Annotated in this window: 46 protein-coding genes, 1 tRNA gene and 2 pseudogenes (1 of these 49 cut by a window edge); 35 read left to right on the forward strand and 14 right to left on the reverse strand. The window is 66.4% G+C overall.

The window, feature by feature from the left end; all coding sequences use genetic code 11:
- Positions 1-629: the 5' portion of a hypothetical protein gene (locus tag ACQPXS_RS30700; protein WP_433452498.1), read on the reverse strand. 88 nt of this gene lie to the left of the window's left edge; only the first 629 of its 717 coding nucleotides appear in the window; its start codon is at positions 627-629; its stop codon lies off the left edge, out of view.
- Between the two features lie 313 nt (positions 630-942).
- Here ACQPXS_RS30700 and ACQPXS_RS30705 point away from each other — a divergent pair, with 313 nt between their 5' ends.
- Positions 943-1149: a hypothetical protein gene (locus ACQPXS_RS30705; RefSeq protein WP_433452499.1), complete on the forward strand. Its 207-nt coding sequence runs from the start codon at positions 943-945 to the stop codon at positions 1147-1149.
- Between the two features lie 496 nt (positions 1150-1645).
- Positions 1646-2092, forward strand: a complete 447-nt coding sequence (locus ACQPXS_RS30710) for an RICIN domain-containing protein (protein ID WP_433452500.1) — start codon at positions 1646-1648, stop codon at positions 2090-2092.
- 261 nt (positions 2093-2353) lie between these two features.
- On the opposite strand, the pseudogene ACQPXS_RS30715 reads toward ACQPXS_RS30710, so the two are convergent.
- Positions 2354-2942 (reverse strand): annotated as a pseudogene (locus ACQPXS_RS30715) (transposase family protein); the annotation flags it as partial.
- 670 nt (positions 2943-3612) lie between these two features.
- Between ACQPXS_RS30715 and ACQPXS_RS30720 the strand changes: the two are divergent.
- The 3 genes from ACQPXS_RS30720 to ACQPXS_RS30730 all read left to right on the forward strand — a co-directional run bounded on the left by ACQPXS_RS30720 (position 3613) and on the right by ACQPXS_RS30730 (position 13540).
- Entirely contained in the window at positions 3613-7251 is a 3639-nt protein-coding gene (locus ACQPXS_RS30720; RefSeq protein WP_433452502.1) for a helicase-related protein, read from the forward strand.
- Positions 7248-10058: a DUF1156 domain-containing protein gene (locus ACQPXS_RS30725; RefSeq protein WP_433452503.1), complete on the forward strand. Its 2811-nt coding sequence runs from the start codon at positions 7248-7250 to the stop codon at positions 10056-10058. Before ACQPXS_RS30720 ends, ACQPXS_RS30725 begins: the two co-directional genes overlap by 4 nt.
- 107 nt (positions 10059-10165) lie before the next feature.
- A complete protein-coding gene (locus ACQPXS_RS30730) occupies positions 10166-13540 on the forward strand; it encodes a DUF499 domain-containing protein (RefSeq protein WP_433452504.1) in 3375 nt (1124 codons plus the stop codon).
- 355 nt (positions 13541-13895) lie between these two features.
- On the opposite strand, the gene ACQPXS_RS30735 is transcribed toward ACQPXS_RS30730, so the two are convergent.
- Positions 13896-14387, reverse strand: a complete 492-nt coding sequence (locus ACQPXS_RS30735) for a hypothetical protein (RefSeq protein WP_433452505.1) — start codon at positions 14385-14387, stop codon at positions 13896-13898.
- A gap of 841 nt (positions 14388-15228) precedes the next feature.
- Between ACQPXS_RS30735 and ACQPXS_RS30740 the strand changes: the two genes are divergently transcribed.
- Together ACQPXS_RS30740 and ACQPXS_RS30745 are read left to right on the forward strand one after the other, a co-directional pair.
- Positions 15229-16098, forward strand: a complete 870-nt coding sequence (locus ACQPXS_RS30740) for an IS5 family transposase (protein ID WP_433452507.1) — start codon at positions 15229-15231, stop codon at positions 16096-16098.
- 903 nt (positions 16099-17001) lie between these two features.
- Entirely contained in the window at positions 17002-17589 is a 588-nt protein-coding gene (locus ACQPXS_RS30745) for a hypothetical protein (RefSeq protein ID WP_433452509.1), read from the forward strand.
- A 96-nt stretch (positions 17590-17685) separates the two neighbouring features.
- Here ACQPXS_RS30745 and ACQPXS_RS30750 read toward each other — a convergent pair whose 3' ends face one another.
- The gene (locus ACQPXS_RS30750; RefSeq protein ID WP_433452510.1) at positions 17686-18585 is read right to left on the reverse strand and encodes a DUF4365 domain-containing protein; all 900 of its coding nucleotides are present in this window, start codon (positions 18583-18585) and stop codon (positions 17686-17688) included.
- A gap of 712 nt (positions 18586-19297) precedes the next feature.
- Here ACQPXS_RS30750 and ACQPXS_RS30755 point away from each other — a divergent pair.
- Together ACQPXS_RS30755 and ACQPXS_RS30760 are read left to right on the forward strand one after the other, a co-directional pair.
- Positions 19298-20068, forward strand: a complete 771-nt coding sequence (locus ACQPXS_RS30755) for a hypothetical protein (protein ID WP_433452511.1) — start codon at positions 19298-19300, stop codon at positions 20066-20068.
- Positions 20069-21338: 1270 nt separating this feature from the next.
- Entirely contained in the window at positions 21339-23549 is a 2211-nt protein-coding gene (locus ACQPXS_RS30760; RefSeq protein WP_433452513.1) for an ATP-dependent nuclease, read from the forward strand.
- 438 nt (positions 23550-23987) lie between these two features.
- On the opposite strand, the gene ACQPXS_RS30765 is transcribed toward ACQPXS_RS30760, so the two are convergent.
- The 3 genes from ACQPXS_RS30765 to ACQPXS_RS30775 all read right to left on the reverse strand — a co-directional run bounded on the left by ACQPXS_RS30765 (position 23988) and on the right by ACQPXS_RS30775 (position 25234).
- Positions 23988-24314 carry a hypothetical protein gene (locus ACQPXS_RS30765; RefSeq protein ID WP_433452515.1) on the reverse strand — a complete coding sequence of 109 codons (327 nt, stop codon included), beginning with the start codon at positions 24312-24314 and terminating at the stop codon, positions 23988-23990.
- A gap of 105 nt (positions 24315-24419) precedes the next feature.
- Entirely contained in the window at positions 24420-24764 is a 345-nt protein-coding gene (locus ACQPXS_RS30770; protein WP_433452516.1) for a hypothetical protein, read from the reverse strand.
- Between the two features lie 5 nt (positions 24765-24769).
- A complete protein-coding gene (locus ACQPXS_RS30775) occupies positions 24770-25234 on the reverse strand; it encodes an NUDIX hydrolase (RefSeq protein WP_433456026.1) in 465 nt (154 codons plus the stop codon).
- A gap of 217 nt (positions 25235-25451) precedes the next feature.
- Here ACQPXS_RS30775 and ACQPXS_RS30780 point away from each other — a divergent pair, with 217 nt between their 5' ends.
- Positions 25452-25943, forward strand: coding sequence for an SPW repeat protein (locus tag ACQPXS_RS30780; protein ID WP_356318076.1), 492 nt, complete (start codon positions 25452-25454; stop codon positions 25941-25943).
- A gap of 336 nt (positions 25944-26279) precedes the next feature.
- Here ACQPXS_RS30780 and ACQPXS_RS30785 read toward each other — a convergent pair whose 3' ends face one another.
- A complete protein-coding gene (locus tag ACQPXS_RS30785) occupies positions 26280-26471 on the reverse strand; it encodes a hypothetical protein (RefSeq protein WP_067045490.1) in 192 nt (63 codons plus the stop codon).
- Between the two features lie 138 nt (positions 26472-26609).
- Positions 26610-26822: a hypothetical protein gene (locus ACQPXS_RS30790; RefSeq protein WP_153546860.1), complete on the reverse strand. Its 213-nt coding sequence runs from the start codon at positions 26820-26822 to the stop codon at positions 26610-26612.
- A gap of 280 nt (positions 26823-27102) precedes the next feature.
- Here ACQPXS_RS30790 and ACQPXS_RS30795 point away from each other — a divergent pair, with 280 nt between their 5' ends.
- From ACQPXS_RS30795 to ACQPXS_RS30805, 3 genes are all read left to right on the forward strand, one after another.
- Positions 27103-27306, forward strand: a complete 204-nt coding sequence (locus ACQPXS_RS30795) for a cold-shock protein (protein WP_067045496.1) — start codon at positions 27103-27105, stop codon at positions 27304-27306.
- A gap of 352 nt (positions 27307-27658) precedes the next feature.
- Positions 27659-28513 (forward strand): nuclease-related domain-containing protein, encoded by an 855-nt coding sequence (locus ACQPXS_RS30800; RefSeq protein ID WP_433452518.1) that lies wholly within the window; start codon positions 27659-27661, stop codon positions 28511-28513.
- Between the two features lie 149 nt (positions 28514-28662).
- On the forward strand, positions 28663-29085 hold the full coding sequence (locus ACQPXS_RS30805) for a hypothetical protein (protein ID WP_433452519.1): 423 nt from the start codon (positions 28663-28665) through the stop codon (positions 29083-29085).
- A gap of 445 nt (positions 29086-29530) precedes the next feature.
- Here the strand turns inward: ACQPXS_RS30805 and ACQPXS_RS30810 are convergent, their stop codons facing one another.
- Together ACQPXS_RS30810 and ACQPXS_RS30815 are read right to left on the reverse strand one after the other, a co-directional pair.
- Complete coding sequence (locus ACQPXS_RS30810; protein ID WP_433452521.1) at positions 29531-30412, reverse strand: ubiquitin-like protein Pup; 882 nt, start codon at positions 30410-30412, stop codon at positions 29531-29533.
- A complete protein-coding gene (locus ACQPXS_RS30815; protein WP_433452522.1) occupies positions 30412-30624 on the reverse strand; it encodes a hypothetical protein in 213 nt (70 codons plus the stop codon). Before ACQPXS_RS30815 ends, ACQPXS_RS30810 begins: the two co-directional genes overlap by 1 nt.
- A 2012-nt stretch (positions 30625-32636) precedes the next feature.
- Between ACQPXS_RS30815 and ACQPXS_RS30820 the strand changes: the two genes are divergently transcribed.
- Both ACQPXS_RS30820 and ACQPXS_RS30825 read left to right on the forward strand, forming a co-directional pair.
- Entirely contained in the window at positions 32637-33872 is a 1236-nt protein-coding gene (locus ACQPXS_RS30820; RefSeq protein ID WP_433452523.1) for a helix-turn-helix domain-containing protein, read from the forward strand.
- A gap of 26 nt (positions 33873-33898) precedes the next feature.
- The gene (locus ACQPXS_RS30825) at positions 33899-34432 is read left to right on the forward strand and encodes a flavoprotein (RefSeq protein WP_433456028.1); all 534 of its coding nucleotides are present in this window, start codon (positions 33899-33901) and stop codon (positions 34430-34432) included.
- A 216-nt stretch (positions 34433-34648) separates the two neighbouring features.
- Here the strand turns inward: ACQPXS_RS30825 and ACQPXS_RS30830 are convergent, their stop codons facing one another.
- On the reverse strand, positions 34649-35044 hold the full coding sequence (locus ACQPXS_RS30830) for a GntR family transcriptional regulator (protein ID WP_433452524.1): 396 nt from the start codon (positions 35042-35044) through the stop codon (positions 34649-34651).
- A gap of 155 nt (positions 35045-35199) precedes the next feature.
- On the opposite strand from ACQPXS_RS30830, the gene ACQPXS_RS30835 reads away from it, so the two are divergent.
- The 13 genes from ACQPXS_RS30835 (at position 35200) to ACQPXS_RS30895 (ending at position 45370) form a co-directional block, all read left to right on the forward strand.
- The gene (locus ACQPXS_RS30835) at positions 35200-35499 is read left to right on the forward strand and encodes a hypothetical protein (protein ID WP_433452525.1); all 300 of its coding nucleotides are present in this window, start codon (positions 35200-35202) and stop codon (positions 35497-35499) included.
- Entirely contained in the window at positions 35496-36488 is a 993-nt protein-coding gene (locus tag ACQPXS_RS30840; protein WP_433452527.1) for a DUF2637 domain-containing protein, read from the forward strand. Before ACQPXS_RS30835 ends, ACQPXS_RS30840 begins: the two co-directional genes overlap by 4 nt.
- A complete protein-coding gene (locus ACQPXS_RS30845; protein WP_433452528.1) occupies positions 36485-37135 on the forward strand; it encodes a GGDEF domain-containing protein in 651 nt (216 codons plus the stop codon). Before ACQPXS_RS30840 ends, ACQPXS_RS30845 begins: the two co-directional genes overlap by 4 nt.
- On the forward strand, positions 37135-37518 hold the full coding sequence (locus ACQPXS_RS30850) for an RRQRL motif-containing zinc-binding protein (RefSeq protein WP_433452529.1): 384 nt from the start codon (positions 37135-37137) through the stop codon (positions 37516-37518). Before ACQPXS_RS30845 ends, ACQPXS_RS30850 begins: the two co-directional genes overlap by 1 nt.
- Before the next feature lie 76 nt (positions 37519-37594).
- A complete protein-coding gene (locus ACQPXS_RS30855; RefSeq protein ID WP_433452530.1) occupies positions 37595-39850 on the forward strand; it encodes a cell division protein FtsK in 2256 nt (751 codons plus the stop codon).
- Between the two features lie 139 nt (positions 39851-39989).
- Positions 39990-40241 (forward strand): hypothetical protein, encoded by a 252-nt coding sequence (locus tag ACQPXS_RS30860; RefSeq protein WP_433452531.1) that lies wholly within the window; start codon positions 39990-39992, stop codon positions 40239-40241.
- Positions 40242-40405: 164 nt separating this feature from the next.
- On the forward strand, positions 40406-40594 hold the full coding sequence (locus ACQPXS_RS30865; protein ID WP_433452532.1) for a hypothetical protein: 189 nt from the start codon (positions 40406-40408) through the stop codon (positions 40592-40594).
- Positions 40595-40605: 11 nt separating this feature from the next.
- On the forward strand, positions 40606-41055 hold the full coding sequence (locus ACQPXS_RS30870) for a hypothetical protein (protein WP_433452533.1): 450 nt from the start codon (positions 40606-40608) through the stop codon (positions 41053-41055).
- A 19-nt stretch (positions 41056-41074) separates the two neighbouring features.
- Positions 41075-41584 carry a hypothetical protein gene (locus ACQPXS_RS30875; RefSeq protein ID WP_433452535.1) on the forward strand — a complete coding sequence of 170 codons (510 nt, stop codon included), beginning with the start codon at positions 41075-41077 and terminating at the stop codon, positions 41582-41584.
- Between the two features lie 90 nt (positions 41585-41674).
- Positions 41675-42574 carry a bifunctional DNA primase/polymerase gene (locus ACQPXS_RS30880; RefSeq protein ID WP_433452537.1) on the forward strand — a complete coding sequence of 300 codons (900 nt, stop codon included), beginning with the start codon at positions 41675-41677 and terminating at the stop codon, positions 42572-42574.
- A complete protein-coding gene (locus ACQPXS_RS30885; protein ID WP_433452538.1) occupies positions 42571-43728 on the forward strand; it encodes an AAA family ATPase in 1158 nt (385 codons plus the stop codon). The genes ACQPXS_RS30880 and ACQPXS_RS30885 overlap by 4 nt, the downstream gene beginning before the upstream one ends.
- Positions 43725-43919: a helix-turn-helix transcriptional regulator gene (locus tag ACQPXS_RS30890; protein WP_111004752.1), complete on the forward strand. Its 195-nt coding sequence runs from the start codon at positions 43725-43727 to the stop codon at positions 43917-43919. The genes ACQPXS_RS30885 and ACQPXS_RS30890 overlap by 4 nt, the downstream gene beginning before the upstream one ends.
- The gene (locus ACQPXS_RS30895) at positions 43916-45370 is read left to right on the forward strand and encodes a tyrosine-type recombinase/integrase (protein ID WP_433452539.1); all 1455 of its coding nucleotides are present in this window, start codon (positions 43916-43918) and stop codon (positions 45368-45370) included. The genes ACQPXS_RS30890 and ACQPXS_RS30895 overlap by 4 nt, the downstream gene beginning before the upstream one ends.
- A 61-nt stretch (positions 45371-45431) precedes the next feature.
- On the opposite strand, the gene ACQPXS_RS30900 is transcribed toward ACQPXS_RS30895, so the two are convergent.
- Together ACQPXS_RS30900 and ACQPXS_RS30905 are read right to left on the reverse strand one after the other, a co-directional pair.
- Positions 45432-47333 carry an ATP-binding protein gene (locus ACQPXS_RS30900; protein WP_433452541.1) on the reverse strand — a complete coding sequence of 634 codons (1902 nt, stop codon included), beginning with the start codon at positions 47331-47333 and terminating at the stop codon, positions 45432-45434.
- Positions 47334-47752: 419 nt separating this feature from the next.
- Positions 47753-47824, reverse strand: a tRNA-Arg gene (locus ACQPXS_RS30905).
- A 369-nt stretch (positions 47825-48193) separates the two neighbouring features.
- Here ACQPXS_RS30905 and ACQPXS_RS30910 point away from each other — a divergent pair.
- From ACQPXS_RS30910 to rho, 7 genes and pseudogenes are all read left to right on the forward strand, one after another.
- Positions 48194-48688 (forward strand): annotated as a pseudogene (locus tag ACQPXS_RS30910) (response regulator); the annotation flags it as partial.
- Positions 48689-49010: 322 nt separating this feature from the next.
- Positions 49011-50087 (forward strand): ArgS-related anticodon-binding protein NrtL, encoded by a 1077-nt coding sequence (gene nrtL, locus ACQPXS_RS30915; RefSeq protein ID WP_433452543.1) that lies wholly within the window; start codon positions 49011-49013, stop codon positions 50085-50087.
- Positions 50088-50140: 53 nt separating this feature from the next.
- Positions 50141-51532 carry a diaminopimelate decarboxylase gene (gene lysA, locus ACQPXS_RS30920; protein ID WP_433452544.1) on the forward strand — a complete coding sequence of 464 codons (1392 nt, stop codon included), beginning with the start codon at positions 50141-50143 and terminating at the stop codon, positions 51530-51532.
- Positions 51533-51690: 158 nt separating this feature from the next.
- Complete coding sequence (locus ACQPXS_RS30925) at positions 51691-52983, forward strand: homoserine dehydrogenase (protein ID WP_433452545.1); 1293 nt, start codon at positions 51691-51693, stop codon at positions 52981-52983.
- Between the two features lie 6 nt (positions 52984-52989).
- Positions 52990-54048: a threonine synthase gene (thrC, locus tag ACQPXS_RS30930; RefSeq protein ID WP_351799901.1), complete on the forward strand. Its 1059-nt coding sequence runs from the start codon at positions 52990-52992 to the stop codon at positions 54046-54048.
- A 240-nt stretch (positions 54049-54288) separates the two neighbouring features.
- Entirely contained in the window at positions 54289-55206 is a 918-nt protein-coding gene (thrB, locus tag ACQPXS_RS30935) for a homoserine kinase (protein ID WP_356310229.1), read from the forward strand.
- A gap of 403 nt (positions 55207-55609) precedes the next feature.
- A complete protein-coding gene (gene rho / locus ACQPXS_RS30940) occupies positions 55610-57577 on the forward strand; it encodes a transcription termination factor Rho (RefSeq protein WP_433452547.1) in 1968 nt (655 codons plus the stop codon).
- Positions 57578-57671 lie beyond the last annotated feature (94 nt).

Below are 57671 nucleotides of genomic sequence, written 5' to 3' on the forward strand. Positions count from 1 at the left end.
TTCTTGATCTTCACGCCGTCCTCCCTGTCCTCGTGGCGTTCGCCCTTCTCGTGGTGCTCGCCCTTCTCGTGGTGCTCGCCCTTCTCGTGGCGTTCGCCCCTCTCGTGGTGCTCGCCCCTCTCGTGGCGTTCGCCCCTCTCGTGGTGCTCGCCCCTCTCGTGGTGCTCGCGCTCCTCGCAGTTCTCGTGCTCGTGCTCGTCGTCGTCCTTGAACCTCGGGCAGACGCCGTCGGCGGAGCTGTGGGGGCCGACGATGGCGATGGGGGCGCCGTTGTTGCAGACGGCCCCGCGGAAGACCTCGACCACGTTGCGGCTGTCGTTGCGGATGTTGAGGGTCTTGGCACCCAGGCCGCTGACGACGGTGATGCAGCCGTCGGGGTGGCCAGAATATGAGCGCTCATTGATGAAGACCCTGCCCTCGAAGTGGGGGCGGAACCCCCTTCCTCCTCTTCCTTCGTTGCCCTTGCCTTCGGTGTTGGGGGTGCTGGGACCGCCGAGTGGCGCCGCCATGGCAGCCGCCGGGGCGGACTGGGCAACTGGCGCTGAGACGGCCGAGGCGTAGGTGATACCAGTCGCGGTCAGTGCCGCGGCGGCCGCGACGGCCGTGGTGATCTTGCGGGAATGGGTCATGAACATGTCGCTTGCTCTCTCTGAGGCTGAAGACAGGAGTGCCCGCTGTGGCAGCCGGTGCGTGATTGAACGTACTAACGCCACCTATTGCTGTCATATCGAGCAAATCGGAATCTCTGCTTCGTGGGGCTGATCGGGTATGCGGAGCCCCTCTTTGCCATTCAGAGGTAGAGCTGCTGGGCCATCAAACACCTTGTAATCAGAGGAAGTTGAATCGCAGTTAGCCTTTGCAGGTGATCTTCTGGCGCCTAGTCACCCGCGGTGGTGGTGGGTCGCCGGGAAGTGTCGGCGAGTCGCTGCTTGACATGTGCGCGTGGAGTATGCGTGGGACGACTACCAGGGCGGTCGACTGGGCAGCGTCATCGCTGCACTGCCCGCCCTGCTTCAGACGGCTCAGGAGCTGGAGGAGCGAGCGGCGCGCCGCGGCGATGACCGTGGCGACTGCTGGGCAGTGTCGGCCCGCACGCACCACCTGGCGGCTACGACACTCGCCAAGATCGGTGAGTCGGACATCGCGTAGCTCGCTGCCCAGCGCGCGATGCGAGCCGCTGACGAGTCGGACGACCCGCTCGTGCTGGCGTCCGCCGCACGTTCGGGTACGCGCGCCCTGCTGACCAACGGGCGCTATGACGATGCCCTCGAACTCGGCAACACGGCCGCAGCCTGGCTGTCGTCTCAGGTGACCGATCACAATCCGGCGGCACTCAGCCTGCTGGGAATGATCCACCTGCGTGCAGCCGTCGCGGCGGCGCGCCATCAGGACCGGCCCACCGCAACGGCACTGCTGAACCGTGCCGAGGAGCTCGCGGACGATCTCGGCTCGGATGAGAACTACTGGCAGACCGGCTTCGGGCTGACGAACGTGCTGCTCCACCGACTGTCCGTCGTCGTTCGCCGCCCACTGGCTCCGACGGAAACGGCGGCCGGGTTCGGCCGTTGGCGCACCTTCCGTCTGGTATCCCTGTTTACTGCTCAGTGGCGCTTTGCCACACCGGAATCGGCCGAGGGGGACCGAGATGATGAAGCGAATTGCCGCCGTGACTGCGGCCGTTGCACTGAGCTGGGGGCTGAGCACGACGTCCGCGAGCGCGACGTCGCAGTACGTTCACTTCCAGAACCTGGCCACGGGCCACTGTCTGGACTACGCGGCCGACAAGGGGGTCTACGCCACGGGGTGCAACGGGGGCGGCTACCAGACCTGGCTGATCAACAGCCAGACTTTCCAGCTCACCGAGCTGCGGCAAAACGCGGGTGACAGGCTCTGTCTCGTCGCCCGCAACGGTGCGGCAACGATGCGGCAGTGCTTGTCCGACGACAAGGCAGCCCTTTGGGTAATGGCCCCTACCCGCTCGGGCTTCGAGCTGATCAACAACGTGACCGACACCTGCCTCGGCGAAGGGCCGACGGGCCGCGTCCAGCTCGTCACGTGCACCGGCGGCAACTCCCAGCTGTGGAACATCTGACCCTTCGATGACTCGTGGGTGTTGAAGACGGCTCCTCCCGCAACCGCCGAGCAGTTGCGGGACGAACCTTTAGCTGATGTTGCACAGTGCGAGCGATGCCCTTCCGGAGATGGTCAGCACCCGGAGACTTCCTTGGGGAACAGGGCCAGACTCCCGGTGCCGGGTGGAATCCCGGTGGACACTGCGGGGAGCGGCCTGACCGGCAGCAAGCCATTATTTCCTCGATCTGCTGAAGGTTCTTGCGGTCCCAGTGAACGTCTTTCATCTTGAATAGTCGCAGGTCAAAAGCACGTGAACACCCTGAACGGCGGTGCCGATGCGGCGGTGGAGCATCGGGCTCGTCGCAGCAGCCGCCAGGACTTCAGCTGCGAAGGCGCACTCGCCGGGGGCCCGTAGTCGGGCGTGGTCGCGGTCGAACTGCTGATAGTGCTCAGGTTGTTCGCGGTGGTTCCTGTAGGGGGTGCGGACGGTGGCGCCGGCGCCGCCCCGGTAGGCGTGGTCGGCGAAGACGAGGATCTGCCGTGTGAGGCAGGCTTGGATGATGCCGTGAGCGCGACCGCGGTGAGGTCGTGGGTGCGTCCTGGTGTCGCACGCGAGAACCATAGGGGTTTGCCGTCCGGGGCAGCGATCACCTGGACGTTCATGCTGTGGTGCCTGTGCTTTTGGGAGTAGTACGGCTCGACCGCCCTGACACGGTCGGTCCGGATGAGCGTCCCGTCAACGATGACGAAATCCCCTTCGCTCAGCCCGACAAGGGCCTCATGCAGGCCGGGTGCCCAGGCAGCCAGGACTTCGAGGCTCTCGTCACGTAGCGCCACGGTGTCGCCTTCGAGATCCCGAACCCGGCCCCAGATGAGCCTAGGAACGCGTGAGGCGAGCGGAAACCGATTTGAGAGCGATCACGCGGAGCGAGGGATGCCAGTGCCACCACGGTGCCAGGAGTGTGTTGGAGGTGTGTCGCGAGCTGAGAGGCAACGAGAAAGAGCCGGAGACAGTGAGACTGTCTCCGGCTCTTTCATGTCGGCATCCGCCCTGGTCAGCGCCTGACTTCTGCTGATCCTCGGCGAGTGCCCCCGGCAGGATTCGAACCTGCGCACACGGCTCCGGAGGGCGTCTGGGAATCCGGCGTCATTGCTGGTCAAGGACCTGTGTCACGTAAAAAGGCTCGGCCGAGTCCACAGGTGGTCCATGACCGTCGACGAGTTTTAGTCCGCTGGTGTACGGCCTCCGGCCCGCTGGGCTCCCCTGGATGCAGATGCGGGGGTAGCCCGAGGTTGACGTGGGCAACGACTCGGAGACGTCTGACCCATTTTTGCCCGCGAGGCAAGATCACAGTTGCAGCACAAGTATCGAATGCGTGTGTAGTGTGAAGATAGCGTGTATCTCCGTCGGGTTCCTCTGCGCGGCGGTGGTGGGGGTCAAGGCATCTTTGCTGCGCGCAGCGTTCCCTTGCCGGTCGGACGGGTACTCAGATGACGCAAAGTGCCAAGTGATCTCAGTGGAGTTGCAGCGATCGGGGAGTGACCTCGAGGCGCAAAGGGCCTACGCTGATTATGGGATTACCTGACGAAATGTCAGAGGCTCTGCAAGTGAGTGCTGTGGCTTGGGGAGGGCAACAGATGGGGGGCGTGCGTTTGCAGTTGGGGGACCTGGCTCCAGGCATGGTGGTCGGTGGCGTGGTTCCGGGGGCGGACGTCACGGTAGTGGCGGTAGAGATGTTCGGGGGGACCGCTGTCCGGCTCACCTACCGTCGTGCGGACGGCTCGGTGGATGAGCGGATCCTCTATGGGGAGTGGGAGAGCGAACTCACCATCGGCGAGCCCGGGGCGCGCGATCGAGGGTTCGACGCTGACGCTGAGTTGTTCCGCTTGGCTGCCGAGGCCCTGCGCATACGTATGGCTGCCCGCGGTGATGCGATGCTCGCGGTGTCCACGAGCCTGCTGGACCCGCTTCCCCATCAGATCCAAGCGGTTTACAACGAGTTGCTACCGCGTACGCCGCTGCGGTTCCTGCTGGCCGACGACCCCGGCGCAGGAAAAACGATCATGGCGGGCCTGTACGTTAAGGAACTCGCCCTACGCGGAGACCTGGAGCGCTGCCTGATCGTTGCGCCCGGCGGCCTGGTCGAGCAGTGGCAAGACGAGTTGCAAGAGAAGTTCGGCCTGGACTTCACGCTGCTGTCGAAGCAGCTGGTAGAGGCCACCGTGGATGCCAATGTCTTTGACAAGCACCCCAGGTTGATCGCCCGTATGGACGCCCTTGCCCGCTCCGAGGACCTGCAGAGCCGCCTGGCCGAGTCCAGCTGGGACCTGGTGGTCGTGGATGAGGCTCACCGCATGAGCGCTCACTACTTCGGTGCCGAGCTGAAAACCACCAAGCGCTACGAGCTCGGACGCCTTCTGGGCCGGGTGACCCGGCACCTGCTACTGATGACCGCGACCCCGCATGCGGGCAAGGAGGAAGACTTCCAGCTGTTCATGGCCCTGCTGGACGGAGACCGCTTCGCCGGCAAGTACCGGGATGGCGTGCACCAGCACGACGCTTCTGGCCTGATGCGCCGCATGGTCAAGGAGGAACTGCTCACCTTCGACGGCAAAAAGCTCTTCCCCGAGCGCCGCGCTTACACCGTCCCCTACGAACTGTCGTCGGCCGAGCAGGAGCTGTACGAGCAGGTCACCCGCTACGTGCGGGAGGAGATGAACCGCGCCGAGCGGCTCGATGGCCGCCGTGGCAACCAGGTCGGCTTCGCCCTTACCGTGCTCCAGCGCCGCCTGGCTTCCAGCCCAGAGGCCATCGCCAAATCCCTGGAACGCCGCCGCCGGCGGCTGGAAGCCAAGCGCGCCGAGCTGCTCGCCGCCCGGCACACCGCCGTACCGGACGCGAGTGGCGCCCTCGTCCCGCCCTACCAGGACACCGCGCTAAGCACCCTGAGCGGGGGCGAAGACGGCCAGAACTGGGACGCCGAGCTCGAGGACCTGACCGGCGCGGAACTGGAGGAGGCAGAGGAACAGGTCGTCGACTCCGCCTCGGCCGCGCTCACCGTCGCCGAGTTGGAGCAGGAGATCAGGCAGCTGCGGGAGCTGGAACACGCCGCAGCCAGCGTGCTGGCCCTGGGCGAGGACCGCAAGTGGCGGGAGCTGTCCGGGCTGCTCCAGGACAACCCCCACCTGCGCGATGCTGACGGCCGCCCGCGCAAGCTCATCGTGTTCACCGAACACCGCGACACCCTGGACTACCTGGCCCGCAGGGTCCGCGCCCTGATCGGCCGCGTCGACGCAGTTGTGGCCATCCACGGCGGCACCCCCCGCGAGCAGCGGCGTGCGATCCGGGACCGGTTCAACCAGGACCCGGACGTGCGGGTGCTCCTGGCCACCGACGCGGCCGGTGAGGGGTTGAACCTGCAGCGGGCCCACCTCATGGTCAACTACGACCTGCCGTGGAACCCCAACCGCATCGAGCAGCGCTTCGGCCGCATCCATCGCATCGGCCAGGCGGAGGTCTGCCATCTGTGGAACCTGGTCGCCGACAACACCCGGGAGGGTCAGGTCTTCCACCGTCTGCTGGACAAGATCGAGCAGCAGAACAAGGCCTACGACGGCAAGGTCTACAACGTCCTCGGCGAGATCTTCGACGGACAGCCGCTGCGCGAGCTGCTCGTGCGCGCCATCCGCTACGGCGACCGGCCCGAGGTCAAGGCCCAGCTCGATGAGGTCATCGACGCCCGGGTCGGGCAGCGCGCCGTCGACCTGATCCAGGGCCTGGCGCTCGACGCCCAGGTCATGGGCCTGGAGGACGTCGACGCCATCCGTCTACGGATGGAGGAAGCCCAGGCCCGCCGCCTGCACCCGCACTACGTGCAGGCGTTTTTCCGGGACGCCTTTGAACGCGCCGGGGGGCGGCTGATGCCTCGGGAGGCCGACCGCTTCGAGATCACCCACGTGCCAGCGGCCCTGCGCGACCCTGCCCGGTTCACGGGCCTCGGCGGCGCCGTGCAACGCAAGTACGAACGAGTCTGCTTCGACCGCGACCGCATCAGCGCCCCCGGCAAGCCCCGCGCAGACCTGATCGCCCCCGGCCACCCGCTCTTCGACGTCGTCCTCGACCAGGTCATCGCCCAGCACGCCGACCTGCTCAGCCGCGGCGCAATCCTCGTCGACGCCGCCGACGCGGGCGAGCACCCCCGGCTGCTGGTGGCCCTCTCGCAGGAGATCACCGACGGCCACGGCCGCACCGCCGACCGGGCCTTCGCCTTCACCGAACTTCTGCCCGACGGCACCGCCAGGAACGCCGGCCCCGCCCCATACCTGGACTACCGCCCCCCGACACCGGCCGAGGCCCAGGCCGCCCAGGCCCTACTTGACCAGGCCTGGCTGCACGACGGCGGCGAAGCCCCCGCCCTGGACTGGGCCATCCGCGAAGCACTGCCCGAACACCTGCGACGGGCACGCGACCGCCTCCTGCCAGCTGTCACCCGTACCCGGGCCCAGGTCGAACAGCGCCTCAAACACGAGATCAACTACTGGCACGCGCAAGCCGGAAAACTCGAACAGGACCTCGCCGCCGGCAAACGCGTACGCCACAAGCCGGACAAGGCCAGAAACTGGGCCGAAGAGCTGGAACACCGGCGCACCAAGCGCCTGGAGGAGCTGGACAAGGACGCCGCCCTCCACCCCCGACCCCCCGTCGTGGCTGGCTACGCCCTGGTGGTACCGGTGAGCTGGCTCGCCAAGGCCCTGGGCGCGACAGGACCGGCGCCGATGCGGGCGAGCGACGGCTACGAGACCGACCGGCGGGCCATCGCCGCAGTGCTCCGAGCCGAGAAAGAACTCGGACGCATCCCCGAGGAGATGGCACACAACAACCCCGGCTACGACATTCGCTCACTCACGCCGGACGGTCACCTCATCCACATCGAGGTCAAGGGACGCCGGGCCGGTGCCCAGGACTTCTATGTGAGCCGCAACGAGGTGCTGGTGGCCAAGAACCGCGGCGACCAGCACCGGCTCGCGCTCGTGGCCGTCCACCCCGGCGGGCCCGAGCACGATGACCTGCGCTACCTGATCGACGCCTTCGCCGACACAGAGTTCGGCGATCTGAGAACCGAAGGCATCGTCCTGCACTGGCACGATGCCTGGAACAAAGGAGGAGCTCCGCTATGAGCGCCGTGAACGAGAACAACGCGACACCGCGCCGGCGGAAGCTCATCGAGGTTGCTCTGCCCCTAGAGGTGATCAACCGAGAGGCTGCCCGGGAGAAGTCCATTCGGCACGGGCACCCCTCCACGCTGCACCTGTGGTGGGCCCGACGACCCCTTGCTGCTGCGCGCGCGGTGCTCTTCGCACAGCTCGTGGACGACCCATCCTCCCACCCGGACAAGTTCCCCACCGAGGAAGACCAGCAGCGCGAGCGGGCACGGCTGTTCAACCTCATCGAGCGCATGGTGCCATGGGAGGCCACCCACGACGAGCGCATCATGCGTGAAGTGCGCGAAGAGATACAGAAATCCTGCGGCGGTAACCCACCACCCGTGCTCGACCCCTTCGCAGGCGGTGGAACGATCCCCCTGGAGGCCCAGCGGCTCGGGCTCGAGTCACACGCGAGCGACCTCAACCCCGTGCCGGTCCTCATTAACAAGGCGATGATCGAGGTACCGCCGAAGTGGGTTGGCCAGCCGCCGGTCTCGGCCGCGCGGCAAGAGAAGCTGGACGGTACGTGGTCCGGCGCGCGTGGACTTGCTGCAGACGTCGCGTACTACGCCCGACTCATGCGTGAGATGGCCGAGCAAGAGGTCGGACACCTCTATCCCAAGGTGCGGATGCCCGACGGCACGACGTTGCCCGCGGTGGCGTGGTTTTGGGCCCGTACAGTGCAGTGCCCGAACCCTGCCTGCGGCAGTCCTGCTCCGCTGATCAACAGTTTCCTGCTGTGCAACAAGGCCAAGAAGAAGGTTCGGCTCGTCGTTGAGGAGACCCGTCCCGGGATGGCACCTCGGTTCGGAGTCGAAGATGGTGACGGCGACTCCGAGGCTCCCACTGTGGAGCGCACCAGTGGGCGCTGTCTGACCTGCGGCGAGTCGTTCCCCCTGAGCTACGTCCGCGCGCAGGGCAAGCTCGGTCGGATCACGGATACTCCGCTGGCTGTCGCCACGGCTGGTAAACGTCAGCGGCACTACGTGCCGTTCGACGAGCAGCAGGTGCAGGCCGCATCTGGGCTAGAGCGGCCGGACGTGCTCGACACCGATCTACCTGGCAAGGTTGCGGGATTCCGTGTGCAGGCGTATGGCATCCTCAAGCACCACCAGCTCTTCCTCGACCGCCAGCTGGTCACCCTTGAATGCTTGAGCCGCAAGGCCCAGTTGGCCTGGCAGCAGGCGGAGAAGGATGCACTCGACCAAGGCATGAGCGCCGAGCGGGCCTCGGATTACGCGCGCAGCGTCGGGGTGTATCTGGCCCTGGCGGTCAGCCGCGCTGCAAACCGCTCGTCGCAGTTGTCCTTCTGGAACGCTGGAGGGGAGAAGGTTGAGCAGGTCTTCGCCCGTCAGGCGCTCAGCTTCATCTGGACCACCGCCGAGGCGAACCCGTTCAGTGAATCCTCAGGCAACTTCCTCGGACAGGTCGAATACCTCGTCAACGCGCTGAAGGAGCTCCCTGCCCATCCTGAGGGCCGCGTTGTGCAGTCCGATGCGCGTACTGCAACGGTCCCCGCCGGAGGTGTCGTCAGCACCGATCCGCCCTATTACGACAACGTCATCTACGCGGATCTCTCCGACTTCTTTTACGTCTGGCTACGTCAGACGCTCAGACCGCTTGGATTCGACGAACTGGGCACCGTCCTCACTCCGAAGGCAGCCGAGCTGGTCGCGGAGGTTACCCGCCACGCCTCCAAGTTGGAAGCCAGTCGGTACTTCGAGAAGGGCTTCATCGAGGTCTTTAACAACATTCGAGACCAGGCCTCCGATGATTATCCGATCACTGTCTACTACGCCTTCAAACAGCAGGAGACAAGTAGCAGCGAGGGCACCGCCTCCACCGGCTGGGAGACGATGCTGGAGGGGCTGATCCAGGCTGGATACGAGGTGACGGCTACCTGGCCGATGCGCACCGAGCGGCCAGTTGGACTGCGCGTGAACGGGCGGAACTCCCTAGCGTCCTCCATCGTGCTGGCCTGTCGCCCACGTCCGCAGAGTGCAGGGTCTACGACCCTGCGGGGCTTCGTTAATGCCCTCCGGGACGAACTGCCCCAGGCCGTCCGAGATCTGCAGTCCGGGAACGTTGCACCAGTCGACCTGGCCCAGTCGGCAATTGGCCCCGGCATGGCTGTCTACTCCCAATACTCCAAGATCACGGAGCCGGATGGTTCCCCTATGCGCGTGCGCACTGCCCTCGCGCTGATCAATGACGTACTCGCTGAGGTGCAGTCTGAGCAGGAAGGGGATGTGGACAACGACACCCGCTGGTGCCTGGACTGGTTCAAGCAGTACCACTGGGACCAGGGCCCCTATGGCGACGCCGAAACGCTCAGCAAGCGTTACATCACCTCGATCAGCGGTCTGGAAGACGCCGGGGTGCTCAAGGCCCGCGGAGGAAAGGTCGGGCTGCACAAACCGGCCGATCTATCCCCCACCTATGACCCAGCGGAAGATCATCGCATCTCGGTCTGGGCCGTGACTCTGCACCTTTCACGCCTCCTTGAGAGCAAGGGTGGCGTAGAGGCTGCCGGGACGCTCTTGGCACGGGCACGGGCCCGGATCGACGAAGACGCCGTCCGTGAACTCGCCTACCTTCTCTACCGCGTCTGCGACGCCAACAACTGGTCAGAGAGCGGTGGGCGATTCAACAACCTTGTCAGCTCCTGGCCGGATCTGCAGATGGCAGCGCGCGCAGCGGAGAAGCGGGGTGGCGGCGTGGCTTCCCAGTCGGAGCTGTTTTCCGGCAGCAATGACGAGGATGAGGACCAGTTGTTCTGACGGTCGCCGAAAGGCGATGCAGGGGGGAGGGGCACGTGCAGAACGACGACACCACGCACGGTGGGGTACCGGGCGCGGCGGACAGGATAGGCAGGACGGCGAACACGATGGCATTGAGCAACCGCGACCGGATCGGCCGGATGATCGAGCTGCTGCCCGACGGGCTGCTCCCGCTCGTCGAGCGGGAGATGACCCGGAGGCAGGGCGAGACCTGGTTCGATGACGCTGTTGCGACGGCTCGGGAGGGCGGCTTCAGTCTGACCTCCAAGCAGGATCCGCAGTTCCTGCTGCAGACCATGCTGCGGAACTGGGCTTCCTACTTCCGCCACGCCCTGCCGCCGGCCGCCCGCAACTACGTCGGCGAGTTGAACGACACCCGCAACAAGTGGGCGCACAACGAGCCCTTCAACTCCGACGACACCGGCCGCGCCCTGGACACCGCAGAGCGGTTGCTGACCGCGGTCGGCGCCGGTAAGGACCTCATCGAGCAGGTGCGCCGCTCCCGGCTGGAGCATCAGCGGGCTGTGATCGAGGCGGAGACCAAGCGCGCCACCCGCGAGGCCGCCGCCGCCCCGGCCGTGGCGGCGGAGGGTCTCAAGCCCTGGCGTGCGGTCCTCACCCCGCATCAGGATGTAGCCCGGGGGGATTTCAACGCCTCGGAGTTCGCCGCCAACCTCGCTCAGGTCGCTCAGGGGGAGGGCGCCCCCGAGTACACCGACCCGGTGGAGTTCTTCCAGCGCACCTATCTGACCGAGGGCTTGCGGGAGCTGCTCGGCAAGTCGCTGCGTCGTATATCCGGCGATGACAATGCCCCGCCGACGTTCAACCTGCAGACCAACTTCGGTGGCGGCAAGACCCACTCGATGCTGGCCCTGTACCACCTGTTCGCCCCAGGGCTTCAGCCGCAGCAGCTGCCGCAGGAGATGCACGAGCTGATCGCCGAGGCTCCCTCGGGTCTGCCGAAGCAGCCGGTGCGCCGGGTGGTCCTGGTCGGCACGCATTTCAGCCCGGGGCAGCCGGAGGTCAAGGCTGACGGCACCCGAGTCAACACCCTGTGGGGCGAGCTGGCCTGGCAGCTCGGCGGCCGTACCGGGTACGACATCGTGGCCGAGGCCGACCGTACCGGCACCAGCCCGGGCGCGGCCCTGCAGGATGTGATCGCCGCGTACGCCCCGTGCCTGATCCTCGTCGACGAGTGGGTCGCCTACGCCCGGCAGCTCGTGGACGCCGAGCACCTGTCCGGGGGATCGTTCGAGACCCACTTCACCTTCGCTCAGACCCTCACCGAGGCCGTGCAGGCCGTTTCGGGGGCTCAGCTGATCGTCTCCATTCCTGCTTCCGATGACGGCACCATCGATGCGGATGAGAACGAGATCGGCGGTCCGGCCGGACGACACGCGCTGGAGCGACTGCAGCGCATCTTGCATCGCATAGCCGAGCCGTGGCGGCCGGCGAAAGCCGACGAGTCCTTCGAGATCGTGCGCCGCCGCCTGTTCGAGTCGCCGAGTGGCAGCGCCCAGGCCGACATCAACAAGGTGGCGCGGCTGTTCACCCAGTTCTACGCCGGGCACAAGGCGGACTTCCCCTCCGGTGTGGACAGCACCGAGTACGAGAACCGCATCAAATCCACCTACCCGATCCACCCCGAGCTGTTTGCCCGGCTGTACGAGGACTGGTCCACCCTCGAGCGCTTCCAGCGCACCCGCGGCGTGCTGCGGCTCATGAGCGCGGTCATCCACGCACTGTGGCGGGACGACAACCAGAGCGCGATGATCATGCCGGGTGACATCCCTCTCAACGACCAGCGCGTGGTCGGAGAGCTGACCCATTACCTCGAGGACCGGTGGAAGCCCATCCTCGACGCCGACGTGGACGGCGTGAACTCCACCCCGGTCCAGATCGACCAGGAGAAGACCTTCCTGGGAGCGCGTGCCATGACCCGGCGCATCGCCCGCACGCTGTTCATGGGCTCGGCTGCCACTCTGAAGGCCGCAACCAAGGGCCTGGACGAGCCGCACGTGCGCCTGGGGATGGCCATGCCCGGCGACAGCATGGGCAACTTCCGCACCGCCCTGAACACCTTGGCCGACCGGTCCACCTACCTGTACTCGGAGGGGGAGCGCTACTGGTACGACACCCAGGCAAGCGTTACCCGGATAGCCAAGGACGAGGCGGACCGGCTGGTTGAGCGCCCCGAGGACGTCTGGGCCGAACTCGTCCGCCGCCTGGGGTCCAATCAGCGCCGCACCGGCGACTTCTCCGGGGTGCACGTGGCCCCGCAGCACACCGGCGACATCCCCGACACAGACGAGGTGCGCCTCGTCCTGCTGCACCCGCAGCACCACCACACGAAGAACAAGGACGACAGTCCGGCGATGCTCTTCGCCGCCGAGGCCCTCGGCTCCCGCGGGCCGTCGCAGCGCTCGCACCGGAACATGCTGGTCTTCCTCGCCCCGGACAAGAAGCGGCTGGATGAACTGATGGAGGCCGCGCGCGAGTACCTCGGCTGGCGCAAGGTTCTCGACCGAGCCGACGAACTCGACCTCAACCCCAGCCAGCGCCGCCAGGCCGAGAGCCGCATCAAGGCAGCGGACGAGAAGGTCCACCTGCGTGTCGCCGAGACCTACCACTGGGCGATCGTGCCCGAGCAGCGTGAGGACCCGGCGCGTCCCGTGCAGTGGGAAGCCATCAAGGTCGAGACCGGCAAGCCGGATCTGGCTGTGCGCACCGCGGAGCGGCTCAAGCGTGAGGCCCTGCTGTGGCTGCAGCAGGCCCCGGCGCTGCTGCACCAGAAGCTGATAGGCCCGCTCGCTTCCCTGTGGGAACGCGATGGCCACATCAGCGTCGGCCAGCTGTGGGAGCTGCACACGCGCTATCCGTACATGAACCGCTTGCGGGACCGCTCGGTCCTCGACCAGGGTGTCGAGGACGTCCTGCACATGATCGGTTGGGAAAGGGAAGGCTTCGCCCTGGCCGCCGGCTACGATCAGGCCGCCTCACGGTACGAGGGGCTGGTGCTTCCCGGAGGCGACGCTCGCTTCGGGCAGATCACCGACTCCACACTCCTGGTCCGGCCGGACATTGCCATCCAACAACGGCAGGCGGACGAGGCCGCTGCTGCCGTACCAGCGCAGAGGACCAGCGAGGACGCAGACGCACCCAGAGACACCGCGGCGGCCGAGACTACCTCGGGACTCGGAGTGCACGTCCCGGCTCAGACCGGCGAGAAGCAGACCCGACAGCTCGTCATCCGTAACACCCGCTTCTACGCCCGAGCAGTGCTCACCCCGGAGCAGTACAGCAAGAACGCCAGCAAGTACGCCATCGAGATCCTCCCGCACCTCGACCTCGTCGGCTCCGAAGTGGAGATCACTGTAGAGATTCATGCCAAGCGGCCGGACGGCTTCCCCGACGATAAGGCACGCATCCTTACCGAAAATGCGAACACCCTTAAGCTCCAGGCGGAATTTGAATCCGAGTAAGGTGCTGCATCCGTCAGTGCCAGAAGAAGGCAGTGACGTCGTCGATAAGCAAGTTAGGCGGGGTCTCAATGGGCGTGGCAAGTGCTGGCCACTGCAATCAGTAGCCGATCTATTGATCACCGGCCTCGCTGACCAGCGAGGCTGAGGAAGCCCACGGCTCTGACCAGTACAGATGCCGTGGGCTTCTGTCGTTGTCGGTTGACGTCGTGCGCCCCAGTAAGGCCCAGAGACGGCCCGGGCGAGGGTGCCGCGGCGTGTCCCTCGATGCTTTCAGGAACGCCGAGCCGTACACCACTTCCCTGGGCGCAACCGTTGGTCGTCCTTGGCCACTGTCGAGCGACCTCGGATTCGCCCTCTACGCCTGCGTTCCGCAGCGTTCGCAGGGCCGATACCCGGCGGCTTCGGCCTCACCGACCGGCGCCCAGCTTGAGTCCTCCAAGTGCCGGCCTTTGCCGCTAATGAGCCCACATTCAGGGCCTGTGTGGTACGTCTCCCGGTGTCCCGGGAGACTGGGCCGCAACAGCACAGCGGGACGCCCGCAGGAGCGGGCAATGATCTGTTCCTGCCGCTCCAGCACCTGGCGACTCTGGGGGCGGGGATCATGGGCCAGGCGCAGCTTCAGCCGCGCCTGTTCGATAAGCCGGTTCCGTTCGCCCGAATCTGCCTCTGCTGCGGCCTTCTCCATCAGTGCGTAGGCGGCCTTCCGAAGGGTCTGGGCTGACTCCATCCGCGCCCGTTCGTACTCCTCCTGCTCGCGAGCCAGCTTGCGCAGGTCTTCCTCCCACATGTACTCGCCTGCGTCATCCGCGTCGGAGGCGTCGTTGAACGAGAGTGTCGGTACGGTCATTGGTCCCCCCAGAGCCGAAGTCTGAGTTGCCCGCCCCGCTCCGCTTCGGGGTGGGGCGATAACGGCGAGCCTAGAGCTTCGGCGCAACGGGTGGGCCAGTTCCGTCGAACCGGCCCACCGACGGGGCGAGACCGTGATCAGTACACGCTGCGTGACGGTTTTTGGAGCGTCGCGGTATCGCACTGATACCCACTGACCTGCGCCGATGCCAGAAGCCGCTTATGGGATGGGTCGATTGGCCACGGCGCGGCGACACCCGCTTTAGGAGTTTGATCTCCGAGTGTGCCGGGGCCAATGGAGCGACTGTGTGACGGCCGTCCTCAGACGTAGACAGCCGCCGTCGTTCACTAGCGTTGATGTCAAAGATGGATGTCAGCGGACGACTGCTGACTGGTGCTGTTGGTCGAGTCGGTTGGGTATAGCAGGCCGATCACGTCGAATGAGGCTTGCAGCATGGGGACCGCCAATCCGAGCGTGTAGGCGCTGTGCGCAGATTCACCATGTGCGACCTGGTTGCGGATGGTTCGTCCAGCGTGAAGGCGATCACCCACGTCGGCAGAGAGAACACCCTCCTCCACGGCCAGTTTGATCAGTTGATCGAAGGTCTTCTTAGAGGTCGTTTTCTCCCTTGAGGTGCACTTTCTCCTGCATCTTTCGAGGGTGCGGCATCGCGACGGTGGGTCTGGTGGAGTGGGTGCGGCGGAAGTGATCCACGGGGTGACGGCTGTGGCGGAGTGCGGCTTGCGCCTGTCTCATCCCAAGGTGCCCGTCACGTATTCGTGCTCCCGCGGCTCGCGCTGCACGCCTGGGCGCATGCCCTCATCGGCGGTACGTCCAGGTCATGGACGAACGTCGTGCGTATCCGAGTGATCTCTCCGATGCGCGCTGGGAGTTGATCGAGCCGGTGTTGGGTGCCTGGCGGACCGAGCGACACCGGTATGCGCTGAACATCGGACGCCCGCCCGAGCATGACCTGCGCGAGATCATGAACGCGATCCTGTACGTGGACCGCACCGGGGTGCAGTGGCGCTACCTGCCGCACGACTTCCCGCCCTGGGAAACCGTGTACGGCTACTTCGCCAAGTGGCAGAAGGACGGTATCTTCGCCCAGCTCACCGGCGTGCTGCGCAGGCTGTTACGGCAGAAGGAGGGCAAGGAAGCGGAGCCGTCCGCGTGCGTGATCGACGCACAGAGCGTGAAGACCTCCACCAGCGTCCCGGCCACCGACCAGGGCACGGATGCGGCGAAGAAGATCGTCGGCCGCAAGCGGAGCATCGTGACCGACACCCTGGGACTGCTCCTCGCGGTGCTGGTCACGGCGGCGAGCGTGCAGGACTCAGTCGCCGGCACCCACCTGGTCGACCAGGTTGCCGCGGCCCACCCCACCATCCGCAAGGTGTGGGTAGACGGCGGCTACCGCCAGCACCTCGTCGAGCACGCCGCCGCCCTCGGCATCGACATGGAAATCGTCCAACGCACCCCCGGGACCAGGGGATTTACTCCGCTGCCCAAGCGCTGGACCGTGGAGCGCACGTACGGATGGCTGATGTTCCACCGCCGCCTGGCCCGTGACTACGAGACCCTGCCCGCCCGCTCCGAAGCCATGATCCACCTCGCCATGACCGATCTGATGGCTCGCCGCCTCACCGGCGAGGCCACCATCTCCTGGCGCGACCCGACACCACGGGATCAAACACTCATTCCGGGATGAAACATCGGGAGAAAACGACCTCTTAGGAGCGGACAGCCGATCGCGTAGCGCTGTCTCGACGGCAAACAGAGACCAGCAGACGGACACCACCATGAACTCCCAGCGATAGAAACTCATTCGCATGAGCTCTCGGGCAGTGGTCAAGACTGACGCTGCGGCTTCGGGTGCGCCGGGTGGAACCTCCATACCCTCAACTACACGGTGCATGTCCGAGTACTCGATCATGCGAACACTGCCGTCCTCGTTGATACCGCCTACGGTGATACGCATGCGCGGGTCCGGGACCGGCCAAGGAAGACGCTGCTCCATCTCGATCACCGCAGCAGCATGGCGCAGAGGTGTGTGAGCCGGCTACTTGATTCGGAGTCCTGTTCAACTACCCATCAGCGTTGTCCCATCACCGCGTTAGGAGAGAGGCTGGGTGATCTGCGGGCTCAGCTGCGACTTTGTCGGTTGAGGAAGCAAGCGGCTACTCGACCGCGAGCCACCGGTGTTAACCGTGGCTGACCCCTGCATCTGGCACGGTTGTGGCACGAACCTCAGCCGACGACAGTCAGCCACGACGGCGGGTGCGCCGACCGATCACGCCCGCGTGTGCCTCGTTGTACCCCCACCGGCCCCCACCACGTTGCCAGTGCCGTCGGCCAGAGCCAGCCACGACGGCCGGCACGTCCCTTACGGTGCTGAGCCCTCAGCTTGGGCGCTGCAAGCATCTTTTGGCGGAACGAGCGTTGACCTGGGCGAACGGTGTCGCATGGGCCTGGTTGGGTGGAGCGGCTTTCACCGTAATTCCTCGCAGCTCTCTGCTCAGTCTGGTGCGGTCGTGGTGCGCGCTGCCGACCTTGACTACGCTCCTCGCTACGATCTGCGGTCACGCGGACACGTTGGCGTTGGGGGCGCGGCATGTTGGTGGAAGTCTTGATCGGGGCGGCGGCCGGCTTTCTCGGGGGGCTGACGACAGCCTGGCGCATCGTAGCCAAGGGTGCTGCTCACGCCTGGCTGGACGACCTCCGTGACCAGGTCAAGGTACGCAAGGCGGATCGCCGTAAGAAGCAGGCGATCCGGCACGCAAAGTTGGAGTGGGAACTGAGCGCGGAGTCGGAAGCCGCCCAAGCGAAGCAGAAGCGGGCGGCTGCGGCAGCCGAAGCCGAACGGAGGAGGGTTCGCCGCGCCCACTCAGAACTCAAAAAGGCTCTTCCGCTCGCAAACGAAGCGGTTCGAACCCACACGACAGAAACTTTCGTGGGTGCACTGGAGTACACGGCGCGATCCTGGCCTGACGTAGAAGCCGAAGCAGCCACCGAGCGCGACAAGCTCACTAAGCATCGTGCTGTCATGGAGCAGTTGAGGAGCCAAGTGGAGAAGCTCGCTAGTCTAGGAGTCGATCTCAAGTGCCCCATCAAAGACTGGAGCGAGGCGCTCTCAACGGATCTCCGGACTCTGGCTGATGAGATCGACAAGGCTGCTAAGACTTACGCCCTCAAGGCGTGACACCAACTACTGGTTGATCGGGATCACATTCACGATCTACCAGTGACCGGCTGGCGCCATCGTTAGGAATCGGTGAGCCCGGGAAAGGTCAGGTAGTTATGCAGTCAACTGTCTCGACCCTTCTGAGGCGAACTGGTCGACCAGCAGGAAGGCCCGACCCAGCTCATTTAGCGTAAGCTCTAGCCGGTAGAAATCGACCTCGCCGGATGAGTTCATGTATGGGTGCAAAACGCCCCAGTCATCACGGCTGAAGGGATAGTCATCATAATCAGCGTTATCGTAAGTTTCATCATGCAGGCCAACGTAGGCCCAAGCGAACATCTTAGGAATTACTTCGACGTAGCTAGACAGCCCTAGAAAAACGTTCCAGCTTACAAGTTGTTCAGGATCGTTACCGTCTTCGTTGTCTACCCCCAGGGTAATCGTGCCGCGACCCGAGGACTTGTTGACCCACTCCTCAATGTCGATCACTAGTCGCGTGCCCTCGGCCAGCATTCTCATCCACGGTCGTGCAAGCTGTAGTTCGCGAATGCGGAGCGTGTAGGGATCGCCCTCGGCGGCCTGGCTGAGTGCAGTCCTTGCGGTGCTGTCGAGCACTTGGGCCTCAGGAACCAGCAACTTCCAGCCCCCCCGACGACCTTTTTCAAGAGTCTCGCGGTTGACTATCTGCCAGTAGCAGAGCTCCCTCTCTGGGTGGTAAAGAACCACCACGACGGGCAATGAGTGATTTATCCAATACTGGATGTGTTCGACATCTGGCCGGAACCACCAACCGCCTGGTCCTCGTTCTCTGAACCAGCTAGAGCCACTCTTGATCTGCATTGCAAGCAGTCGGCCTTTGACCAGATCCGCGTCAACGACTTCGGCGTGCGCGTCAATGCCGTAGTCCTCTGTTGGCTGCTCGCGGAACAGCCAACCCAGCCCGGCCTCGACTGCGAGCTGCGTTCGCGTCACACCGATGCTGGCTACTTTGGCGGACGGCTTGCGATGCATCATGTGTCCATCCTGGCTCGCGAGTCCAGCCGGAGCTACTGCCGAAGAGGGCCAGCTGGGCGCGCGCCCTGTTGAGGTACGCCCGTTCACGCCGGCAGGCAACGGCGCGGCGATGTAGCCATGTTAGATGCCTGACACGCAGTCGAGAGCCGACGGGCGCAGCTCTCACGCTCAGCGAGCAACAGCCGCCGGATTTGCATGGGCCGACTGCACTCGGGACAAGCCGAGCCACCGTCCCTCTGTGGCGCCCTTAGCCGAATGACCTCTTCGTCCCGAAGCAACTTGGATGGGGGCGCTGCCTTGAGCTGATGTGGCTCTCACCTGCGCTGCTGGTCCCTAGACGCTCGCGCTCGTCCGCCGCTGTTCGTCGGCGTTGTCACGCAGTTAGACACTTATCCCTGCTGCACCTCTGCGCGTGAATCGCCAGTTCGGGGACGCTGAACGCTGTCCTACACTCATTCTTCCTGCGTCGGCCGGATCTGCAGCACCGGCCTGTCGTGGAGGGGGCTGGCCCGTTCGAGCCGGGCAGGTGGGCTGACATCTGCCGAGGGTTCCCAAGTGGGCCAGCGCCGACTGCGCTCCCGTGGTCGGAATCTCAGCGCTAGTCAGAGCCGAACGGTTCCGGGCTCGACCTGAGGAGCCTCTTGCGCTGTGGAACCAGGCCTGTGAGACGCCCCATTCCGCCTGACGGCCGCCGCCGCCATGATGTCTGTTCATGAAGGAACTTGTTCTCGCTTTGGTGGCTGCGGTGTTCGGACTAGCTGGCACAGTCGTTGGTGCCCGTGCCGCGAAGAAGGGCGCGTTGATCAGTGCGGAAGTCACCTTGCAGCAAGTTCGCGATCAAGCCGACGTCGATCAAGTCCACTGGCTTCGGCAACAGCGGCTTCAGGCGTACGAAGGTTTCCTAGCAGCCTGGGATGAGTGCCTTCGCATCATTGACTCCGTGGGTCTGCCGGGGCACTCCGAATCGCCGGGAATCAACCCGCTGAAGGAAGCTACTGGCCGCATGGCAGAGCGCGCGAGGCGGATCGACATCCTAGGACCAGCCGAGGTGGCTCAGGCAGCGAAAGAGCTCGCCGTCAGCATTCGGCGCGACGTGGACCTAGCCACCAAACTCATGGAACTCGCAGAGTCGCAGCGGCCGGCAGCTGAACGCATTACCAGCGGGACATTACCAGCGATGGCATCCGCTGTTGATGCCATGGAGGAGGCTGCAAGGCAGATGCAAGAGCTTACGGCGGAGGCAATCGAGGACGTCCGAGTGCCTCCTGGAGCGGACGCGATGTTCGAGGCCTTCGAACGGGCCGAGGAACTCGCTAACGCTGCAATCGCTCAGGCGCACGAGGACAATGATGAATTTGCTGTCTTCCTTGACCAAGCGACTGCGATCGTCGCTGAGCTCAAGAGCAACCAGGAAGCCCGCGAGGGTATTCGAGAGCGGTTCACGACCGCAGCGCGGCAGACGCTTGATTCCGCAACTTCATGAGAATGGCGCCGGATGCCTACTCATGACGCAATGAGCGACCAGGAGCTTAGAAGATGCGGGCAAGCCGCGATCGGCAGATCCGACGGCAGTCCGCCAGTTCCGCCTCGGGCTGCTGAGCGCCACTGCCGTCCGCCGTCGTTGCCGTCAGCGTTGCCGTCACATCAGGGACGCTCAGCACCCGCCTTCGCACTTGCGACAATGCCGCGATGCGACGCAGACCGTCAGCTCGAGGGAGGGAACAACGTGATCATTCGTGGGGTGCTCTGTCTGCTGCTGCTGCTCGCGGTCAGCGCCTGCACGGCGGTTGCGTGTGGTTACCGCGGCGCCGACGTATGGGTCTGGGACTGGGCAGACGCGGTGCGCACCCCATACGGAAAGACCTGGCGAAGTCTTACCACCATGCGGATCTGCTTCGGGATCGCGGGCGTCCTGCCTCCTGGCAGGAGCGTTGCGCATCCTGGTGAGCTGACCGCGGCTCGACTCAGAACCCCCTCGGATGCCAAAAGCCCGGGCCAAGATCGATCCGGGGCGTCTTCCCTGGTGCCCCGGCAGGATTCGAACCTGCGACACCCGCTTTAGGAGTTCGATCCTCCCTCCGCCTGGCCGGGGTCCGCCTTGTACACCATTGCCCGTGCGCGGATGCCGTATGCCGCCGCCGTCAGGAGTCGTTGATGTCAGCGTTGGATGTCACTGGAACAACTGGGGCATCTAGTAAGGCTCCAGCGGCTCCTCCGGCCGGTCGACCCAACGTCACCAGGCATGTCGACCGGCACACCTCCACAGTGTCCGGCAGGTCCGCCGGCCATCGTCCTCCCGCTTGGTGCCGGGCGGTTCACCCGGGGCAGATCAGGGGGCCGATGACTCATGGACGTTCGTGTTGCTCCTCACCGAAAGACAGCAGCAGGCTCTTTGCAGCGACTGCCTCGGCGGGCTCATGCCTGGACTCCAGCCGACGACAGTCAGCCACGATGGCGGGTGCGTCGACCGAGCAGGCGCGCGTGTGCCTCGCTGCAATCCCACCAGCCTCAGCCACGCTGCTGCCGTCCTTCAGAGCAAGTTGAGGGCGATGGCGACGCATTGAGTGACGACTTCTTCATGTCCAAGCCACAGCCTGGGCTGTCGTGCCGCTGACTTGCCCTCATGGTCCGCAAACCGCCGTGCTCGTCGCCCGCGCGCGTCAGCGTTATCGCGCCGTAGACACTCACCGTTCAGCGGATTCTCGCAACATCCAGACAACGTGCCGCAACTCAGCCTATGATGATTTTCTCCTATGCCAGAGAAAGGCGGCCATGCGATGAGGATTAATTCCCTGCACGCGACGGGTTTCCGTAGCATTCGAAACGCCACTCTAGAAGGTTGCGGGCAATTGAATGTGCTCATCGGGAAGAATAATTCCGGCAAGTCGAACATCCTGGAGGCCGTAAGGGTATTTTTTGATTTCTTTAAGAGTGAAGGCGCGGTCACGAGTGTCAGCCCGGAGGTTTCACGTACCACAGACTGGCACTTGAGGGAGACTGACGAACCAGTTCGGATCTCGGCGACTCTCAGCCTTGATGATGAAGAGATGGAGGACTTGAAGGAGTCAATTTCGTCAGAGGCGCCCCAAATGCGCAATGCCCTATTTGGTGCGCCACTCGGTAGTTTGATCAAGATTGAGCTGTGTTTCATTAAGGCCCCAATCAATACGGGCTACGTCTCTCTTATTGAATTCGAAGGGTCACCGCTGGGAGCCAGTAGCAAGATCTTTTCTATGGGAGGCGCCAGTGCGATTGACATCGCCAAGGCTGTATCGACGGAGAAGTCAACCTTGTCTGAAATTGATGCGATCGAGCGCCTCTCTAGGCTTATTGATGCCGATGACTGGCGGCGAACCCAAGAGAGGGGGAGTTCTATCAACCCAATGATTCGGCACACAATTGACCGAATCGGAAAGCATCAGGGAGCCTTGCTCCGAATTGTTAGAGGCGCTAATAGTTACAGCGATTTTCAGCGCAACTGCCGAGATCAAATGCAGCACCTGCTAGAGAAAGTGGAGCAGGTCACGTCGGCGCCAATCGAACACCCGCTTACCACATTTTCCGGAGATTCCCCCGTCGTCCCAGATTATGTCTCATCCTTGATTCGTAAGATCGCCGGTTTGCGAGTTCACAGCCTGTCAGAGAATCGAAGGCCAATCGGAGAAGAGGAAGCAAGTAGAATTCTCAAACTGAAGACGAGTAGAGGGCAGGGGGATGTTCTTCTAGGTATTCAGTCAGTGGTTTCCAGCTTGCTCGGCGTTCAGATCGATGCTTTCAGCTCTGACGAACCCGAGCTCCCTTCCAAGGCGGGCGTTGTGGCCGAACTTGATGTGGATGACTTCTTGGTCCAAGTGAACGGATCGGGAATCCGTGAGTCTCTTCGCCTGATTCTTGATAGAGAGTTTGAAAAGCCCCATGTGATGCTCGTGGAAGAGCCGGAGGTGCACCTTCACCCTGCGCTTGAGACTGCTCTTATGCAGTACATGACGAACGTGAGCAAAGATTGTCAGATCTTCCTTACGACTCACTCTACGAATTTCCTCGACGTCGGGTCCCTTAAGAACGTTTACATGGTTCGAAAGGATCCTGATACCGTTGCCCAACTTCTCGACGTCGGGGAGGCTGAAGAGGCGATTCCTCAGGAGCTGGGTATCCGCCTGAGCTCTCTCTTTATGTTTGATCGTCTGGTTTTCGTAGAGGGCCCCTCGGACGAACAGATAATCAGGACGTTTGCCGATACGCTCAATTGCAGCTTCGGGCAAGCTGCCCTCGGTTTTGTGACGACTGGTGGTGCTCGAAACTTCACGCATTACGCAATGTCTGCAACGCTGTCCTTCTTGAGAAGGCGGAACGTGCGAACGATATTTGTGCTCGATCGTGATGAACGCTCGAATGAGGACTTCGAGAAGATGCAAGGGAGAGTAGAGGGGGTGAGTGAGGTTAAATTCCTTGACCGTAGAGAAATGGAAAACTACCTTCTGTGCCCCAGTGCTCTTTCGCGTTTCATCGCTGAGAAGTCGAATGGTGCTAGTCAGCCGTCTGCCGAGGAGGTTCGTGACGTGCTCGACGAAGTGTCGGATGAGCTCTTGGCGACGGCTATTGAGCGTCGGGTTCTTAAGCAGGTCTGTAAGCCTTTCATTCCAGACAGAAATAAGGTGATCAAGCGAGGCGAGGAGGACTTTGCTGAGTCGGTCCGCAAGCAACTAGAAATCGTGCGCGATGAGCTGAATAAGGTAGAGGAGGGTTTGTCCTCTCTGTACGGAAGTGCTTCTGACGAAGTCTCCGCGGAATGGTCCAGTAAGAAAATGTCGATCGCGCCAGGGGATGAGATCCTGAACCTGCTCTTCAAGCGATTCGATCTGTCTTTCAATAAGCGCAGTGATGGGCTGAAGATCGCGGCTCTGATGACAGAGAGCGATATTCCGATTGAGATGAAGAGTCTCATCAGAGATCTGGTGCAGTAACTTCCGGCTTCCGACTTGCTCAGCAAAGGTCGACGGACTGGGCTTGGCCCGTGGCCTGCACAGTTTGGGGGATTGCGTGATCACGGCGTAGAGCCGACCGGCCCCAGCAGCGGTGCACCCCCTATCTAGCATCGGGCGGCTGATTGCTCAGTGTGCGGCCTGGGCGCTGGCCGGGCTGGAGCGGGGCGGAGACAGGAGCGCAGGCCCGGCCGGGGGCCGGGCCGCGCGCGGGGAGCGGAGCGAGCCGCCTTGATGAAGTAGAGAAACTCTTATCCCGCCGTTGGCTGGGACCCTGTCCGATCCCGGGTGATGCTTGACAGTTCGGTCCCAGCTGATGGTTGACAGTGGCCGTGTTCGGCTTTTCTGTGCGCGTCGTTGCGGCGTGTGTGGGGAGGCCGGGATTGGCGCTGGTGGAGTTGTCGGTTGTCGAGGCCGACCTCACGGCCGCTCACTCTGGCGGTGCATAGGTGGCCGATCGAGTACTTCGACGTACATGATCCGGTCATCCACGACGTCCAGGCACAGCATGCCTCGCGAGGGCAAGAGAGGCACGCTCCGATGGCCGGCGCCGTATGGCTCCCCCTGCGGATGAGCTGCTGTCTGGAAGCTCTGGCAAAACTCATCGCCGCAGCCGCACTCGTCAACCAGCCGAAGATCCCATGCACAGATGGCTAGCTCAGGTTCTCCTTCGTTCTCCAGGAGAGTGATCAGCTCTGTGACGAGCTCCGGGAAGACGGTGCGGACAAGGGGGTAGTCCTGCTCCATGACAGGAGGGTAGCTGGAGACGGGACAATCCCTAGGCCCACCGTCAACCATCACCTGGGACCGGAATGTAAGCATCAGCTGGGATCCGACAGTTGGCTGGGGCCCTCATCGGTACTCGTCCCACAGGCTGAAGAACAGCTCGATCGCCGGTACACCGGCCTCCTGTGCCTCGCGTTCGATCTCGACAGCCCATCCAAGGGAGCTGTGACGGCCGAGGCGCTGCCATAGCCACTCGGCGAACGGTCCTTGCGTGCCGGGGCTCCAAAACGCGAAGTCTTCCTCGATGCCGTGCACGGCCATCGCGGCTCGGTAGCCGATAAGCATGGACTCCAGGCGCTGGAGGGAGTCGCCGGGTAGCCATATCCCCGGGCGGAGGCGAATCTCATCGAGGAAGTCATGGACGCTGGAGAGCTCCGTGAGTTGCCTTGGCTCTCGACGTGCGTCGCTCACGTCTGTCATCGCGTGAGCAGCTGTCGGCCGTCGTGGCTCCTCACGTGGGGGCCGTTGCCGTCCAAGGCATCCAAGAGCCTGACCGCGAAGACCTCGGACATGCGCTCGCTGACCTCGTCGGGCGTAAGCCACTCGACGGCTGTCGACTCGCTCGACGTGCGCTCGGTCCCGCCGGAAGGCTTGCAGCGGAAGACCAGGGCCACGATTCCTCGGACCGTGTTCTTGTAGACGCCGGTGAGTTCGTCGACCTCGACGTGGATGCCTGTCTCCTCTAGGACCTCGCGGGCTACGCCGGCCTCCGGGGTCTCATTGAGTTCGAGCACTCCGCCGGGGAGCTCCCATGTGCCGTTGTCGGCGCGGCGAATCGCCAGGAGCCTGCCGTCCTCGCGTACCACCACCCCGGCTACGGATACCGAGTAGGGGTGCTGACGGAAGAGCAGGCCGAGCGCGTGTACAGCGTTGCCCGCCATCGCCACGCTTGGAACCAGGCCTGAGTCAGGGGTCTCCCAGCGAGGCGCCACCCGTTCCCCTTGGAGCCATGCCAGCTCCCACCAGAGTCGCCGCGCCGCCGCCCTGGCTGCCGCTCGGTGGCCGTTTCGTACCGCCTCGCCCTCTAGCGGTTACAGCGTGTCTTTTGGGTACCCGCCCGGCGAACTGTACAGAAGTGATATTTCGGAGGTAACCGGCATGGCAACCCCGTCCCGCTCTGACATGGCGACCCACCCCGACATCATCGCCATGCGTGAACGCTATGAGATGGCCGAGGGCACCGCGAGTACTCCGAGGGCCCAAGCCATCGAGACCATGGCCCTTCTCACCGGGCTTTACCTCGCGGCTTCGCCGTGGATCACGGGCTTCAACAACCTCTCCACCCTGGCGGTCAACAACCTGATCGCCGGTATCGCCTACGCGCTCCTCATGAGCGGTGGCTTCGGCCGGGCCTACGACCGTGTGCACAGCATGGCGTGGGCGGCTTGCGCGCTGAGCGTGTGGACGATCATTGCGCCGTGGGCCGTGGCCGGTGACGTCTCCACGACGAAGACCATCGTCAACAACGTCATCGTCGGTGTCATAGGCCTGCTGACGGCCCTGATGGCCGCCTCGATCGGTCGTCCGGCGGACCGGAACCGTGGAGCTTCCGGCCGCATGTCCGCGCCCTATGCCGGCGGGCGGAGCTGACCGGATCCGGGGAAGGTGGTCGGCGCCTCGCGGCCCGGATTCCGGATCCGACCTGGGGCGACGGCTCAAGATCCCGTCCACAGCTCGTCCACGGGCCCCGTCATATGGCCGCTCCGAGAGGCGTACGGCTGCACAAACGCGAAGACCCCGTCCTCAGCGTTATCGCTGGTGGCGGGGTCTTTTGGCACCTTCTTCGAGGTGCCCCCGGCAGGATTCGAACCTGCGCACACGCTCCGGAGTGAATGCGTAGATCGCCCCTCATAGCACCCTCCAGAACCCACGCAGGCACCACCCGTTCACCTTCGGGTGGTGCCTGCCGCGCGCTGCTGTCGAGACTCAGGCCTTGTTGACCTTGGCCGCGCGTCCCGGTCCTTGGATCTGGAACGAGACGGTGTCCCCGGGATGGATCTCGTCGGGGTCGATCACGAGGTCGTCTACCGTGAAGTACAGCACGGGACCACCTTGGTCGTTCTTGATGCTTCCCTCGCCCGGGTCCGCGTTCCACTCATGGATCTTGCCTTGGTCCATGGCTGTGTCTCCTTGGCTTGATGGGGGGCGAGCTCCGGTCGCATGCCGGGCTCGTTCCCAGCGAACGCGAACCGGCGTGCGCCAGCGACCGCTGTGCGTCGAACAGGTGACGACGGCCACCAGCCCACCGACGGGCGTTCAGCGCTCCCATACCTCCGGGCCGCCACCGTGCCACTCGATCAGCGGCGAGTTCACCAGGTCCACCACGTCCAACCCCTCCAGGCCGGCACGCTCCAGGAACACGCTCAGGTCATGCAGGCTGTATGCGGTTCCCAGCGTCTCGCTGCCGACCTGGATGCGACGGCCGCCACCCTCTCCGGGCGGGAACACGATCACGCGACGCTCAGCCATAGCCTCAGCCTCGCCCAACGGCAGGTGAGGCGCATTCGGGGGACGGCTGTCAGTGGCGGCGGTTGCCCCACGGGGTCGCGTTGTCGTCGTGGTGTCTTGTGGCCGAGCTACACCAGCCGGTGTAGCGTCGTAATCAGCAGTCGTGGTTCCGAAGTCCCGTTCGCCCGTGATCGCATCGCGGGCGTTTTTGCTGTTCAACGCCTCTCCGGACCAGGGCGATCACCTCCGGGACCCGCACGGTGCGGGACCCGATACGAGTCCCCTCGAAGGAGACAGGCACATGGCCAAGGGCACTGTGAAGTGGTTCAACGCGGAAAAGGGCTTCGGCTTCATCGAGCAGGAGGGTGGCGGCCCCGACGTCTTCGCCCACTACTCGAACATCGTCGCCCAGGGCTTCCGCGAGCTGCAGGAGGGCCAGAAGGTCGAGTTCGACGTTACGCAGGGCCAGAAGGGCCCGCAGGCGGAGAACATCCGCCCCCTGTAACGCCACACGCAAGAGAGGCCCCAGCTGGTGGGTACATCCCGGCTGGGGCTTCTTCGTTCTCGTCCGCCGGTTGCGCCTGCCGGGGCCGCCCTACCTGTCAGCCCTCGCTCGGGACGATGAAGCCCCTCGCTGGCCTGGGCTCTTCCGGGTCACGCGAGTCCGGCTGCTGCGTGCGCTTCCGAGTGAAAGCCCCGCCTGTTGTCTGGGTCCTTTAGTGATTCCGGCCCTACCTGCGGCGATGCTTCATCCGATAGAGCGAGCGGGGCCGCGAATGCTTGCCCTGCGGTCTTGTGGCCTCCTCTGGCTTGTTGCTGGCATGTCGGCAACGTCAATGCGGGAGCAGGGGGGCCTTGTGGAGCTGCACGTCACACGCTGGAAGCGCTACGGGCATGATCGTCTGTACGCCAGCCTGCCTGATGGCACCGCGGTCGGTTGGGCGGACGTCACGACGGGCGACATCACGGTCCTGGGGGCCGAGTATCGCGACGACGTGATCGCCGTACTCACGAAGCACTTACAGAACCTCACCGAGCCTGTGCCGCCAGACAGGGCGCCGGAGGCTCAGGCGCGTCCGATGCTGCCGCCTCTGACGCCGGCCGACGACCTGGCCGTCAACCCTCCCGGGCGGGCCTTACGCGACCTGCTCTACGAATCCGGTCCGGGGCTGATGGAGCGAGTCGTCTCACGGCTTCTGCGGCGGCCCTCGGAATGGGATTCCTGGCGAAAGGGGCTGGCGGGGGAGCGGCGAGTGGGAGCTGAGCTGAACCGGTTGGGGCGCCACGGATGGCGCGTCCTGCACTCCATCCCCTTGGCCAACAAAGTGGATATCGATCACTTACTGATCGGGCCTGGTGGAGTGTTCAGCATCAATACGAAGCATCACGACAAGAAGGCTGTGTGGGTCGGGGACGACTCCGTGAAAGTCGATCACGGGAAACCGGCACCCTACGCACGCAAGAGCCGGGCAGAGGCCAAGCGGGTTGCCCGAGTGCTTGAGCGCTATTGCGACTTCCCTGTACCGGTGGAGCCGGTGCTCGTCTTCGTGGGTGTCACCGATCTGAAGGTGGTCGCTACGCAGCTCGATGTTCGGGTGTACCAGGAGCGCCAGGTTTCGGCCCTCGGTCCGCTCTCAGGCGTTCTTACGGCCGACCAGGTGGAGCGGGTGTTCGGCGTCGCTCGTCATCGCCAGGCTTGGAGCCGGGCCTGAGCCGATGCGTCTCAGCGAGGTGCCGGCCTTCCCTGCGGGGCCTGTGGGTGGTTTCCAGGGTTTGACCGTCGTCGGGGCTGGGTGCCCTGTCAGTGCCGTCTCTTAGGCTCCGCTCTTGAACATCCAGTTCGAATGGAGAGGGGACGCGGATGGGCGGCAGCGCATGGACTCATACGGGCCCGTATCAGCGTGATTTGGCGGCCGCGTTCCGGCAGGAGCAGGAAGACGAGCTGGCGCGGGACAACCACGGCTTCGAGGGGCGGTCCATTGAGGAACTGTGGCAGGACCCGGAGTGGCAGGAGTACATCTTCACCGGCGGCACGGGCTCCGTGTTGGACTTCCCTCTCATGATCGAGGCCACGGACACCGATGACGGTCCGTTCATGCGGCCGCTGACCGATGACGAGGTGCGAGCGTGGGCTCCTCACGGCCGGCCCACCTACGAGGAGTGGGACGCCGCTCTCGATTCCGAGCGGTTGGACTTCCCGGGCCGCGGCCAGGGGAACTGCACAGTGCTTTACCGTGACGGTAGGCCCGCGCAGATCGCCTACTGGGGGGTCACCGCCGACTAGGGGGAATCGGTACCGCCTTGCGATGTGGCCCCACCCCTGTCCCGGGGTTCGGGGCCACATCGTTTTGCCGGGCTCACCAGGCGCTATGGCCCAAGATCCCGTCCACGCCTCGTCCACAGACCCCGGCATACGCCCGCTCCGCGCCGCATACGCCTGCACATACGCGAAGACCCCGGCCTCAGCGTTTCCGCTGGTGACGGGGTCTTTGGGCACCTCATGAAGGGTGCCCCCGGCAGGATTCGAACCTGCGCACACGGCTCCGGAGTGATTGCGCCATTCAGGTCGCATGTCCCCTCTGACCTGCAGAGGGACCCTCTCCATGCTGCGACGTGGCTCTGGCTGTGTCGGAGGTGTGTCGTGAGCGCGGTTGCTCGGAGCTGTGAACGATGGGTGTCCAACGGTGCCTTAAGCAAAGCACCTGAGCCCGCGGACGGTCGCGCTTCTGTCACTCCCCGCGGCCCGGATGCCCATCAATCCAATGGTCAACAATCTGCTCCGCCAGTTCAGACGGTTCCAACCCCTCCGATGCCGCTCTACGCAAAATAGCATTAAATTGATCAGCTCGGAGTCGAACAAAGCGCTGAGACGCAAAGAAGTCCCGAGTGAACAGAGCCCAATGGAACGCAGCAGACTCGTCCACCGAGTGTCCAGCAGGATTTCCCTCCATGACACTGCGGAACATCCCCCAATCAGCTAGAAGCATCTCCTGCAAATGAAGGTCGAGCGTCCCGTCCTCCCGCAAGAAAGACTCCGGATCCCCAGGGCCAGGAACGTGGCGCATTGCAGACAAAATCCTTGCCATCATTTTGAGAAAGTCATCAAAATCCATCCCGCTGGCTGCGCTTACACTCACCACCCCCATAAAAAACGACGGATCGACAATTCCCGACCAGCCTTGCCCACCCTTTTGGACAAACGATCTGACAAACTGCTCCTCGTCAGCCTGCAACACGGCGTCAATCTCATCCATGACGTTGTGCAAGCTCACCTGAGAACCGGCGGTTCTTGGGCTCAATCCGGCAGTCCAGGAGAGCCAAGGGGCTACCTCCACGTGATGCCTGAACTTAAATACCCGCCAGAAACCAAACAGGGTCACTAGCACCACAATGGTAAAAGTAAGGCCCGCGTTCAGCGAGTAAAAGTAGCTGGACACTACGAAGGCGACAGCAATCACGGTCAAGCTACTGAGCGCAACCGTGAATACAAATACCCACAGGCGGCGCTCATACACCCAAATAATATCCCTAAATGATCTCCTGGGCAGGCGAAAGCTCTCGTGAAACAGTGCCCGCATTTGCTTGGCGAGCGAGGGGTAGCCATTCACCATTAAACACCCTTCCAGATCTCGCCCACCAGGCACACAAAATCCTTCACCACATAAGTAACCAGAAGGACGAGTGTGCCAGCAGTGAACAACCACTTGAGGGTATCAACGATCACACCCTCCAGTCCTGGCAGGCTCCCCAGCCACTTAAAGCCACCCTCTGCCGTTTGATGTACCCACACCCAAGCCAAAATGAAGGAGAAGTCAATGATCACACACAAAATAGTGAACCCGAAGATTTTCACCCTTTTCCACAAATTGCGACCTGGATTCCATGTCTTGGTTACCCCCTTCGCCTCTCCCGCAGACCCAGTCATCAGATAAGTCCTTCACGCATCTCGCGTAAAACGCTCCGCTGTCGTCCCCTCACACTCCGCTGAGCAGCGCAAGCTTGTCTCGGTGAGTTGCGCCGAACGGCCTAGTGAACGCACCCGGCGCCCATTGGTAGGCACAGATCGGTACTCCGGCCACTTAGGAGGCCCGGCCCAGCTGCTCTGGCTCGGCTTCGTCGCCCCGTCGTGGCGCGCAGTCACTCGGCCGGAAACCGTTGAGATCATCTGTTTCGACGTCGGTAGCGCAGGAATGCAGACTGGCGATTGACGTGGATACGAAGGCGCTTCCTGCGACTAGCCGCACTGCGTGCATCCACACGTGATGATGTGTAGACCGGCGCCGCTATGCGCTCTTCCGGCTTCCATGCGACAAGCACACCTAGCAATGCTCCGACGCCAAGCACTATGAGATCGGTGGCATGCTCAACCCAAAAGCGAGTATCCCGGCTAGCGCACGTCACTGAAAACTCCCCTTCCCCGTTTAGGCTTTGCCAGGTTACTTTGTTTTGCGGCTGCCTCTGACCCTCAGGTGTGATCTCTGACAGGGATTTGCCGGATGGGCATGCCTCGGTTGTCTGAAGCCAATACCAATCCGTCCCGATGAATTTGTCCTCCCGGAGGGATATCTGAAGGCTGCCGAGCCCAGGCCGTGTAACCCCGTCATTAGTTTTGAACGAAAATCCTGCAAGAGACTGCCCTGGCGGAAGTGCTACCTGAACATCCGGCGGGTTGTCGATCTTGCGAGCACTCGCCCATCCTTTGGTTATGGACACCGAGAAATTCCTTGAGTTGGAGGGCAATGGAAAATTGATTATGCATCGAGATCTGATGCCGCCGCTAACTGTAACGTCTTCGGTGTACCAGCCGTTATTATCGAGGGAGGTGGTGACGTATAGGTAGATTGAATCTTTTTTCATCCCTTCAGTGCAATCACTAACTGGGGTTATGTTGGCCAATTCCCCTGGATCTCCGCTGGGATGGTCGGCAATTACAGTCGCACAGCCCACAAGAATCATGGTAGCGGCGAGTGCTGTGAAGAAACCTCTGACTATGGATGGCCTCGGCATCCAGCGATGCAATCTTTCACGCATTTGAACGAATCTTTCCTCGTTGTTTGGCGCAACGGTCGTCTGTGACGCTTATATCGAGACCGTGTCGCTAGGAAAGAAACTTAGAAAATTACGGACCTGGAGGGGGAATGCGTTTCCCGCTACGGATAATCGTCCCATCTTCTAATATCTCTCAGTTGGCTCAGGGCTGCATGTCGGCAGGCGCGCCGCAAAGTAGGACGTTGGGGCCACCATCTGCGAGGCATGCGCCAAAGTGGCTTGGTGAAGGGCGCGGAGGCGACCGCCCCAGCAGCCACGACGCACCCTTTCTCTGGCCTCAGATGGCCGACTGCTCTGTGTGCGGCACGGGCCGGGCACCGGCAGGGCTGGAGCTGGCGAAGACGTGATCGCAGGCCTGGCTAGGGGCCGGACCTGCGTGCGGCGAACGAGGCAAGCCGCCTTGATCAGTAGGAAAGTTCCGAACCCTGCTGCCTACCCCTCATGAGCCAGAGCAGATCGGAGGTCGCCTCCGGCTCCTACGTCTAATGAGAGGTCGGCTTCGCCGACGGGCTGTAACACCCTCTGCGTGTTGCAGCCGTCCGTGACCGGACAGCCCGGACAGCGGCACTCTGAGCTGTCCGGGCTGTTTCTGCAGGTGAGGGCCCTAGCCGGACAGCCGGACACCTCCCAGCCCAGTTCCATCAGACCCGGACAATCCGTCCGGGTCCGCTGCCGCTCATTGCCGCACGCTGGTCATGGGCGGTAAGGGCTGAGATCCCTCACCCCTTCCCCGCCGTGTCGGTACCGTGAAAGGCGCCCCTACTCAGCAGCGGGAGGCAACACCCCATGCGTGGTCTTGGAGATCACCTCAGCATCGGCGAGCGCATCGCGTTCTACCGGAAGCGCCGCGGCTACACGCAAGAGGTGCTGGCCGGCCTGGTCGGTCGTAGCACTGACTGGCTCGCGAAGATCGAGACGGGACGTCGGAAGCCACCTCGTATCGACATGCTCGCAGAGCTGTCGCGCACCCTGCGCGTGCCTCTCGGGGATCTGCTCGGTCAGACCGTGCTCATGGAAGACGAGCAGCAACAGGATGATGTCCCCGCCGTACGTGATGCCCTCATGAGCCCGCGTCGGCTCTCGCGTCTGCTCTTCGGCCCTGAGGCTGAGACCCAGCTTCCGACACCCGCCCCTGTGGCTGTGCGTGTCGAGCAGGCATGGAACGACTATCAGGGCGGACGGCTCGGCAGCGTGATCGCAGCCTTGCCGGCGCTTCTTCAGACCGCACAGGAACTGGAGGACCGAGCGGCGCGCCGCGGCGATGACCACGGCGACTGCTGGGCAGTGTCAGCCCGTACGCACCACCTTGCGGCTACGACTCTTGCGAAGATCGGCGAGTCGGACATCTCATGGCTTGCTGCCGAGCGCGCGATGCGAGCCGCTGACGAGTCGGACGACCCGCTCGTGTTGGCGTCGGCTGCGCGATCTGGCACGCACGCCTTGCTCGCCAACGGGCGCTATGACGATGCGCTGGAGCTGGGCAACACGGCAGCTACGTGGCTGTCGGCTCAGGTGACCGACAGCAACCCGGCGGCGCTCAGCCTTCTGGGCATGATCCACCTGCGTGCTGCCGTCGCGGCCGCACGGCATCAGGACCGGCCCACCGCAACGGCGCTACTGGACCGCGCCGAAGAACTTGCGGATGACCTTGGATCGGATGGGAACTACTGGCAGACCGGGTTCGGGCCGACGAACGTACTGCTCCATCGCTTGTCCATTGAACTGGACCTCGACAACGTCTCGTACGTGGTGGAACACGGCCGGATCAACGTCGATCACATGCCGCAGGAGCGCAGCGTCTCGCACCGTATCGACTTCGCCCGTGCCTTGTCCCTCGCCGGACAGGGGGATGAAGCGTTCATGGAGCTACGTACAGCTGAGCGGACATCGCCGCAGCTCGTACGCAACAATCCAAGGGTGCGCGAGACGCTGCGGGACCTGATCAAGCAGTCTCCCGTGACCGGCGGTTCGCGTTCGTCCGAGGTGTTCGTGATGGCTCAGCGGTGCAAGGCGGTGCAGTGAGTTCAGGCAAGCGCGGGGTGCTCGGTGTGGTCGGGTCGGCAGCCGGAGGCGTTGAGGCTCTGCGCACCGGTCTTGTCGAGCCCGCGATGGACCGAGGATGGCAGGTGGCCGTCACCCTTACGCCGACCGCAGGTAAGTGGCTGCGGATGATCGGCGAGGTTGAGCGGCTGGAGAAGCTCACCGGCCTGCCTGTGCGTGACGAACCGCGTCTCCCCGGAGAGGACCGACCGCATCCGCCGGTTGACTGCTACGTGGTCGCTCCCGCGTCGGCCAACACGGTCGCCAAGCTCGCGACCGGCCTCATGGACAACCAGGCGCTGACACAGGTTGGCGAGGCCATCGGCACCCTCGGTCTGCCGGTTGTCGTCTTCCCCCGGGTGAACGCGGCGCACGCTCGCCACCCCGCGTGGCAGGGCCACGTCGACGCCCTCCGAGCTGGGGGAGTGCACGTCGTCTACGGCCCGGACGTCTGGCCGCTGTACGAACCGAGGGAAGCGCCGGCGGGGCGCGAACTCCCGTGGGCCAAAGTGCTCGATGCCGTGGAGGAAGCCACCCGGTGACGAAGCGTCAACCTGCCTGACCTGCAAGGGAAGAGGACCCGGACATTCTGTCCGGGTCCTCTTCCGTTTCCGGTCGCACGCTCATTGGCATGTCAGGGATCAATGAGCGGACGGACGAGTTGGGAGGCCTGACTCCCACAGAGCTTGCCTTGATCGAAGCGAGCCTGAGCGAGGCGCGTGCTACGGCCGAACGACTGCTGAGGCGCGCGGACGACCTCACGGCGCGGGCGGAGTCTCGTCGCCGACGAGCCGTTCGAGGCGGTCCAGCCGCTCACCGAGCGACCGGAGGGCGTCATGGATCGAGGTGAGCTCTGCTGCCAGTGCGGTGAATGCGGGACTACTGCCCGGCTCGGTGCCGAGGGGCACCGAGGGGTTTCGAACGAACGTCCCGCGACCCTGCTGGGTGAGAACCAGGCCTTCGTCACGGAGCTGGCCGTAGGCGCTCTGCACGGTCATGAGCTGCACGCCAAGGTCTTTGGCGAGCTTGCGAGCCGCCGGGAGCTGGTCTCCCGGGTCGTACTCGCGGTTAGGGCCCGTGATCTTCTCGCGGAACTGCGCGGCGATGTCCTTGGCCGTGGGCGTCTGCTTGGGCGCGTCTGGGCTCTGCTCCATGGCTTCGAGAGTAGCCGGACCTCTCTGTTCTTCCAGCAACTCCCTTGACAGGCAGATTGACCTAGGTCAATCTGAAAGTGCTGCGGCGCTGGGACTCCCCAGCAAGGTCGCCCGCCGCCGCGGTTCTCCCTGTTCCTTCGACTCAGGAGAGCACCATGCGCACGTACGTCGGCCATCAACAGGCCGTCACCGCTGAGGAGTTCGTGGAACTTGCTCTTGGCACTCCAGTTGAGCTCTGGCTCGGCGCCGAGGACGAGACGGACGAGGAGCGTGCGGCCCGCCTGGACGCGGCGCGCGACATCCTCGCCGACCCCGAGTACAGCAACCTGCCGGACGACGTGGCCCGCATCGCCGCCGAGGTGATCGAGGCGCACGCCCCGGAGCTGTTCAACATCGTCCCGCTGGCGCGCCCGGCGAGGCGCCGCCGGTCCTCCCAGAGGGGAGCGGCAGCATGACCACCGCAACCGAGACGGCACGGCCGACGGTGCCGCCGCTGACGAAGCCGGAGATGGGCCTTGCCGGACTGGGTGCGCTGGCCGCCACCGGTGTCGGCGCCCTGGGGCTGATCGCCTCGTTGGACGCGGTCTCCTCCGCCGCCGCCCGCTGGGGCTTCGGCGCACCGTGGATGCTGCCGGTCGGCATTGACGTGGCGATTCCGGTGTTCACCGTGGCCAACCTGCTGCTGATCCGGATGGACATGGCGTTGGCGTGGGTGCGGTTCGTGCCCTGGGCGCTGACGCTGGTCACGTGCGGTCTGAACGTCGCCGCCGGGCACACGCTGTGGGCCAAGGTCGCCCACGGCACGATGCCCCTGCTGTGGGTGGTGTTCTCCGAGATCGGCGCCCACGTCTACGCCGTCCGGATCGGCGCCGCCACCGGCCGCCGCATGGAGAAGGTGCGCTTCTCCCGCTGGATGCTCGCCCCGCTGTCGACGTTCGCCCTGTGGCGGCGGATGACGCTGTGGGAGATCACCTCCTACTCCGAGGCGCTGAAGCGGGAGCGTGAGCGGCAGCTGGCCCGCGCCCGGCTGCGCGAGCGGCACGGCCGGCGGTGGCGGTCGAAGACCCCTCGCCCGGAACGGGTGCTGCTGAAGCTGGGCGAGCGGGCCCCGGCGAGTGAGGACGTTCCACCCATGCCGCCCCAGCAGACGGAGAGGCCGAAGTCGGAGGCTCCCAAGGCGCCGCGTAAGCGCCCGGCTGGCACCAAGGGCAAGGCCAAGACTGCTAAGGCGCCGCGGACCCCGGCGGAACTGCTCGCCGAGGCACGCGAGGTCACGGCCGACTGGGCCGATGACGCGATCAACGCAGAGGCCATCCGGACCACGCTGCACTGCTCGGCTGGCAACTCCCGTGTGCTGCGCGACCTGTTGCTGAGCGAGCGGGCCGAGGGACGCCGCCTGCACTCCGTCGACGGCGACGAGGGGACCGAGGAGGCGGCGGCATGAACACCGTGCTGACCATGCTGGCCGCGGCGGCGCCGGTTGCCTCCGGCTGGACGGCGCACACGCTGTGGCTACGGCGGCGCCTGGACGTCGCCCGCCGTGACCCGCTGACCGGGCTGCGGACGCGCGAGGCGTTTACCCGTCGCGCCACGGCTCTGCTGCGGGACCCCCGGGCGGTCGTGGTGCTGGCCGACGTCGACCGTTTCAAGCAGATCAACGACACCTTCGGGCATGCGGCCGGGGATGCGCTGTTGAAGGCGACCGCGGACCGGCTCGCCCACCACGTCGGGCGCTCCGGAGTGGCCGGGCGGCTCGGGGGCGATGAGTTCGCCGCCGTCCTGATCGACGACCACGGCACCGCCTCCGACATGCTTGCCGTGCTGCATGGCGTGCTCGCCCGCCCGGTCGACGGCCAGGACCCGGCCGTACACACCACGGTCTCTCTCGGTTGGGTGCGCGCTGCGGACTTCCCCGGCGACGACCTGTCCGGGCTGCTGCGGCGGGCCGATGAGGCGATGTACGCGGCCAAGCAGGCCCGTGCCGGTGCCCGCCGCGCCGGGTTGGTACGGCTGTTCGCCACGGTCTCCGGGCGGCGCGCCGGCCGCGCCGGAGCCCGGACCGATGCTCTGGTCGTGGGGGTGGCAGCCTGATGCCCGCCTACGGCAAGTGCTTCGACCCGTCTGGCGCCCAGTTCGGGGTCCCCACGTACCCGTGGCGATTCACCCCGGACGGCTACGCCACCCGCCGTCAGCTGCGCGCGGCCGGGCTGCGGCCGGGCGGACAGCCGGTCGCCGCACAGGTGATGCGCCGCCACCGGGGCCGCAGGGCCGGGGTGCAGGTCGCCTACCTCTACCGCGTCGACCGCGCGAAGCCGGTCCGGCCGATGACCTCCCGCAAGTGGGGTGCGCTCGCCCTGGCGATGCTCGCCCGCCGCACCTGCCCGCAGTGCCGGATCACCTACAGCTACTGCATCCCGACCTCGCTCGGGGTGTGCCTCCTCTGCGCCTACCTCGAGGAACAGCGCGCCGCCTGACCTGTACGGGGCCCGGTCCCAAACCGACCAAAGCAGCGGCCGGGCCCCGCATCCTCCCAGAGAGAAGGAACCCTCAGTGAAACATCCCGACGACGACAACGAACTCTTTAACCGGCTCGAAGCCGAGATGGCCGCCGACTCCGACGGCGCCGTGGTCGATCTGGGCAAGGCCCGGTCGGCCCGCACCGAGTCGGCCGACCGCGCGCCCGACGCGTCGCCAGATTCCAGGCCCGACCGGTCGGGCGACCCGCAGCCGACCGAGTCGGCCGACCCGGGCGAGGGGGAGTTGGGCGACTCCGGCCCGACCCTGGTCGACCGTCCGGCGCCAACTCAGTCGGGACCCGGTCTGATCGACCGCATCCGCGACTCCAAGCGGCTGGACATCCTCCCGGCGTGGGTGAAGTCGGGCCCGGAGTTCGCCGACGCGATGTGGTGGCTGGCCGGGCACGTCTGGCACACCATCGCCTTCCACGCGGTCCGCGTGCCGTTTCTGTACGTGCCCAAGCTCATCTGGCGCTCGCCGCGGGGCCTGGCCAACACCCTGAGCCGCGTGGGCCGTTGGGCGGTCGACGCGGAGGGTGAGCCGCTTCGGCAGGCCGAAGCGCGCCGGGAGAACTCCGAGCTGTACCTGAAGCTCTCGCGGCAGCGTGACCGGCGGGTGCGGCTGCGGATGCTCCTCACCGTCCTCGGTGCCCTGGCCGCCCTGGTCATGGGACTGTTCCTGGTCTACGGCGCCGAGCCGCGCACGCAGGTCATCGCCGCCACGTTCACCGTGCTGACACTGGGCTGGCTGGGTGCGCCGGCGGATGCGCCGCTGGCCACCCGCGCGGTCATCAAGACCGAGGTGCAGAAGCTGACCAGCGACATCGTGGTCAAGGCCATGGCGTCCATCGGCATCGGCCAGATCGCCAGTGCCGTGGCCAAGGGCCAGGACGGCATCAAGTTCGTCGCCCCGATCACCCGCGAGGGCCCGGGCTGGCGCGCGGACATCGACCTGCCGCTCGGGGTGACCGTCGCGGACGTGGCCGACCGGCGCGCCCGACTCGCTTCCGGCCTGCGCCGCCCGCTCGGCTGCGTGTGGCCTGACGCCGACCCCAACGAGCATGAGGGGCGCCTCATCCTCTGGGTCGGGGACCGGGACCTGTCCAAGACCGGACTCGTCAAGTGGCCGCTCGCCAACGCCCGCAAGCACGACATCTTCAAGCGGATCCCGTTCGGCATCGACCCACGCGGCCGGGCTCAGTGCGTGCCGATGATCCAGCACAACATCCTGATCGGCTCGCTGCCCGGCCAGGGCAAGACCGCCTCCGTGCGCGTGCTGGCCTGCGGCGCCGCCATGGACCCGTCCGTCGAACTGTGGCTGCACGAGAACAAGGGCACCGGCGACCTGGACTCCCTCGAATGCGTCAGCCACCGGTTCGTCTCCGGCATCGATGATGACTCGATCAAGTACGCGGCCGACTCCCTGAAGCTGCTGCGCGAGGAGGTCATGCGCCGCGCGGCTGCGATCAAGAAGCTGCCGCGGGACCTGTGCCCGGACAAGCGCATCACCCGGCAGATCGCCGACAAGCGCTCGCTGAAGCTGTGGCCGCTCGTGGGTGTGTTCGACGAGTGCCAGAACCTCTTCGCGCACCCCAAGTACGGCAAACAGGCAGGTGACGACGCCGAGTTCATCATCAAGCTCGGTCGCGCCCTGGGCGTAATCCTCGTCCTGGCCACGCAGCGCCCGGACAAGGACTCGCTCCCGACCGGCATCAGCGGCAACGTGTCCATCCGCTTCGCCCTCAAGGTCGCCGGACAGGTCGAGAACGACATGATCCTCGGAACGTCCGCCTACAAGAACGGCGTGCGCGCCACATCCTTCCGCCCGGAGATCGACGCCGGTAACGGCTACCTCGCCGGCGCCACCGCGCTGCCAGTCGTGGTGCGCACCGCCTACCTGGACGACCACGCCACCCACGCCATCGCCCAGCGCGCCTACGCCCTGCGCAAGGCCGAGGGAACCCTGTCCGGCCACGCGCTCGGAGAGGACCCCGAGGCCGTGACCGGTCCCTCGTACGACCTGCTCGCCGACGTCGCCGCGGTCGTGCCGCCGTCGGAAGAGCGGGTGTGGAACGAGCGGATCGCCGCCCGGTTGGCCGAGCTGCGGCCGGAGGTCTACGGCGGCTGGAAGGGCGAGAACGTCACCAGCGCGCTCAAGCCGCACGGCATCAAGACCCGCGACGTGGCTGGCGTGACGGACGACGGCACCCGCACCACCCGCCGCGGCATCGTCCGCGCCGACCTCACGAAGGCAATTACGGAGCGTGACGAAAACCGGGGCGCCGCCTAGCCGTGGCCGCTGCTACCGGTAGCACATCGCCCTGCTACCGGTAGCACCCCCGCTAGCACCCCGCATAGCACCTGATCTGCGATCTAGTGCATAGCAGCCGACCTGCGAAAACCCCGAAGACCGCCTGGAAGGGCCCCTCATGACCCCTATCCCCCTTGCTATCGCCTGCCTGTTCGCTGTCACGTTCGGTTACATCGGAATGTGTGCCGCCAGCCCGTTCGGCACCTGCCGCAAGTGCAGCGGCTTCGGCTTCGCCATCGAAACCGACCGCAAGGGACGGCCCAGGCGCGGCAAGAGCTGCCGCCGCTGCAAGGCCACCGGCAAGCGCATACGCGTCGGCCGCTGGCTCTTCAACCGAGCCCAGCGGATCTACCGCGAAGGCACCCACTGAGAGCGGACGCAAGACGGCCGACGGCGCCCGTCATGAGACGTACCCCGCTCCGAGCAGGAGCTAGGCAGGCGCAACCGTCGGCCAGCCGCCGAAGCTTGCCAGCACCCCGGGGCCAGACGCATTCAACCCACCCTCCCAACTCACCGTCAAAGGAGATTCCTCCTGTGGCCGTCTCCGTCTCGCTCGTGGCCCTGTTCGGACTCGTCCTGTTCTTCCTGCTGCGCTCCAAGTCCCTCGGCTACGGCGCAGCGTTCGCCGCCGCCGGGTTCGGCTTCTTCCTTGCCTCTACCGGCGCCGCCGGACCCATCAACCAGCTCGCCGCCGCCGTCATCGACGCCATCCCCCACCTGTGAGGAGTGCCGCCGTGAACGAACCCACCCTGCCCGCGCTGATGCGCGACGTGGCCACCGAGCCGTACGCGCCTGCACCGGCCGCGGTCGAACTGGCCGCAGACCGCGGGCCCGTGGTGTGGGTGCCCGACGCCTACGGGCGCATGGTCCCTATGCCCAAGCACCTTGCCCCACCCCCGATGGTCCGCCCCGAGCCCCGCGACCTCACCCCGCTGCCCCTCCTGGACCCCATCGCCCAGCGCTTGATGGGTGCCGGCATCGGCGGGGGCGCTCTCGCGGCCGGCGTCGGCTACGGCATCGGTGAGGCCGTCAACGCACTGGCCGGACTCGGCTCCGGCGCCCTGGTCTGGGTCGCGCTCGCCGTGCTCGCCTGGCGCGCCCCCGCCCGCGCCGTCGCCGGGCGCCGCGGCAGCACCGTCAACATCCGCAAGGCCGTCATCAAGCGCAGCCACTTCCACGGCTGACCACCCCGAGAGGAGAGTCGTGTTCGAGATCCGCGTCATCTGCGACCCGGCCGACACCGACCGGATCACCGCCGCACTCAGCGGCGCGTTCACCGCCGGCGCCGTCCGCACCTACCCCACCCGCGACGGCGAGCGCACCCGCCTGTACGTCACCGCCGACCACCGCCCCGAGCCCGGACCGTGGCCTACGCCGGACGAGGCGTACGCGCTCGCCCCGAGCATCATCCGCGAGATCGGATGGACCGCCCAGACGGCCGCCGACAAGCCGTTCGGTGAACACCTGGGGCGGGAGTTCTGGCTCCGCAAGGCCGCGCTGCTGGACCGCATCGCGCTCCGGGACGAGGAGGACGGCCCCTGCGGCGACGCGGCGGAGGTGGCCACCGAAGCCGCCCGCCGGCTCATCGACTGCGACCGGGACGGCGAGGGCGACTACCACGGCGCCCCGTACTGGCCGGAGCACCCGGCCACCGCTGCCGACCCGCGCGGCTACGTCCGCCAGGAATACGCCCACTGGGCCAAGAACCACTAGCAACGCCGCGGCGGCGGGACTCCCCAGCAAGGTCGCCCGCCGCCGCGGTTCTCCCTGCCCATCCGCAGACAGAACAGGAGAACCCCCAGCATGCCGCACCTGGACGGCTCTGCCCAGCTCACCGCCGCGCTTGACGCAGCGTCGCACGACTGGCGCGTCTTCCCCCTGATCCCCGGTGACAAGCGCCCGGCCGTCTCCGACTGGGAGACCCGCGCCACCACCGACCCGGACCGCATCACCCGCGCGTGGTCCGTCGCCGCCTTCAACGTCGGCATCGCCACCGGCCCGTCCGGGCTGGTCGTCATCGACCTGGACAAGCCCAAGCACCCCGGTGACACCCCGCCGGCCGCTTGGGCCGAGCATGGCGTCACCGACGGCGCCGACGTGCTCACCGTGCTCTGCGAGCGCCACGGCCAGCCCTTCCCCGCCGACACCTACACGGTGCGCACGTGGAGCGGCGGCACCCACCTGTACTTCCTCGCGCCCGAGGGCGAGCTCCTGCGCAACACCGCCGGGGACAGTGCCCGTGGGCTGGGCTGGAAGGTCGACACACGCGCGTGGGGCGGACTCGTGGTCGGCGCGGGCAGCACCTTCGCCGGACACCCGTACGCGGTCACCCACCACGGCCCTATGGCGCCCCTGCCGGCCTGGCTCGCCGAACTCCTGCGCTCGGCCCCGCTGCCCCCGCAGACGCCCGTCACGGTCGCCCTCACGGGTCACGGGCGGCGCACCGCCTTCCTCCGCTCCGCGATCAACGGGGAGGTGCAGCGGGTCACCGGCTCCGGCCCGCACGAGCACAACAACAGTCTCTACATCGCCGCGGTCGCCCTCGGACAGCTCGTTGCCGGAGGCGAGTTGAGCGAAGCCGACGTCACCGGCTGGCTCCTCACGGCTGCGCTCCAAGTCGGTCAGGGCGAGCGCGAGGCACGGCGCACCATCGCCTCCGGGCTGCGTGCCGGAGCACGTCGCCCCCGGACGGTCGCCGCATGAGCGCCAACCCCATCCCGCCCCTGCACCTGTACTCCGTGCCCAGCGACCCCGAGACGGCCCCCATCGCGCGGCCCAAGCGGGAGCGTCCACGGACGGCATGGACGGCCGATCAGCTCATGGCCGCGCACTTCCCCGAGCCGAAATGGGCCGTGCCTGGCATCCTCGCCGAAGGCGTCAACGTGCTCGCCGGACCGCCCAAGGTCGGCAAGTCCTGGCTCTCCCTCGGACTGGGGCTGTCGGTCGCGGCCGGCGCCAAGGCGTTCGACTCCGTGCCCGTCGAGGGTGGGCCGGTGCTCTACCTCGCCCTGGAAGACACCCCGCGCCGTCTCCAGACCCGCATGGGCAAGCTACTCGGGGGCCAGCCCGCGCCCGCCGGTCTGACCCTGGTCACCGAATGCCCGCCCTTCCCTCAAGGCGGCACCGAGGCCATCGCCCAGTGGCTGGAGCGCAACCCCGACGCGCGCATGGTCGTCATCGACGTGTTCGCCAAGATGCGCGGACAGGCCCCGGCCGGGGTGTCGGCGTACGACGCGGACTATGTCGCCGTCGGCTACGCCAAGCGGCTCGCCGACCACTACGGCGTGGCCGTCGTCCTCGTGCACCACGTCCGCAAGGCAGGCTCCGAAGACTTCCTGACCGAGGTCTCCGGCACCAACGGCATCGCCGGAGCCGCTGACGCCACGCTCGTGCTGAAGCGGGCGCGTGGGCAGGCGGACGGCATCCTGCACGTCACCGGCCGCGACGTGGACGAAGCCGAGTACGCCCTCAGCTTCCAACCCGCCTCCGGCGCCTGGCACCTGTTGGACGGCCCGGTCTCCGACCACACCGTCAGCGACACCCGCGCCACGATTCTGCGGTACGTCCGCGCCCACCCCGGCGCCAAGCCGAAGGACATGGCGGGCGAGCTGCCGCACGTCGACATCGACACGATCCGCCGCACCTGCAACCGCATGGCCGACGCCGGACAGCTCACCAAGGACGCCGGCGGCCGGTACTACCCGGACACCGAAACCCGGACGCAGGGCGCCCAAGAGGTGTCCGCACTGTCCGGCTGTCCGGTTGTCTCGTCTGACCAGCACGAACACCCCGGACAGTCGGAATTGGAGCTGTCCGGCCTGTCCGGTGCGGACGAAGCCGAAGGGATGGCGAAATGAGCGCCCGTACGCGGGACGAGAAGATGACCGTCAAGGAGGTCATCGCTGATCTGAAGGTTGCTCCGTCGACCTTCTACCGGTGGCGCCAGCTCGGGAAGGGGCCCCGCGCGATCAAGCTTCCGAACGGCGACGTGCGGATCCGGCGGTCGGAGTACGAGCGTTGGCTTGCGGAGCGGGAGGACGCTGCGTGAGCACTGAGAACGACACCCCGGCCGGGCGCCCTCGCGGGTCGGCCCGGCCGGGCTACTCCTTCGACGTCAAGCTGTGGAAGGTGTCCAAGACCGGGCGTAAGTCCCGCCCGTGGCGCCTCCGGTGGGTGGTCGCAGGGCGAGTGCACGGCGAGACGTTCACCACGTCGGCTCTCGCGGAGAGCCGACGGTCCGAGCTGTGGCAGGCCATGAACCGGCGCGGCGAAGCGTTCGAGATCGAATCGGGGCTGCCAGAATCCGAGGTGCGTGCGGCGGCCGAGACAGCGGACGACGAACCACCGCTGCGGTGGTTCGAGTTCTGCCGGAAGTACGTCGCCGGGCGGTGGCGCACGGCTGCGGCCAAGACCCGTGAAGGCATGGCCGACGGTCTTGCAGCCGTGACCCTCGCCATGGTCAAGCGTGGGGACGGCACCCCCGAGGATGAGTCCCTGCGGCTGGCCTTCCGCTGGGGGATCGTGCCCGCGCACGAGGGCGAGGACCCGCCGGTTGAACTCAAGGCCGCGTACGAGTGGGTCACCACGACCGACCGGCCCTTGGGTGATCTTGCCGATGCTGAGGTGTTCGAGGATGTGCTCTACCGTGTCAGCTACAAGCTGGACGGCACCCCAGCCGCGGGCGACACGTACAAGCGGCGCCGCCGGGCCCTGAACGCCGCTCTCGAACACGCCGTCGCCACGGGAGAGCTCCCGGAGAATCCACTTCAGCGGACCCGCCGGAAGCGCGTCGGCTCCAACGACGTGGTGGACCGGCGCGTCCTGGTGAACGCCGTACAGGCCCGGCAGTTGCTCACCGCCGTCTCCTACATCGGGTCGTGGAATCGCTGCCGTGGGCGGCGCCTGGTCGCCTTCTACGCGATTCTCTACTACGCGGGGCTACGGCCCGCTGAGGCGGTCGGGCTACGGCTGTCGGACTGCCATCTACCAGATGAGGGCTGGGGCACGCTGACACTCCGGGAGACACGCCCCGTCTCCGGTAAGCAGTGGACCGACTCCGGCGAGCGCCACGACCGCCGCGGCCTGAAGGCGCGCGAGGCATCCACCGACCGGCCGGTCCCCATCCCACCGGTTTTGGTCGCCATCCTCCGGGCCCACCTGGAGGAGTTCGGGACCGCCAAGGAAGGGCGCGTGTTCGGCAACGAGCGTGGGGGAGTGGTCGGCTCATCCACTTACTGGCGGGTGTGGGAGGAAGCGCGGGAGTACGCGCTCCCGCCGGAGCGCATCGACTCGCCGTTGGCCGGGCGCCCGTACGACCTGCGGCACGCGTGCATCACACGGTGGCTGAACGCTGGGGTGCCTATCGCTGAGGTGGCCCGGCGGGTCGGCAACTCGCCTGAGGTGATCCACCGGCGGTATCACGGCTGTATCGATGGCCACGAGGAAGCTGCCAACGCGAAGATCACAAAGGCGCTGGAGGAGGACGGCGACACGGCTTAAGACCGACTTGCATGAAGACGGGGAGCGCGTATGCGTTCCCCGTCTTCATGCTTGCTAGTTCCTATGCCGCCTTGCGCCGTCCATACTTGCCACCTAGGCGCGTAGCGATCATGGCGTCTTCGGCCATGAGCCCGAGCAGGGCCATCGTGAGCGACTTGGAGGACCGCATCTCTTCGATGGTCGTCGGATCGTACTTGCTGCGGTAGTGCTCGGAATGAGCGACCTTGGCGACAGCGACTTGACCGTAGACGTCACCGATCTCCTCCGCGATGCTCTCGGCGAGGTGGTCCGGATAGGCGTTCTGCCAGGTGACGATCACTTCGGCCAAGGCCGGGTGCTGGATGTTCACTCGGATCAGACCGGTCGGGTGAACGCTGGACTCGCCCAGGTACTCGGCCAGCATCTCCGGCTCGTCCATTTCGCTCGAAGGGACGATTTTGTATTCGGGAAGCCCCGCGCCGGTACGCGCCACGCGTCCCGGAACCGTCCCGCCAGGCTTGCCGATCGCAGGCTCGCCGCTTCGTCCGCCACTACCGCCGCCTGAGGAGCGGGGCTTCTTCTTCGTCTTGGCAGCTGCTCGGTTACCCGGGGTCCCCCCGCGCTGGGTGGGCTCAATCCCACGGTGTCCGTTCGGGGAAGCGATCCACCGAGGGATCCTCCACCGGGAGCCGAACCGTTCGAGGAGCCGATCGCGCCATTCGCTATCGAGGCTTCCCGTGCTGCCAGCGGTCGCTGCCGACAGAGCGTCTGCTATCTCCTGGGGAAGGTTGTTCGCGAACTGTGCCCCCCACTCACTCATCGGAAGGTATGCACCTGCCAGCGCGCTGCCCTGCACGAGCAGCCTGGACCGCGACGAGTCGGGATAGACGCCGGCCTTGATCTCGGAGTCGAAGGGCTCCGGTTCGACGATGATCCACAACTTCTCGCGTACTGCCTTGTGGCTGATGCCGAAGGACCGGTAGCTGGCATGGTGATCGGTGCGGTCATACAGCTCTTCGTTGTACAGCGCCGCGACATAGCCATTTTTCGGGAAGTGACCACTGAACAGGTTTGGGCGGTCTTCCTGCCACAACCACCAGTGAATCTTCGCGCCGAGGCCGGCTGTGCCGGCGGAGACATGAGCAGTCCCTGCGCGAACCGCAAAGTCCCGATCCGGAACGGGCTGCACGATTGATGCCTTGGCTCCGACTACTGTCCGCCGGTGTGCTGCTGCCCTGGACCCGGAAAAGGCACCCGCTCGCTCGCGCGGCCACTGCTCCCGATCCTGGGTCCGGAACTCTAGGACCTTCACATCCATGTCCTGAACGAAATTCCACACCCGGGTGTTGAGGTAGTGCCGGAGGGCATGCGGCCGACCCTCTTCACGGTCGGGGTCTCCCAAGACCGTGTCTTGGTCAGGGGCGTTGCCGAGCAGGATGAGAACCGTTCCGTGCCCCGCCTTACGGACGAAGTCCGGAACTGCCTCCGACCAGTCGAGACCGTCGATCGGGGACGGCTCAACGACATGCTCGATCGTGTCGCGGCCGGTCTCGTCTGTCGCCGGAATCCGGCGCAGGCCGTATTCACCCGTCACCGGGTCGTGCTGGAGCCAGACGAGGCTCTCGTCGCCGTCCTTGACGGAGATCACGACCAAGCCGTGCTTGTTCCACGGAAGCAATGAGGTCTTTACGCCGATACCGTAGTTCTGGTGGACGTCCCCGATGGGCTTTCCGCCGCCCCCGAAGGTGTTCAGGAACTTTTCGATCTCGTCGTACGCCATTCCCGAGCCGTCGTCCGCGACGGTCCTGCGGTACACACCGTGCTGCTCGACGGCGTGCCACTCCACGCCGAACTCGACCTGGGTCGCGCCGGCTTCCCTGGCGTTGATGAGTGCTTCGCGCGCCCACTGGAAGGGGTGGGACTCCCTATGAACACGCTCGATCAGCGGACCTGTGTTCGAGGTGCGCATGGGTGTGATCGTCATTCAGTTCTCCGCTCTCCTAGGAACTAGCGCCCTAGGAAGTTGGGCTTGTCGGAAGGTCCGGCAAGCCGTGAAGGAGCGTATAGGTGAGGTGATGGCTACGGCGAGTGATTTGGTTAGATTGCCGCGCCCAACCGGCGCAGGAAGCTGGTGTTGCACCGCGCAATGTGGTCAAGAGCGCCACGTTCCTCGGGGCCGGCGTGCTGCGGACCGTGGGACTTCAGGGACCACAGTCGCTAACCCGATCCGTCGCGCAACTAGGCAACGGGTGCCTGGCTGGCTCAGTGCAGCGAGTGTGTCGGAGGTGTGTCGCGAACGCTGAGAGACGACGAGAGAGGGCGGGAGTCAGTGAGACTGACTCCCGCCCTCTTCTGTCGGCATCCGCCCTGGTCAGCGCATGATTTCTGCTGATCCTGGGCGAGTGCCCCCGGCAGGATTCGAACCTGCGCACACGGCTCCGGAGGCCGTTGCTCTATCCCCTGAGCTACGGGGGCGTGTCGGCTGCGGAGCTCTTTGCTCGCGGCGACGGGTAGAAGACTAGCAGGTCCGGCGGGGTGATCAGGAACCCGTTTCCTCGGCGGCGAACAGGGCGGGGTGCTTGCGCGGGCGGAACGGGGCCTGTGTGCGGTGAGCCGGCCCTTTCCAGCCGGGTGGGACAGGGGTGGAAACGGAGTGTGGCCAGGGCAGGCAGGTTGTCAGGCGGGGCCTGTGTGCGGTGAGCCGGCCCTGTCCTGCCGCGTGGGACAGGGGTGGAAACGGAGTGTGGCCAGGGCGGGCAGGTTGCCCGGGCGCGGTGGACTTCGCCTGTGCGGAGCGCGCCCGTGGCCCCTGTGAGGTGGACGGGTCCCCTGTACGGGGTGGAAGTGGGGAAAACCCGGACGCGGTGGCCGGTCCGGACCTACTCTCGACTTGTGCCAGGCGCCTCGGGTCGGGTGCTTGTTGTAGACGACAACAAGGTCATCCGGCAGCTGATCAGGGTCAACCTCGAGCTGGAAGGGCTAGAGGTCGTGACCGCGGCCGATGGTGCCGAGTGTCTGGATGTGGTGCACCAGGTGCGGCCCGATGTCGTGACCCTCGACGTCGTCATGCCCCGGCTGGACGGCCTGCGCACCGCCGCCCGGCTCCGCGCCGACCCCCGTACGCACCACCTGCCCCTCGCCATCATCAGCGCGTGCACGCAGTACGAGGTCGACACCGGTCTCGATGTCGGCGTGGATGCCTTCCTCGCCAAGCCCTTCGAGCCCGCCGAACTCGTACGCCTCGTCAAGCGGCTGATCGAGCGCGCCGGCGACGGTGACGGGGGAGAGGGAGGACAGGGAGGCGGAGGGCATCGCGGCGGCGGTGGGAGTGGCGGCGGAGATGGTGACGGGGACGGGGACGGTGATGGTGGCGCGGATGGGGGCCGGGGCAACGGCAGGGTCCTGCGGAGCCTCGCCGATAGGGACTCCGGCGGCCTCGCCGGTGGGATCTCCGACGGGATCGACGACGGGATCTCCGACGCGATTGACGACGGGATCTCCGACGGCGTTGACGACGGTGTCTCCGACGGCGTGCCGGGTGGGATTTCGTCCGGTGGTTAGGTGGGCAGGGATCGGACGCGGATCCGGGGCCGGTCAGAGGGCCGTCCCACAGTAAGGACCGTCTCGGCTACCCAGCCCCGTCCTCCCCTACGCTTGTCCCGTGACCCCCGTCGAGTTGTCCCGCACCGTGCTGCACGCAGTGCGTTGTGCTGTCGATGACGGGGAGCTGAGTGTGAGCGTGCCCGAGCGGGTCGTGGTGACCGAGCCGGGGCCCGGGGGGTGCGGGGACTTCGCCACCAACGTCGCTCTGCAGCTGGCCCGGCCGGCCGGGCAGCCCCCGCTGCGGGTCGCCGAGATTCTGCGGCCCCGGCTCGTCGGGGCCGACGGCATCCGCGATGTCGTCGTGACCGGGCCCGGGTTTCTGAACATCAGCCTTGACGCGCAGGCCGACCTCGTCACCGGGCTCGTCCGGGAGATCCGGGAGCGCGGGGTCTCGTACGGTCATGGTGACGCCCTCGCCGGGCAGGTCCTCGCGCTGCGGGTGCCGTACGAGGTGCGGGCCGAGGTCGTCGCGGACGCCGTCGTACGGATCGTCGCCACGCAGGGCGGGCGGGCCACCGTCGAGCACGGTGAGCCCGTCAATCTGCGGCCCGTGCCCGCTCCGGAGGATCCCGCGCCGCTGGGCCACGACGCCTCCCAGTGGGCCCTGCTGCACCCCGCCCCGCACGACCGGCCCCGGATCACCGCCGATCATCTGGTCCAGCGGGAGAGCAATCCGCTGTTCCGGGTGCGCTACGCCCACGCCCGCATCCGGTCCCTCAGCCGCAACGCCGCCCGCCTGGGCTTCGCCGCCGAACCCGGTCCGCTCGTCGCCGGCCCCTCCCTCGACGCCGGTCCGGCGGACACCGGTCCCTCCGCCGACGCCGCCCCACCCACCACCGCCAACGGCACTCACACCGCCGCCCCCGGCACCCCCATCCCCACCCTCCTCACCCCCCTGACCGACCACCCCCGCATCCTCACCGCGGCCGCCACCCACCGTGCCCCGGACCGGCTTGCCCGGCATCTCGTCACCGTTGCCGATGCCGTGCTGCCCTTTCTGCCCTCCGTGCTGCCCTGGGGCGAGGAGAAACCCTCGGCCGCCCACCGCGCCCGGCTCGCGCTCGCCGAAGCCGCCGGGACGGTGCTGGCCGGCGGCCTGTCCCTGCTCGGCATCGACGCACCCGAACACCTCTGAGGCCCCTCGCGAGAGACGCCCGGAGAGAGACAGAGAGTCTGAGAGTCACCGTCATGAGCCGTTCCGCCCATCCCGCCGGTCCCCGTCACGCCGACGTCCTGCCCGAGGGGCACTACTACGCGCCGCCCGCCGACCTCAACGCCCTCGACCACAAGGTCTGGGCCCAGACCGTCGGGCGCAACGACGACGGGGTCGTCACCGTCGGCGGCGTCGATGTGAAGACGCTCGCCGAAGAGCACGGCACCCCGGCCTACGTCCTCGACGAGGCCGACTTCCGGGCACGCGCGCGTGCGTGGCGTACCGCCTTCGGGGCCGACGCCGACGTGTTCTACGCCGGGAAGGCGTTCCTGTCCCGTGCCGTCGTGCGGTGGCTCAACGAGGAAGGCCTCAACCTCGACGTGTGCTCCGGGGGCGAGCTGGCCACCGCCCTGTCCGCCGGCATGCCGGCCGAGCGCATCGCCTTCCACGGCAACAACAAGTCCACGGACGAGATCCGTCGCGCCATCGAGGCCGGGGTCGGGCGGATCGTGCTCGACTCCTTCCAGGAGATCGTGCGCGTCGCCCACATCGCGCAGTCCCTGGGCAAGCGGCAGAAGGTCCAGATCCGGATCACCGTCGGGGTCGAGGCCCACACGCACGAGTTCATCGCCACCGCCCACGAGGACCAGAAGTTCGGGATTCCGCTGGCCGGGGGACAGGCCGCGGAGGCCGTGCGGCGGGCGCTGCAGCTCGACGGGCTCGAACTGATCGGGATCCACTCCCACATCGGGTCGCAGATCTTCGACATGTCCGGCTTCGAGGTCGCCGCGCACCGGGTCGTCGGGCTGCTCAGGGACATTCGGGACGAGCACGGGGTCGAGCTGCCCGAGATCGACCTCGGCGGTGGCCTCGGGATCGCCTACACCAGCGACGACGACCCTCGCGAGCCGCATGAGATCGCCAAGGCTCTCACCGAGATCGTCACGCGCGAGTGCGAGGCCGCCCGGCTGCGCACCCCCCGCATCTCCGTCGAGCCCGGGCGCGCCATCGTCGGGCCGACCGCCTTCACGCTCTACGAGGTCGGCACCGTCAAGCCGCTGGATGGGCTGCGGACGTACGTGTCCGTCGACGGCGGCATGTCCGACAACATCCGCACGGCCCTGTACGACGCCGAGTACAGCGTCGCCCTGGTGTCCCGGACCTCCGCCGCCGAGCCCATGCTGGCCCGTGTGGTCGGCAAGCACTGCGAGAGCGGGGACATCGTGGTCAAGGACGCGTTCCTGCCGGCGGACCTGGCGCCGGGGGATCTCATCGCCGTACCGGCCACGGGCGCGTACTGCCGGTCCATGGCCAGCAACTACAACCATGTGCTGCGGCCGCCCGTCGTCGCGGTGAAGGACGGCGAGGCACGGGTGATCGTCCGGCGCGAGACGGAGGAGGACCTCCTGCGCCTCGACGTGGGCTGACACCGGCGCATCACACCAGCTCACGGGAACGGAAGATCTACGGTCTTCCACCCCTGAACAAATGAAATAGATGTCTCACGATCCGGACGAAGGGTAGAAACTCCCGTCCGGTGAGTGAGACTGGTCCAACCGTAGACGGTATGAGGAAACGAGGTCGGATGATGCGTATGCGTCCGCTGAAGGTGGCGCTGCTGGGCTGTGGGGTTGTCGGCTCAGAGGTGGCGCGCATCATGACGACGCACGCCGACGACCTCGCGGCGAGGATCGGAGCGCCCGTGGAGCTCGCGGGCGTGGCCGTACGGCGCCCCAGCAAGGTGCGCGAGGGCATCGACCCGGCCCTCGTCACCACGGACGCCACCGCCCTCGTCAAACGCGGGGACATCGACGTGGTGGTCGAGGTGATCGGCGGGATCGAGCCCGCGCGGACCCTCATCACCACCGCCTTCGAGCACGGCGCCTCCGTCGTCTCCGCCAACAAGGCCCTGCTCGCCCAGGACGGGGCCGCCCTGCACGCCGCGGCGGAGCAGAACGACAAGGACCTCTACTACGAGGCCGCCGTCGCCGGTGCCATCCCGCTGATCCGCCCGCTGCGCGAGTCTCTCGCCGGCGACAAGATCAACCGGGTGATGGGGGTCGTCAACGGCACGACCAACTTCATCCTCGACAAGATGGACTCCACCGGCGCCGGGTACCAGGAGGCGCTCGACGAGGCCACCGCCCTCGGGTACGCCGAAGCCGACCCGACCGCCGACGTCGAGGGCTTCGACGCCGCGGCCAAGGCCGCCATCCTCGCCGGTATCGCCTTCCACACGCGCGTGCGCCTCGACGACGTCTACCGCGAGGGCATGACCGAGGTCACCGCCGCCGACTTCCGCTCGGCGAAGGAGATGGGCTGCACCATCAAGCTGCTCGCCATCTGCGAGCGCTCGAAGGACGGGGCGTCCGTCACCGCGCGCGTGCATCCCGCCATGATTCCGCTGACCCATCCGCTCGCCTCCGTGCGCGGCGCGTACAACGCCGTCTTCGTGGAGAGCGATGCCGCCGGCCAGCTGATGTTCTACGGCCCCGGCGCCGGCGGTTCCCCGACCGCCTCCGCCGTGCTCGGCGACCTCGTCGCCGTCTGCCGCAACCGGCTCAACGGCGCAACGGGGCCCGGTGAGTCGGCGTACGCCGCCCTGACCGTCTCGCCCATGGGCGAGGTCGTCACGCGCTACCACATCAGTCTCGACGTCGCCGACAAACCGGGTGTTCTCGCCCAGGTCGCGACCGTGTTCGCGGAGCACGGGGTGTCGATCGATACGGTGCGCCAGCAGGGCAAGGACGGCGAGGCCTCCCTCGTCGTCGTCACCCACCGCGCGTCCGACGCCTCCCTCACCGGGACCGTCGAGGCGCTGCGCAAGCTCGACACCGTGCGGGGTGTCGCCAGCATCATGCGGGTTGAAGGAGAGTAACCAGCAATGACCCACCAGTGGCGCGGAATCATCGAGGAGTACCGGGACCGGCTGCCGGTATCCGACACCACGCCGGTCGTGACGCTCCGCGAGGGCGGCACGCCCCTCGTGCCCGCGCAGGTGCTCTCCGAGCGCACGGGCTGTGAGGTCCACCTGAAGGTGGAGGGGGCCAACCCCACCGGGTCCTTCAAGGACCGCGGCATGACCATGGCCATCTCCAAGGCCAAGGAGGCGGGGGCGAAGGCGGTGATCTGCGCCTCCACCGGCAACACGTCGGCCTCCGCCGCCGCGTACGCCGTGCGGGCCGGCATGGTCTCGGCCGTGCTCGTCCCGCAGGGCAAGATCGCCCTCGGCAAGATGGGCCAGGCCCTCGTGCACGGCGCGAAGATCCTCCAGGTCGACGGCAACTTCGACGACTGCCTCACCCTCGCTCGCTCGCTGAGCGAGAACTACCCGGTGGCGCTGGTCAATTCGGTCAACCCGGTGCGTATCGAGGGCCAGAAGACGGCTTCCTTCGAGATCGTGGACATGCTCGGCGACGCCCCCGACATCCACGTCCTGCCGGTGGGCAACGCGGGCAACATCACCGCCTACTGGAAGGGCTACAAGGAGTACGCCGCCGACGGCATCGCCTCCGGGACCCCCCGGATGTGGGGCTTCCAGGCCTCCGGCAGCGCCCCGATCGTGCGCGGCGAGGTGGTCAAGGACCCGTCAACCATCGCCACCGCCATCCGCATCGGCAACCCCGCCTCCTGGCAGTACGCCCTCGCCGCGCGCGACGAGTCGGGCGGCGTCATCGACGAGGTGACGGACCGTGAAATCCTGCGCGCCTACCGGCTGTTGGCCGCACAGGAGGGCGTCTTCGTGGAGCCCGCCTCCGCCGCCTCCGTGGCCGGTCTGCTGAAGGCCGCCGAGCAGGGCAAGGTCGACCCGGGGCAGCGCATCGTGTGCACCGTCACGGGCAACGGCCTCAAGGACCCCGACTGGGCCGTCGCCGGCGCCCCGCAGCCGGTCACCGTCCCGGTCGACGCGGCCGCCGCCGCCGAGCGCCTCGGCCTCGCCTGAATCCTGAAAAACCCCTGACAGGGTGCACAGGGGGCTTACGACACGCATCGTGCGCCTCCTGTGCGCCCTATGTCGCCACAGAACCTTCCTTCGATAGGCTGTACTGAACCCGCCCGTCGCATATGCCCGGCACAGGGCTGTGCACATGGGCGACGCCGCGCCGTCCGCGCCGGCGGAGGGTCTCCACGTACGTATCGAATGTCTTCGACAGTCACGCAGCTCAAGGAGAGTCAACGAGCGATGGCCGGTCCAGCGTTCCGCGCCGCCGCCGTCCGGGTGCGCGTTCCCGCCACCAGCGCCAATCTCGGCCCGGGCTTCGACGCCCTCGGCCTCGCGCTGGGGCTCTACGACGACGTGGTCGTCCGGGTGGCCGACTCCGGGCTGCACATCGACATCGCGGGGGAGGGCAGCGAGACCCTTCCGCGTGACGAGTCTCACCTTCTCGTCCGCTCCCTGCGCACCGCCTTCGACCTGCTGGGCGGACAGCCCCGCGGCCTGGAGATCGTCTGCGCCAACCGCATCCCGCACGGCCGTGGCCTCGGCTCCTCCTCCGCCGCGATCTGCGCCGGCATCGTCGCCGCCCGCGCGGTGACCATAGGCGGCGAGGCCCGCCTGGACGACGCGGCGCTGCTGGAGCTGGCCACCGAGATCGAGGGCCACCCCGACAACGTGGCCGCCTGTCTGCTCGGCGGCTTCACCCTGTCCTGGATGGAGTCCGGCGCCGCCCGGGCGATCAGGATGGAGCCCAGCGATTCCATCGTTCCGGTGGTTTTCGTGCCCGGTAAGCCGGTCCTGACGGAGACCGCGCGCGGCCTGCTCCCGCGCACCGTGCCGCACGTCGACGCCGCCACCAACGCGGGCCGTGCCGCCCTGCTCGTCGAGGCCCTCACCCGGCGCCCCGAGCTGCTGCTGCCCGCCACCGAGGACCGCCTCCACCAGGAGTACCGCGCCCCCGCCATGCCGGAGAGCGCCGCACTGGTGGAGCGGCTGCGCGCCGACGGCGTCCCGGCCGTCATCTCGGGCGCCGGACCCACCGTCATGGCGCTGGCCGACGCCGACAGCGCCGACAAGGTCGCCCACCTCGCGGGCGCGGGCTGGGCCGCGAACCGGCTGGACCTCGACGTCCAGGGAGCGAGCGTGCTGCCGCTTGCGACCTGACACACGGTTGCCGGATTTGGAGAGGGGGAATGTTTGTTGGATCCGGTAGTGTTAACCTCAAGTCTGCACCCGACCCCACCATGGCGAGGTGCCTCGTGTCCCAGTCCGGGACAGACATTCTTCCGGGAGCCTCCCACGCCACTCCGTGTTCCGTGCGCCGTACCTGGGCAGTACGTCGTATGCGGGCACTGAGCGGGCCGCCGGGCACGCTCCGGAATCGGTGCTACCACGCCACGTGACACTGGGTGCCACGGCTCGCGGAAGCGCCATCACCGCACATTTCCTCCGCCGCTTTGGCGGACCACCGCCCCGGCACGGTTCACGGAAGACAGGACCGTAGCCGGACAGCACAACCGGTCGCCGAGCCAGACAGGCCGACGTCCGCTCCAGGGAAGGACCCTTCGTGAGCGACACCACCGATCTGATGGGCGCACGTGTCGAGGAGACCGCTGCCGCGCCCGCCACGGACGCCTCCGCGCCTGCCACCGGTGCCGGCTCCCGGCGGCGCCGCGGTACCGGCCTCGAGGGCATGGTGCTGGCCGAGCTGCAGCAGGTCGCCTCGGGCCTCGGCATCAGGGGCACCGCGCGGATGCGCAAGAGCCAGCTGATCGAGGTCATCAAGGAGGCGCAGGCCGCCGGGGGTGCCGCCCCCAAGGCCGAGGCCGCCACCGAGACCAAGCCGAAGCGCCGTGCCACCTCCAAGGCCCGTACCGGCGAGGACGCCGAGAAGAAGGCGGAGGCCAAGACCGAGGCCCCCGCCGAGAAGGCCGTGGCCCAGCAGCAGATCGAGATTCCCGGCCAGCCCGCCAGCGACGACGCGCCGACCGAGCGCCGTCGCCGCCGCGCCACCGCCGACGCCGGCAGCCCCGCCCCGAGCAGCGCCGAGACCGTCGCCGCCGAGGCCAAGGCCGAGACGCCCGCCCAGCAGCCGCAGGGCGAGGCCGCCAAGGGCGACGCCGGTGACGGCGACGGCCGTGGCCGCCGCGACCGCCGTGAGCGCGGCCGTGACCGCGACCGCGACCGTGACCGCGGCGACCGCCGCGGCAAGGGCGACGACCAGCAGGGCGGCCAGCAGCGTCAGCCGCAGGGCCAGCAGCAGGGCGGCCGCCAGGACCGTCAGCAGGACGACGACGACTTCGAGGGCGGCCGCCGGGGCCGTCGCGGCCGTTACCGCGACCGCCGTGGCCGTCGTGGCCGCGACGAGATCGCCGAGCCGCAGCTCGCCGAGGACGACGTCCTGATCCCCGTCGCGGGCATCCTGGACATCCTCGACAACTACGCCTTCATCCGGACCTCCGGCTACCTGCCGGGCCCGAACGACGTGTACGTCTCCCTCGCCCAGGTCCGCAAGAACGGCCTGCGCAAGGGCGACCACATCACCGGTGCGGTCCGTCAGCCGAAGGAGGGCGAGCGCCGCGAGAAGTTCAACGCGCTGGTCCGCCTCGACTCCGTCAACGGCATGGCCCCCGAACACGGCCGTGGCCGCCCGGAGTTCAACAAGCTGACCCCGCTCTACCCGCAGGACCGGCTCCGCCTGGAGACGGACCCGGGTGTGCTCACCACCCGCATCATCGACCTGGTCTCGCCGATCGGTAAGGGCCAGCGCGGTCTGATCGTGGCCCCGCCGAAGACCGGCAAGACCATGATCATGCAGGCGATCGCCAACGCGATCACGCACAACAACCCCGAGTGCCACCTGATGGTCGTCCTCGTCGACGAGCGTCCGGAAGAGGTCACCGACATGCAGCGGTCGGTCAAGGGCGAGGTCATCTCCTCGACCTTCGACCGCCCGGCCGAGGACCACACCACGGTCGCCGAGCTCGCCATCGAGCGCGCCAAGCGTCTGGTGGAGCTGGGCCACGACGTCGTCGTGCTGCTCGACTCGATCACGCGTCTGGGCCGTGCGTACAACCTCGCCGCGCCCGCCTCCGGCCGCATCCTGTCCGGTGGTGTCGACTCGACCGCGCTGTACCCGCCGAAGCGGTTCTTCGGTGCGGCGCGGAACATCGAGGACGGCGGTTCGCTGACCATCCTGGCCACGGCTCTGGTGGACACCGGGTCCCGCATGGACGAGGTGATCTTCGAGGAGTTCAAGGGCACGGGCAACATGGAGCTGAAGCTCGACCGCAAGCTCGCGGACAAGCGGATCTTCCCGGCCGTGGACGTGGACGCCTCCGGTACCCGTAAGGAAGAGATCCTGCTCGGGGCCGAGGAGCTGGGCATCGTCTGGAAGCTGCGTCGCGTGCTGCACGCGCTCGACCAGCAGCAGGCCATCGAGCTGCTGCTGGACAAGATGAAGCAGACCAAGTCGAACGTCGAGTTCCTGATGCAGATTCAGAAGACGACGCCGACGCCCGGGAACGGCGACTAGCAGGTAGAGACTGGGTAAGAAAAGGGGCCGCCCCCTCGTCAGTCGGTGACGGGGGGCGGCCCTTTGGCGCTGAGAGGTACGGGTGCGCATCACG

This window comes from Streptomyces sp. CA-142005 (assembly GCF_050942335.1).
Taxonomy (GTDB): domain Bacteria; phylum Actinomycetota; class Actinomycetes; order Streptomycetales; family Streptomycetaceae; genus Streptomyces.

What these genes read in the sequence shown, in the direction of transcription:
- ACQPXS_RS30840 (WP_433452527.1), top strand. Translation starts at nt 35,496, where the DNA reads ATGACCACCGCAACCGAGACGGCACGGCCGACGGTGCCGCCGCTGACG.
- ACQPXS_RS30785 (WP_067045490.1), bottom strand. Translation starts at nt 26,471, where the DNA reads ATGGACCAAGGCAAGATCCATGAGTGGAACGCGGACCCGGGCGAGGGA.
- ACQPXS_RS30735 (WP_433452505.1), bottom strand. Translation starts at nt 14,387, where the DNA reads ATGACCGTACCGACACTCTCGTTCAACGACGCCTCCGACGCGGATGAC.
- ACQPXS_RS30745 (WP_433452509.1), top strand. Translation starts at nt 17,002, where the DNA reads ATGTTGGTGGAAGTCTTGATCGGGGCGGCGGCCGGCTTTCTCGGGGGG.
- ACQPXS_RS30775 (WP_433456026.1), bottom strand. Translation starts at nt 25,234, where the DNA reads ATGGCGGGCAACGCTGTACACGCGCTCGGCCTGCTCTTCCGTCAGCAC.
- ACQPXS_RS30900 (WP_433452541.1), bottom strand. Translation starts at nt 47,333, where the DNA reads ATGACGATCACACCCATGCGCACCTCGAACACAGGTCCGCTGATCGAG.
- ACQPXS_RS30830 (WP_433452524.1), bottom strand. Translation starts at nt 35,044, where the DNA reads ATGGAGCAGAGCCCAGACGCGCCCAAGCAGACGCCCACGGCCAAGGAC.
- ACQPXS_RS30740 (WP_433452507.1), top strand. Translation starts at nt 15,229, where the DNA reads ATGGACGAACGTCGTGCGTATCCGAGTGATCTCTCCGATGCGCGCTGG.
- ACQPXS_RS30925 (WP_433452545.1), top strand. Translation starts at nt 51,691, where the DNA reads ATGATGCGTATGCGTCCGCTGAAGGTGGCGCTGCTGGGCTGTGGGGTT.
- ACQPXS_RS30780 (WP_356318076.1), top strand. Translation starts at nt 25,452, where the DNA reads ATGGCAACCCCGTCCCGCTCTGACATGGCGACCCACCCCGACATCATC.
- ACQPXS_RS30760 (WP_433452513.1), top strand. Translation starts at nt 21,339, where the DNA reads ATGCCAGAGAAAGGCGGCCATGCGATGAGGATTAATTCCCTGCACGCG.
- thrB (WP_356310229.1), top strand. Translation starts at nt 54,289, where the DNA reads ATGGCCGGTCCAGCGTTCCGCGCCGCCGCCGTCCGGGTGCGCGTTCCC.
- lysA (WP_433452544.1), top strand. Translation starts at nt 50,141, where the DNA reads ATGAGCCGTTCCGCCCATCCCGCCGGTCCCCGTCACGCCGACGTCCTG.
- ACQPXS_RS30755 (WP_433452511.1), top strand. Translation starts at nt 19,298, where the DNA reads ATGAAGGAACTTGTTCTCGCTTTGGTGGCTGCGGTGTTCGGACTAGCT.
- ACQPXS_RS30885 (WP_433452538.1), top strand. Translation starts at nt 42,571, where the DNA reads ATGAGCGCCAACCCCATCCCGCCCCTGCACCTGTACTCCGTGCCCAGC.
- ACQPXS_RS30790 (WP_153546860.1), bottom strand. Translation starts at nt 26,822, where the DNA reads ATGGCTGAGCGTCGCGTGATCGTGTTCCCGCCCGGAGAGGGTGGCGGC.
- ACQPXS_RS30820 (WP_433452523.1), top strand. Translation starts at nt 32,637, where the DNA reads ATGCGTGGTCTTGGAGATCACCTCAGCATCGGCGAGCGCATCGCGTTC.
- ACQPXS_RS30835 (WP_433452525.1), top strand. Translation starts at nt 35,200, where the DNA reads ATGCGCACGTACGTCGGCCATCAACAGGCCGTCACCGCTGAGGAGTTC.
- ACQPXS_RS30765 (WP_433452515.1), bottom strand. Translation starts at nt 24,314, where the DNA reads ATGGAGCAGGACTACCCCCTTGTCCGCACCGTCTTCCCGGAGCTCGTC.
- ACQPXS_RS30795 (WP_067045496.1), top strand. Translation starts at nt 27,103, where the DNA reads ATGGCCAAGGGCACTGTGAAGTGGTTCAACGCGGAAAAGGGCTTCGGC.
- ACQPXS_RS30710 (WP_433452500.1), top strand. Translation starts at nt 1,646, where the DNA reads ATGATGAAGCGAATTGCCGCCGTGACTGCGGCCGTTGCACTGAGCTGG.
- ACQPXS_RS30850 (WP_433452529.1), top strand. Translation starts at nt 37,135, where the DNA reads ATGCCCGCCTACGGCAAGTGCTTCGACCCGTCTGGCGCCCAGTTCGGG.
- ACQPXS_RS30805 (WP_433452519.1), top strand. Translation starts at nt 28,663, where the DNA reads ATGGGCGGCAGCGCATGGACTCATACGGGCCCGTATCAGCGTGATTTG.
- ACQPXS_RS30880 (WP_433452537.1), top strand. Translation starts at nt 41,675, where the DNA reads ATGCCGCACCTGGACGGCTCTGCCCAGCTCACCGCCGCGCTTGACGCA.
- ACQPXS_RS30730 (WP_433452504.1), top strand. Translation starts at nt 10,166, where the DNA reads ATGGCATTGAGCAACCGCGACCGGATCGGCCGGATGATCGAGCTGCTG.
- ACQPXS_RS30725 (WP_433452503.1), top strand. Translation starts at nt 7,248, where the DNA reads ATGAGCGCCGTGAACGAGAACAACGCGACACCGCGCCGGCGGAAGCTC.
- thrC (WP_351799901.1), top strand. Translation starts at nt 52,990, where the DNA reads ATGACCCACCAGTGGCGCGGAATCATCGAGGAGTACCGGGACCGGCTG.
- ACQPXS_RS30750 (WP_433452510.1), bottom strand. Translation starts at nt 18,585, where the DNA reads ATGATGCATCGCAAGCCGTCCGCCAAAGTAGCCAGCATCGGTGTGACG.
- ACQPXS_RS30890 (WP_111004752.1), top strand. Translation starts at nt 43,725, where the DNA reads ATGAGCGCCCGTACGCGGGACGAGAAGATGACCGTCAAGGAGGTCATC.
- ACQPXS_RS30810 (WP_433452521.1), bottom strand. Translation starts at nt 30,412, where the DNA reads ATGGTGAATGGCTACCCCTCGCTCGCCAAGCAAATGCGGGCACTGTTT.
- ACQPXS_RS30845 (WP_433452528.1), top strand. Translation starts at nt 36,485, where the DNA reads ATGAACACCGTGCTGACCATGCTGGCCGCGGCGGCGCCGGTTGCCTCC.
- ACQPXS_RS30860 (WP_433452531.1), top strand. Translation starts at nt 39,990, where the DNA reads ATGACCCCTATCCCCCTTGCTATCGCCTGCCTGTTCGCTGTCACGTTC.